50 protein-coding genes (1 of these 50 only partly in view) are annotated in these 57,174 nt (G+C 71.5%); 26 read left to right on the top strand and 24 right to left on the bottom strand.

Going from position 1 to position 57,174, the window contains the following annotated elements; genetic code table 11:
• The 3 genes in view from RNB18_RS46530 to RNB18_RS46520 are tightly spaced (each overlapping or abutting the next) and all read right to left on the bottom strand, a layout consistent with a single transcriptional unit that may run on beyond the window.
• A protein-coding gene (locus RNB18_RS46530; RefSeq protein WP_311720226.1) for an ABC transporter permease crosses the window boundary here: on the bottom strand, nt 1-1,198 show its 5' portion. 197 nt of this gene lie to the left of the window's left edge; only the first 1,198 of its 1,395 coding nucleotides appear in the window; its start codon is at nt 1,196-1,198; the stop codon falls past the left edge of the window.
• Nucleotides 1,195-1,893: an ABC transporter ATP-binding protein gene (locus RNB18_RS46525; RefSeq protein WP_311720225.1), complete on the bottom strand. Its 699-nt coding sequence runs from the start codon at nt 1,891-1,893 to the stop codon at nt 1,195-1,197. The genes RNB18_RS46530 and RNB18_RS46525 overlap by 4 nt, the downstream gene beginning before the upstream one ends.
• A complete protein-coding gene (locus RNB18_RS46520) occupies nt 1,890-2,423 on the bottom strand; it encodes a PadR family transcriptional regulator (protein ID WP_311720224.1) in 534 nt (177 codons plus the stop codon). The genes RNB18_RS46525 and RNB18_RS46520 overlap by 4 nt, the downstream gene beginning before the upstream one ends.
• Nucleotides 2,424-2,574: 151 nt before the next feature.
• On the opposite strand from RNB18_RS46520, the gene RNB18_RS46515 reads away from it, so the two are divergent.
• The 3 genes from RNB18_RS46515 (at nt 2,575) to RNB18_RS46505 (ending at nt 5,214) form a co-directional block, all read left to right on the top strand.
• Entirely contained in the window at nt 2,575-2,787 is a 213-nt protein-coding gene (locus tag RNB18_RS46515) for a hypothetical protein (protein ID WP_311720223.1), read from the top strand.
• Nucleotides 2,788-4,842 carry a 4-alpha-glucanotransferase gene (malQ, locus tag RNB18_RS46510; RefSeq protein WP_311720222.1) on the top strand — a complete coding sequence of 685 codons (2,055 nt, stop codon included), beginning with the start codon at nt 2,788-2,790 and terminating at the stop codon, nt 4,840-4,842.
• Nucleotides 4,843-4,923: 81 nt separating this feature from the next.
• Nucleotides 4,924-5,214, top strand: coding sequence for a hypothetical protein (locus RNB18_RS46505; RefSeq protein WP_311720221.1), 291 nt, complete (start codon nt 4,924-4,926; stop codon nt 5,212-5,214).
• Between the two features lie 82 nt (nt 5,215-5,296).
• Here RNB18_RS46505 and RNB18_RS46500 read toward each other — a convergent pair whose 3' ends face one another.
• Nucleotides 5,297-5,890 (bottom strand): TetR/AcrR family transcriptional regulator, encoded by a 594-nt coding sequence (locus tag RNB18_RS46500; RefSeq protein ID WP_311720220.1) that lies wholly within the window; start codon nt 5,888-5,890, stop codon nt 5,297-5,299.
• 113 nt (nt 5,891-6,003) lie between these two features.
• On the opposite strand from RNB18_RS46500, the gene RNB18_RS46495 reads away from it, so the two are divergent.
• Complete coding sequence (locus RNB18_RS46495; RefSeq protein ID WP_311720219.1) at nt 6,004-7,443, top strand: FAD-dependent monooxygenase; 1,440 nt, start codon at nt 6,004-6,006, stop codon at nt 7,441-7,443.
• Here RNB18_RS46495 and RNB18_RS46490 read toward each other — a convergent pair.
• Nucleotides 7,440-7,952, bottom strand: coding sequence for a MarR family winged helix-turn-helix transcriptional regulator (locus RNB18_RS46490; RefSeq protein WP_311720218.1), 513 nt, complete (start codon nt 7,950-7,952; stop codon nt 7,440-7,442). The two genes, RNB18_RS46495 and RNB18_RS46490, sit on opposite strands and share 4 nt — an antisense overlap.
• Before the next feature lie 104 nt (nt 7,953-8,056).
• Here RNB18_RS46490 and RNB18_RS46485 point away from each other — a divergent pair, with 104 nt between their 5' ends.
• From RNB18_RS46485 to RNB18_RS46475, 3 genes are all read left to right on the top strand, one after another.
• On the top strand, nt 8,057-9,010 hold the full coding sequence (locus RNB18_RS46485; RefSeq protein WP_311720217.1) for an EamA family transporter: 954 nt from the start codon (nt 8,057-8,059) through the stop codon (nt 9,008-9,010).
• Between the two features lie 113 nt (nt 9,011-9,123).
• Nucleotides 9,124-10,434, top strand: a complete 1,311-nt coding sequence (locus tag RNB18_RS46480) for a sigma-70 family RNA polymerase sigma factor (protein WP_311720216.1) — start codon at nt 9,124-9,126, stop codon at nt 10,432-10,434.
• Between the two features lie 77 nt (nt 10,435-10,511).
• A complete protein-coding gene (locus RNB18_RS46475; protein WP_311720215.1) occupies nt 10,512-11,270 on the top strand; it encodes an SDR family NAD(P)-dependent oxidoreductase in 759 nt (252 codons plus the stop codon).
• Here RNB18_RS46475 and RNB18_RS46470 read toward each other — a convergent pair.
• Nucleotides 11,260-12,426 carry a hypothetical protein gene (locus RNB18_RS46470; protein WP_311720214.1) on the bottom strand — a complete coding sequence of 389 codons (1,167 nt, stop codon included), beginning with the start codon at nt 12,424-12,426 and terminating at the stop codon, nt 11,260-11,262. The two genes, RNB18_RS46475 and RNB18_RS46470, sit on opposite strands and share 11 nt — an antisense overlap.
• Nucleotides 12,423-13,736, bottom strand: a complete 1,314-nt coding sequence (locus RNB18_RS46465; RefSeq protein ID WP_311720213.1) for a ThiF family adenylyltransferase — start codon at nt 13,734-13,736, stop codon at nt 12,423-12,425. Before RNB18_RS46465 ends, RNB18_RS46470 begins: the two co-directional genes overlap by 4 nt.
• 315 nt (nt 13,737-14,051) lie before the next feature.
• On the opposite strand from RNB18_RS46465, the gene RNB18_RS46460 reads away from it, so the two are divergent.
• Complete coding sequence (locus RNB18_RS46460; RefSeq protein ID WP_311720212.1) at nt 14,052-15,299, top strand: M14 family zinc carboxypeptidase; 1,248 nt, start codon at nt 14,052-14,054, stop codon at nt 15,297-15,299.
• A gap of 128 nt (nt 15,300-15,427) precedes the next feature.
• Here the strand turns inward: RNB18_RS46460 and pepN (RNB18_RS46455) are convergent, their stop codons facing one another.
• Nucleotides 15,428-18,004 carry an aminopeptidase N gene (pepN, locus tag RNB18_RS46455; protein WP_311720211.1) on the bottom strand — a complete coding sequence of 859 codons (2,577 nt, stop codon included), beginning with the start codon at nt 18,002-18,004 and terminating at the stop codon, nt 15,428-15,430.
• A 142-nt stretch (nt 18,005-18,146) separates the two neighbouring features.
• Between pepN (RNB18_RS46455) and RNB18_RS46450 the strand changes: the two genes are divergently transcribed.
• The gene (locus tag RNB18_RS46450; RefSeq protein WP_311720210.1) at nt 18,147-18,626 is read left to right on the top strand and encodes a DUF1203 domain-containing protein; all 480 of its coding nucleotides are present in this window, start codon (nt 18,147-18,149) and stop codon (nt 18,624-18,626) included.
• On the opposite strand, the gene RNB18_RS46445 is transcribed toward RNB18_RS46450, so the two are convergent.
• Entirely contained in the window at nt 18,623-19,639 is a 1,017-nt protein-coding gene (locus tag RNB18_RS46445) for an aspartate-semialdehyde dehydrogenase (protein ID WP_266382924.1), read from the bottom strand. The genes RNB18_RS46450 and RNB18_RS46445 overlap by 4 nt on opposite strands.
• A 206-nt stretch (nt 19,640-19,845) precedes the next feature.
• On the opposite strand from RNB18_RS46445, the gene RNB18_RS46440 reads away from it, so the two are divergent.
• From RNB18_RS46440 to RNB18_RS46420, 5 genes are all read left to right on the top strand, one after another.
• Nucleotides 19,846-20,367, top strand: a complete 522-nt coding sequence (locus tag RNB18_RS46440) for a sigma-70 family RNA polymerase sigma factor (protein ID WP_057609511.1) — start codon at nt 19,846-19,848, stop codon at nt 20,365-20,367.
• A 1-nt stretch (nt 20,368) separates the two neighbouring features.
• Nucleotides 20,369-21,067: a hypothetical protein gene (locus tag RNB18_RS46435; RefSeq protein ID WP_311720209.1), complete on the top strand. Its 699-nt coding sequence runs from the start codon at nt 20,369-20,371 to the stop codon at nt 21,065-21,067.
• Nucleotides 21,068-21,240: 173 nt separating this feature from the next.
• A complete protein-coding gene (locus RNB18_RS46430) occupies nt 21,241-21,720 on the top strand; it encodes a hypothetical protein (RefSeq protein WP_311720208.1) in 480 nt (159 codons plus the stop codon).
• 178 nt (nt 21,721-21,898) lie between these two features.
• A complete protein-coding gene (locus RNB18_RS46425; RefSeq protein WP_311720207.1) occupies nt 21,899-22,372 on the top strand; it encodes a matrixin family metalloprotease in 474 nt (157 codons plus the stop codon).
• A gap of 5 nt (nt 22,373-22,377) precedes the next feature.
• Nucleotides 22,378-23,043, top strand: a complete 666-nt coding sequence (locus tag RNB18_RS46420) for a hypothetical protein (protein WP_311720206.1) — start codon at nt 22,378-22,380, stop codon at nt 23,041-23,043.
• A 74-nt stretch (nt 23,044-23,117) separates the two neighbouring features.
• On the opposite strand, the gene RNB18_RS46415 is transcribed toward RNB18_RS46420, so the two are convergent.
• Both RNB18_RS46415 and RNB18_RS46410 read right to left on the bottom strand, forming a co-directional pair.
• Nucleotides 23,118-26,408, bottom strand: a complete 3,291-nt coding sequence (locus RNB18_RS46415; RefSeq protein WP_311720205.1) for a S8 family serine peptidase — start codon at nt 26,406-26,408, stop codon at nt 23,118-23,120.
• Nucleotides 26,409-26,650: 242 nt separating this feature from the next.
• Entirely contained in the window at nt 26,651-27,193 is a 543-nt protein-coding gene (locus tag RNB18_RS46410) for a CGNR zinc finger domain-containing protein (RefSeq protein WP_311720204.1), read from the bottom strand.
• 124 nt (nt 27,194-27,317) lie between these two features.
• Here RNB18_RS46410 and RNB18_RS46405 point away from each other — a divergent pair, with 124 nt between their 5' ends.
• From RNB18_RS46405 to RNB18_RS46380, 6 genes are all read left to right on the top strand, one after another.
• A complete protein-coding gene (locus RNB18_RS46405) occupies nt 27,318-27,761 on the top strand; it encodes a VOC family protein (RefSeq protein WP_311720203.1) in 444 nt (147 codons plus the stop codon).
• A gap of 2 nt (nt 27,762-27,763) precedes the next feature.
• Complete coding sequence (locus RNB18_RS46400) at nt 27,764-28,645, top strand: pyridoxamine 5'-phosphate oxidase family protein (RefSeq protein WP_311720202.1); 882 nt, start codon at nt 27,764-27,766, stop codon at nt 28,643-28,645.
• A 9-nt stretch (nt 28,646-28,654) separates the two neighbouring features.
• Nucleotides 28,655-29,101 (top strand): NUDIX hydrolase, encoded by a 447-nt coding sequence (locus tag RNB18_RS46395; RefSeq protein ID WP_311720201.1) that lies wholly within the window; start codon nt 28,655-28,657, stop codon nt 29,099-29,101.
• Nucleotides 29,102-29,332: 231 nt separating this feature from the next.
• Nucleotides 29,333-31,096 carry a TIGR03767 family metallophosphoesterase gene (locus tag RNB18_RS46390; protein ID WP_311720200.1) on the top strand — a complete coding sequence of 588 codons (1,764 nt, stop codon included), beginning with the start codon at nt 29,333-29,335 and terminating at the stop codon, nt 31,094-31,096.
• 99 nt (nt 31,097-31,195) lie between these two features.
• Nucleotides 31,196-32,338, top strand: coding sequence for a serine hydrolase domain-containing protein (locus RNB18_RS46385; protein ID WP_311720199.1), 1,143 nt, complete (start codon nt 31,196-31,198; stop codon nt 32,336-32,338).
• Nucleotides 32,339-32,481: 143 nt separating this feature from the next.
• Nucleotides 32,482-33,666, top strand: a complete 1,185-nt coding sequence (locus RNB18_RS46380) for a glycosyltransferase (protein ID WP_311720269.1) — start codon at nt 32,482-32,484, stop codon at nt 33,664-33,666.
• A gap of 86 nt (nt 33,667-33,752) precedes the next feature.
• Here the strand turns inward: RNB18_RS46380 and RNB18_RS46375 are convergent, their stop codons facing one another.
• The gene (locus RNB18_RS46375; protein WP_311720198.1) at nt 33,753-34,811 is read right to left on the bottom strand and encodes a hypothetical protein; all 1,059 of its coding nucleotides are present in this window, start codon (nt 34,809-34,811) and stop codon (nt 33,753-33,755) included.
• Between the two features lie 206 nt (nt 34,812-35,017).
• Entirely contained in the window at nt 35,018-37,603 is a 2,586-nt protein-coding gene (pepN, locus tag RNB18_RS46370) for an aminopeptidase N (RefSeq protein WP_311720197.1), read from the bottom strand.
• A 136-nt stretch (nt 37,604-37,739) separates the two neighbouring features.
• Here pepN (RNB18_RS46370) and RNB18_RS46365 point away from each other — a divergent pair, with 136 nt between their 5' ends.
• Nucleotides 37,740-38,402, top strand: coding sequence for a mycothiol-dependent nitroreductase Rv2466c family protein (locus RNB18_RS46365; protein WP_311720196.1), 663 nt, complete (start codon nt 37,740-37,742; stop codon nt 38,400-38,402).
• Nucleotides 38,403-38,596: 194 nt separating this feature from the next.
• On the opposite strand, the gene RNB18_RS46360 is transcribed toward RNB18_RS46365, so the two are convergent.
• Entirely contained in the window at nt 38,597-40,048 is a 1,452-nt protein-coding gene (locus RNB18_RS46360) for an FGGY-family carbohydrate kinase (RefSeq protein WP_311720194.1), read from the bottom strand.
• Nucleotides 40,049-40,061: 13 nt separating this feature from the next.
• Nucleotides 40,062-41,105, bottom strand: coding sequence for a 2-hydroxyacid dehydrogenase (locus RNB18_RS46355; RefSeq protein ID WP_311720193.1), 1,044 nt, complete (start codon nt 41,103-41,105; stop codon nt 40,062-40,064).
• 97 nt (nt 41,106-41,202) lie between these two features.
• On the opposite strand from RNB18_RS46355, the gene RNB18_RS46350 reads away from it, so the two are divergent.
• Genes RNB18_RS46350 through RNB18_RS46340 form a run of 3 tightly spaced genes read left to right on the top strand, consistent with a single transcriptional unit; the run spans nt 41,203 to nt 44,094 of the window.
• A complete protein-coding gene (locus tag RNB18_RS46350) occupies nt 41,203-42,633 on the top strand; it encodes an FGGY-family carbohydrate kinase (protein WP_311720268.1) in 1,431 nt (476 codons plus the stop codon).
• Nucleotides 42,634-42,681: 48 nt separating this feature from the next.
• On the top strand, nt 42,682-43,305 hold the full coding sequence (locus RNB18_RS46345) for a histidine phosphatase family protein (protein ID WP_311720192.1): 624 nt from the start codon (nt 42,682-42,684) through the stop codon (nt 43,303-43,305).
• Between the two features lie 12 nt (nt 43,306-43,317).
• The gene (locus RNB18_RS46340; protein ID WP_311720191.1) at nt 43,318-44,094 is read left to right on the top strand and encodes an SAM-dependent methyltransferase; all 777 of its coding nucleotides are present in this window, start codon (nt 43,318-43,320) and stop codon (nt 44,092-44,094) included.
• 49 nt (nt 44,095-44,143) lie between these two features.
• On the opposite strand, the gene RNB18_RS46335 is transcribed toward RNB18_RS46340, so the two are convergent.
• From RNB18_RS46335 to RNB18_RS46305, 7 genes are all read right to left on the bottom strand, one after another.
• On the bottom strand, nt 44,144-45,529 hold the full coding sequence (locus RNB18_RS46335; protein WP_311720190.1) for an amino acid permease: 1,386 nt from the start codon (nt 45,527-45,529) through the stop codon (nt 44,144-44,146).
• A gap of 112 nt (nt 45,530-45,641) precedes the next feature.
• Nucleotides 45,642-46,538, bottom strand: a complete 897-nt coding sequence (locus RNB18_RS46330; protein ID WP_311720189.1) for a TauD/TfdA dioxygenase family protein — start codon at nt 46,536-46,538, stop codon at nt 45,642-45,644.
• A gap of 14 nt (nt 46,539-46,552) precedes the next feature.
• A complete protein-coding gene (locus RNB18_RS46325) occupies nt 46,553-47,890 on the bottom strand; it encodes an LLM class flavin-dependent oxidoreductase (protein ID WP_311720188.1) in 1,338 nt (445 codons plus the stop codon).
• On the bottom strand, nt 47,887-48,612 hold the full coding sequence (locus tag RNB18_RS46320; protein ID WP_311720186.1) for an ABC transporter ATP-binding protein: 726 nt from the start codon (nt 48,610-48,612) through the stop codon (nt 47,887-47,889). The genes RNB18_RS46325 and RNB18_RS46320 overlap by 4 nt, the downstream gene beginning before the upstream one ends.
• Nucleotides 48,588-49,436 (bottom strand): ABC transporter permease, encoded by an 849-nt coding sequence (locus RNB18_RS46315; RefSeq protein WP_311720185.1) that lies wholly within the window; start codon nt 49,434-49,436, stop codon nt 48,588-48,590. The genes RNB18_RS46320 and RNB18_RS46315 overlap by 25 nt, the downstream gene beginning before the upstream one ends.
• Nucleotides 49,433-50,500 (bottom strand): ABC transporter substrate-binding protein, encoded by a 1,068-nt coding sequence (locus RNB18_RS46310; protein ID WP_311720184.1) that lies wholly within the window; start codon nt 50,498-50,500, stop codon nt 49,433-49,435. Before RNB18_RS46310 ends, RNB18_RS46315 begins: the two co-directional genes overlap by 4 nt.
• Nucleotides 50,501-50,654: 154 nt before the next feature.
• The gene (locus RNB18_RS46305) at nt 50,655-51,878 is read right to left on the bottom strand and encodes an ROK family transcriptional regulator (RefSeq protein WP_311720183.1); all 1,224 of its coding nucleotides are present in this window, start codon (nt 51,876-51,878) and stop codon (nt 50,655-50,657) included.
• 422 nt (nt 51,879-52,300) lie between these two features.
• Here RNB18_RS46305 and RNB18_RS46300 point away from each other — a divergent pair, with 422 nt between their 5' ends.
• A complete protein-coding gene (locus tag RNB18_RS46300; protein WP_059205333.1) occupies nt 52,301-52,876 on the top strand; it encodes a biotin transporter BioY in 576 nt (191 codons plus the stop codon).
• On the opposite strand, the gene RNB18_RS46295 is transcribed toward RNB18_RS46300, so the two are convergent.
• Nucleotides 52,866-54,140 carry an FAD-binding oxidoreductase gene (locus tag RNB18_RS46295; protein WP_311720182.1) on the bottom strand — a complete coding sequence of 425 codons (1,275 nt, stop codon included), beginning with the start codon at nt 54,138-54,140 and terminating at the stop codon, nt 52,866-52,868. The genes RNB18_RS46300 and RNB18_RS46295 overlap by 11 nt on opposite strands.
• Nucleotides 54,141-54,210: 70 nt before the next feature.
• Nucleotides 54,211-54,930 (bottom strand): LPXTG cell wall anchor domain-containing protein, encoded by a 720-nt coding sequence (locus RNB18_RS46290; protein ID WP_311720267.1) that lies wholly within the window; start codon nt 54,928-54,930, stop codon nt 54,211-54,213.
• A 239-nt stretch (nt 54,931-55,169) separates the two neighbouring features.
• On the opposite strand from RNB18_RS46290, the gene RNB18_RS46285 reads away from it, so the two are divergent.
• A partial coding sequence (locus RNB18_RS46285) for a serine/threonine-protein kinase (protein WP_311720266.1) occupies nt 55,170-57,174 on the top strand: 2,005 nt, incomplete at its 3' end.

The following is a 57,174-nucleotide window of genomic DNA, read 5'->3' as shown; positions in this document are numbered from 1 at the left end:
CCGCGGGAGCCAGCGGCAGCGCGGTCTCCAGGAGCAGCGCCCTGGCCAGCACCCGGTACGGCACCCCGGCGGCGACCTGGGCGGCCAGGCCCCGGCGCCGGGTGGCGAGGGACTCGACGGTGCCGACGGCCAGCCCCGTCACGGTCAGTGCGAGGGCGACGAGGATCGCGGCGGCCGTCAGGTCGATGCCGGTGGTGTAGTACGCCATGTCCGTGCCCAGCGTCCCCTCGCGGTGCATGGTGTCCAGGACCGCCAGCAGCACCTGACGCACGCCCACGAACCCCGCCCCCACGACCGTCACCAGCAGCACCGCGGCGTGCGTGCGGGCCGCGGCCCACGGGTCGTCCCGCAGTCGTTCCGCCGCGATCAGCAGCGCGGGGCTCTGGGCCCGGGCCGCGAGGACCCCGCCCAGCCGCCGGGCCGCAGTACCGGCCAGCGACACCGTCGCGGCCCCGACGACCAGGACGACGGCGAACAGCGCGAGCGGGCCGAGGGCGAGACGCACGGGGCCGCCGGTGACCGACGACACACCGAGGAACAGCGCCGTGACCCCGAGCAGAACGATCACCGCCCGCAGGGTCCGCCCCGGACCCCACACGGGCCGTACCCGCCGGACCCAGCCCAGCGGTGAGGCCACCACGCGCCGCAGCGACAGCGCGCTCACGGCCGCGCCCAGCACCGGAACGGCCAGGGCGACCAGGGCGATACCGGTCCAGGCGAGCGCGGTGGGCCGTGCCCACACGTGCAGCAGCAGCGGTACGAACACGGCCGTGGCCGTCAGCGAACCCGCCAGGCAGGCCGGCCCCGACTCCAGCGCCGCGATCCGCCGCACCTGCCCCGCACCGGCCCCCGCCAGCCGCAGCGCGGCCAGCCGCCGGTCCCGGTGCACCGCGCCGATGCGGGCGCACTGCCCGAGGAACCCGAGCACCGGGACGAGCAGCAGCCCCAGGACGAGACTCACGTTCCGCCGGTCGCTCGCGGAATCGAGCAGTCCGGCCCCGAAGGACACGGAGTAGTACCCGTCCAGGGAGTTCAGCGCGGCGACCGCCAGCCCGATCCCCGTCGCGAGCGCCGCCCCGACGGCCGTGAGCCCGATCCGCCACCACTCCCGCCGGTCGGAACCGCGGGTGAGCAGCCAGGCCAGGCGGAGATCGGCGGCCAGCGGGCTGCCGCTCCGCGCCTCGAGGGCGGTCGTCATGCCGTCACCCCCACCGGGGCCACGGCTCCGTCGGCCATCCGCACCTCGCGGTCCGCGTACGCCGCCACCTGGGCGTCATGGGTGATCAGCAGGACCGCCGTGCCGGCCTCGCGGGCCGTGTGGACCAGGGCCGTCATGACCTGCTCGGTCGCCAGGGAGTCCAGCGCGCCGGTCGGCTCGTCCGCGAAGACGACCTTCGGCCCGGTGATCAGGGCGCGGGCCAGCGCGGTCCGCTGGGCCTGGCCGCCGCTCATCTCGCCGGGCCGGAGACCGGCCTGCCCGCGCACCCCGAACCGCTCCAGCCACTCACCGGCCCGGGTGTGGGCGTCGGCCCGGGAGAGGCCCGCGAGCAGCAGCGGCAGCGCCACGTTGTCGACCGCCGTCAGTTCGGGGATGAGCTGCCCGAACTGGAAGACCACGCCGAACTCCGTACGGCGCAGCTCGCTCAGCCGCTTCTCGGGCAGCTCGTCGAGGCGCTCACCGCCGTACGCCACCGAACCGGCGTCCGGTCGCACGATCCCGGCCAGGCAGTGCAGCAGCGTCGACTTCCCGCTGCCGCTGGTGCCGGTGACGGCGAGGATCTCGCCGGCGTCCAGCCCGACCGAGGCGCCCCGCAGGGCCTCGGACCTGCCGTACGTCTTGACGAGGTCGCGGGCCGTGAGGAGCGGCACCGGGTTCTCCCCCGTGGTGTTCATGCTGAGTCGACCTCCGCGGTCAAAGTGGTGAGCCGGGCCGCCGTCGTGTTCATCCAGCGGAGGTCGGCATCGAGGTGGTTGAGGGCGTAGTCCGCCGAGAGCACGGTCGCGAGGTCGGCCCCGTGGGCGGTCTTGACCGCCGTGAGCTCCCGCATCCGGGCCATGTGGGCGGCGCGCTGGGCCCGGAGATAGGCGTCCGGGTCGCCGCCGGCCAGGATCGAGACGACGACCTTGGCGAAGATCTCGTTGGTCACGAAGGGTGCGGGTGGGGCGATCTGCCCGGCCCACTGGGCCAGTTCACGCGTCCCCGCCTCGGTCGAGCGGTACATGGTGCGCTCCGGGCCGCCGTCCGAGTCGGTTCCGTCGACCTCGGCGAGGCCGTCCCGGACCAGGCGCTGCAGGGTCGTGTAGACCTGCCCGTAGGCCAGTGGACGGGCCTCGGGGAAACGGTCGTCGTGGCGTCGCTTGAGGTCGTAGCCATGGCTCGGCCCTCCGGCGAGCAGCCCCAGCAGGATGTGACGGGTGCTCATGGCGATCAGTATGCATCACGTATATGTATTGAGTGAATAGTGATCGCCCACCATGATGAAAAGCACGTTCTCCCCTCCAGTACGTCTGCGGTCGCGTCCTGTGGGTAGGCCTGCGGTAACCCCCGTCGTCGTACTCGACAAGGAGGCCCCCGTGGCCGCATCGGCACACCTTCTGCTCTCGGCCCTGTCCAAACCCGAGGCGCCCGCTGAACACTTCTGTGTCTTCAGCGCCGAGGGCGCCTGCACGGAGACCCCGCTCACCAGCGAACCGCCCCTGCCCGACGCCGAGCCCCTCACCAGCGAACCGCCGCTCGCCGACGCCGCCCACCTGATCAGCGAGTCCGACGCATACATGGAGCCGTAGATGACGGCGCCCCCCGGTCCGGAGCTGTCCCGCCTCGCCGAGTCGTACGGCGTCGCCACCTCCTACCAGCCCTCCCCGGACCGTACGGTCGCCGCCTCCGCCACCGCCGTCACGCTGGCCCTGGCCGCCCTCGGCGTCGACGCGGGCGACCCTGCCGCCACGCTCGCCGCCCGTGAGCGTGAGCTGCGTGAGCGCCTGCTGCCGCCGACGGTGGTGTGCTGGAGCGGCAGCCCGCCCGCCTTCGTGGGCGACCTGCCCGAGGGCACCCGGCTGCGTATCGCGACCGAACAGGGCGAGATCCGCGCCGCCGCCGACCAGCTCCCGCCCGGCGTCCACCGGCTGACCGCCACCGCCCCCGACGGCCGCACCGCCGACGCCCACCTGATCGTGGCCCCGCCCCGGCTGCCGGCGCCGCCCGGGCGGTCGTACGGCCTGCTCGTCCAGCTCTACTCCCTGCTTTCGCACCGCTCCTGGGGCATGGGCGACCTCGGCGACCTCGCCGAACTCACCTCCTGGGCGGGGCGCGCCCTCGGCGCCGGCTTCGTCCAGGTCAACCCGCTGCACGCGGCGGTGCCCGGCGCCCCCACCGACCCGTCCCCCTACCGGCCGTCCTCGCGCCGCTTCCCCGACCCGGTGCACCTGCGGATCGAGGACATCCCCGAGTACGTCCAGGTCGCGGACCCCGACCGGCTGCGGGCCCTGCGCGAGCGGGCCGAGCGGCTGCGGGAAGCGGTGCTGGAGAAGGGCGCGTTGATCGACCGGGACGCGGTGTGGGAGCTGAAGCGGGAGGCGCTGGAACTCGTCCGCGAGGTCCCTCTCGGACCCGGCCGCCGCGCCGCCTACGCCGACTACCTCGCCGAGGGCGGCGAGGCCCTGGAGGACCATGCCACCTGGTGCGCGCTGGCGGAGGTGCACGGCTCGGACTGGAGCCGCTGGCCGGCCGGCCTCCGGGACCCGCGCTCGGCCGAGACGGCCCGTGCCCGCGGTGAGTTGATGGACCGCGTCGACTTCCACTCCCGCCTCGCCTGGCTCACCGAGAGCCAGCTCGGCGCTGCCCAGCGGGTCGCGCGGGAGGCGGGGATGCCGGTGGGTGTCGTCCACGACCTCGCGGTCGGCGTGCATCCCGAGGGCGCGGACGCGTGGGCCCAGCAGGCGTACTTCGCGGCCGGGATGTCCGTAGGAGCGCCGCCGGACGCCTTCAACGCGCGCGGCCAGGACTGGGGGCTGCCGCCATGGCGCCCGGACCGGCTGGCGGAGTCGGGATACGCGCCGTACCGGCAGTTGCTGCGGGCCCTGTTCCGGTACGCCGGCGCGCTGCGCATCGACCATGTCATGGGCCTGTTCCGGCTGTGGTGGGTCCCGCAGGGGCGGCCGCCGACGGAGGGCACGTATATCCGCTACGACGCGGAGGCGATGCTCGCCGTGCTCGTCCTGGAGGCGTCGCGGGCCGGGGCGGTGGTGATCGGGGAGGACCTCGGCACGGTCGAACCCGGTGTGCGGGAGGTGCTGCGCGAGCGCGGGGTGCTGGGGACGTCGGTGCTGTGGTTCGAACGGGACTGGGAGGGTGACGGGCGTCCGCTGCCGCCCGAGCGGTGGCGGGCGGACTGTCTGGCGACGGCGACCACGCACGACCTGCCGCCGACGGCGTCTCGTCTCACCGGGGAGCATGTCGAACTCCGGGACAGTCTCGGCCTGTTGACCCGTCCGCTGGACGAGGAACGCGCGGAGGCCTCGGCGGACGCGGGGGAGTGGCTGGAGCTGCTGGCCCGTCTCGGTCTGCTGCACGGCACGGGGGGCGGAGCCGACCCCTCCTCGGAGGAGGCCCAGATCCAGGCCGTCCACCGGTTCCTGCTGCACACCCCGGCCCGGATGGTGGGCATCTGGCTGCCGGACACGGTGGGGGACCGCCGGCCGCAGAACCTGCCGGGGACCTGGGACCAGTATCCGAACTGGCGGTTGCCGATCGCGGACGGGGAGGGGCGGGTGGTGACGCTGGAGGACCTGGCGGCGTCGCCGCGACTGCATGCCCTGGTGGAGGTGCTGCGGACGCCGTAGTGGCGGGCGCTCGCAAGGCGCGGGCGCCTCATACGGCACCCCGGGCGCGCGGCCCGAACCGCGGTTGGATACTTTGACTCCGTGGACAAGAAGAACGCCCTGCGCGCCGGCGCCCTGGTGGCCGGTACGACGCTGATGATGCTGCTCATGTCGTCCCCCGCCTCCGCGCTGGTCCGCGACGACGGTGACGACCCCGGCTCGGGCCTGAGCGTCATCGAGACGCTGGGCCTCTTCGTCGTGGCCCCGCTCGTGCTGTTCGCGGTCATCGCCGGCCTGGTGATGGTCCTGGACAAGTCCAAGGAAGAGCACCGGGTGACCACCCGCAACATCAAGACCAAGCCGGCCGGGGCCAAGGCCGGATCGAAGGCCTGACCAAGCCGTTCCCGGGGCGCCGACCCCGCCACACGTACGCGCCTCAGCCGTACGTGGGCGAGGCCGGCGCTCCGGTGCGTTCTCAGGGGCTCGGCGCCGTGAGGTACCGCTGCACCGTGGGCGCGAGCCACGCCACGATCTCACCGCGCGCCAGCGCCACGGTCGGTGGAAACCGCAGGACGTACCGGGTCAGTGCGAGCCCCAGCAACTGCGTGGCGGCCAGCGCGGCCCGCGCGGGGGCCTGTTCCGGGTCCGGACACACCCGCAGGGCGACCGGCATCACCTGCTCCCGGAAGATGCCCTGCATCCGCTCGGCCCCCGCCTGATTGGTCGCGCCGACCCGCAGCAGCGCGGTGAGCACCTCGTTCTCCTCCCACAGGTCGAGGAAGCGCGTCACGAGTGCGCGGCCGATGTCGTGCCGGGGCAGTGAGCCGGGCTCCGGCAGCTCCAGCTCGACGGAGACGGCCGCCGCGAACAGTCCCTCCTTGTTGCCGTAGTAGCGCATCACCATGGACGGATCGATGCTCGCGTCCTTGGCGATCGCGCGGATGGTGGCGCGCTCGTACCCGTCGGCGGCGAAACGTTCACGGGCCGCGGCGAGGATCGCGGTGCGGGTGGCGTCGGAGCGGCGACGCACGCTTGGGGAGCCGGAGTCTGCGCTGTTGCTGCCGTTCATGCCGGTGAGCCTAGGCCAACATCTGTTGGCCAACAAGTGTTGACGTCCGTTGGTAACGCCGCTACTTTCGTCAACGAGCGTTGGCAAACAAGCGTTGGCAACAGGAGGCCACCATGAACGGCACCCCCGTGATCGTCGTCGGCTCCGGCCCCACCGGCCTGCTCCTGGCCGGTGACCTGGCCACCGCCGGTGTCCCCGTCACCGTCGTCGAGAGGCGCCCGCACCAGATCAGCAACCTCTCCCGCGCCTTCGTCCTGCACGCCCGCACCCTCGAACAGCTCGACGCCCGGGCCCTGGCCGACGGCCTGGAGGCGCTCGGGCAGCGTCTGGACAAACTCCGCCTGTTCGGCCGCCTGACCATCGACCTCGACGACCTCCCCTCCCGTTTCAACCACCTCCTGGTCCTCCCGCAGTACGAGGTCGAGAAGGCCCTGGAGCGGCGGGCGGTGGAGGCGGGCGTCGACTTCCGGTACGAGACCGAGGTGACGGGCCTGTCCCAGGACGGGACCGGCGTGACGGTGGAGGTCAGGGGCCCGGACGGGTCCACGGAGTCCCTCCGCGCCGAGTACCTCGTGGGTGCCGACGGCATGCGCAGCGCCGTACGCGACGCGATCGGTCTGCCCTTCCCCGGCCACTCGGTGATCCGCTCGGTGGTCCTCGCGGACGTGCGCCTCGCCGAGCGGCCCGAGACCCTGCTCACCGTCAACGCCGTGGGTGATGCGTTCGCCTTCATCGCCCCCTTCGGCGACGGTTACCACCGGGTCATCGCCTGGAACCGCGCCCGCGACGTCCCCGACAGCGAGCCCCTCGACCTCGACGAGATCAAGGAGGTCACCCGGCTCGCCCTGGGCCGCGACTTCGGGATGCACGACGCCCGCTGGATGTCCCGCTTCCACAGCGACGAACGCCAGGCCCCCGCCTACCGGGTGGGCCGGGTCTTCCTGGCCGGCGACGCCGCCCACGTCCACACCCCGGCGGGCGGCCAGGGCATGAACACCGGCCTCCAGGACGCGGCGAACCTGAGCTGGAAGCTGGCCCAGGTGATGGGCGGCCACGCGGGCCCCGAACTCCTGGACACCTACCAGTCCGAACGCCACCCCGTCGGCAGGTCGGTCCTGCGCAGCAGCGGCGGCATCGTCCGTCTCGCGATGGCCAAGCGCCCCTGGGAACTGGCCCTGCGCGCCACCCTCACCACCGTCCTCGACCACGCCGCCCCGGCCCGCCGCCGCATGCTCGGTCGGCTCACCGGCATCGGCTACCGGTATGCGGCCCCCCGCGGCTCCCACCCCCTGACCGGCACCCGCGTCCCCGATGTGGCCTTCGCGGACGGCGGCCGCCTCCACGAGTCCCTGCGTGGCGGCCACTTCGTCCTGATCACCCCCGAGGGCCACGACGACCGGGGCGCCCACAAGGGCCGCCTCACGGTGGAGCGCTGGGCGAGCGAACGCCGCACGACTGTGCTGGTACGGCCTGACGGGTATGTGGGGTGGGCGGCGGAGGGCGCGGACGAAGCGGCCGTGCAGGCGGCGTTGGCCGCCCACGTGGGTGACTAGTGCTGCTGTGATCCCTGTGTGCCCGCGAGCAACTCCCGCAACAGGTCGGCCAGTTGGTCGGCCTGTTCGTCGTCGAGGGTGGACAGAACCTGCGTCTGGGCCGCCAGGCCCGCTCCCACCGCCTCGTCGACGACGGTCAACCCCTTCTCTGTCAGGGTCACTTGGAGGCCTCGGCGGTCGTGGGGGTCGGGGGAGCGGCGGAGGAGGGCGGCGCGTTCCAGTTTGTCGAGACGGCCCGTCATGCCGCCCGTGGTGAGCATCAGCGTCGAGGAGAGCTGGCGGGGGGAGAGGGCGTACGGCTCGCCGGCGCGGCGGAGGGTGGCGAGGACGTCGAATTCGCCGCGGGAGATGCCGTAGGGGGCGTACGCCTTCTCCGCGCGATCGCCCATGGTGCGGGAGAGGCGGTAGATCCGCCCGAAGACCTCCATGGCCCTGGTGTCGAGGTCGGGCCGCACGGCCGCCCATTGGTCGATGATCGCGTCGACGGCGTCCTTGCGCTGTGCACTCATGTGCCGAGTATCCGCAAGCTTCGGGTCGCCCGCAAGAAAGTTGCTTGCGGAAAAGTAGCTTAGGAGTAAGCTACTTTCTGCCAAACCAGTGATGAGGGGGACCCATGAGTACGCCGACCATGAACCGCACCGCCACCGTCCTCCTCACCGCCCTCGCCCCCGTCTCCTGGGGCACCACCTACGCCGTCACCACCGAGTTCCTCCCCGCCGACCGCCCCCTGTTCACCGGAATGATGCGCGCCCTGCCCGCCGGGCTGGTGCTGCTCGCCCTCGCCCGGGTGCTGCCGCGCGGGGTCTGGTGGGGGAAGGCGGCTGTGCTCGGGGCGTTGAACATCGGGGCCTTCTTCCCGTTGCTGTTCCTGTCGGCGTACCGGCTGCCGGGCGGGATGGCCGCGGTGGTCGGGTCGGTCGGGCCGCTGATCGTCGTCGGGCTGTCGGCGGTGCTGCTGGGACAGCGGCCCACGGCCAGGAGCGTGCTCACCGGACTCGTGGCCGCGTTCGGCGTCAGCCTGGTCGTGCTCAGGGCGGCCGGGGCCCTGGACGTCGTCGGCGTGGCGGCGGCGTTCACCTCCGCCGCCTCCATGTCCGCCGGCACCGTGCTGACCAAGCGCTGGGGCCGCCCCGACGGCGTGGGCCCGCTCGCCCTCACCGCCTGGCAGCTCACTGCCGGAGGCCTGCTCATCGCGCCCCTCGCCTTCCTCGTCGAGGGCGCCCCGCCCGCCCTCGACGGCCGTGCCGCCGGCGGCTACCTCTACCTCGCGCTGGCGAACACGGCGGTGGCGTACTGGCTCTGGTTCCGCGGCATCGGCCGTCTCACCGCCACCCAGGTCACCTTCCTCGGCCCGCTGTCCCCGCTGACCGCCGCGGTCGTCGGCTGGGCGGCGCTCGGGCAGACCCTGACACCGGTCCAACTGGCGGGCATGACGCTGGCCTTCGGCGCGACGGTGGCGGGACAGCTGGGGGTGCGGCCCGCGGTCGGCCGGTCGTTCGGCTCCGGTGAGAGCAATCGCCGAGAGGCTTCGGCAGATCTGACGAGTCCGGTGCTGAGGCGGACCTGACGGGTCCGGCGCCGCGATGGCAGGGGCGCGAGGGCGCTGGAAGCGCTGCGGGTGGCGCCGGAGGCGTTATAACGTCACCCCGATCCCGCGTTACGCAACTCCCGGAGGCGCACGTGGCCACAGACGTCTGTCCGGTGTGCGGGAAGCCGCTCGCCGCGCGAGCCGGGCGTACGGGCCGCGGCTCCGTGTACTGCTCCGCCGCCTGCAGGCAGAAGGCCTACCGGGAACGGCGGCAGCCGGAAGGCCTCACCGTGCAGGGACTCATCGACGACATCGGGCGGCAGGCCGGACGGCTGGTACCGCAGCCCGCCGACGCCCTCTACTCGACCGTCGCCGAACTGTCCGCGTCCGTCGCACAGTTGAGACGCGTGGCCCGTACCGCACGCGACACCACCCAGGACTCCGGGGATTCCGTCACACCCGCCCCCGTGACGCAACTCGCCGAAACCGACTTCGCCGCCCTCACCGAGCAGTACCGCCGTGAGATCCAGGTGCACTGCTACCGCATGACGGGGTCGTACGACGAGGCCGAGGACCTCGTGCAGGAGACCTTCCTGCGGGCCTGGCGGGCCCGGGGCGGGTTCCAGGGGCGGGCGAGTGCGCGGACCTGGCTGTACCGGATCGCCACCAACGCCTGTCTGGATCTTCTACGGCGGACCGCCCGCCGCCCGCAGCGCTATGAGCCGGTGCCGGGGATGAACCACGGAGCCGGGGAACCACCCGCCCGTATCACCTGGTTGCAGCCCTATCCCGATGACGAACTGCCGGTTGAAGAAGGGGAGTTGCCGGAGGCCTCCGCTGTCTCCCGGGAGACCCTGGAGCTCGTCCTCCTGGCCGCGATCCAGCATCTGCCCGCCCGGCAGCGGGCCGCCTTCATCCTGCGGGACGCGCTCGGACTGACCGCCGCGGAGACCGCCGAGGTCCTGGAGATGAGCGTGGCCTCGGTCAACAGCGCACTTCAGCGGGCCCGGCCGACCCTGCGCGCGCACCTGCCCCGGGAGCGTGCCGACTGGCGGCCCGTGGCCCCGACCGGAGAGCAACAGGCCGTGCTGGAGCGGTACATGGCTGCCGTAGAGCGTCTCGACCTCGACGCGATGGCCGCGCTGCTCGCCGACGACGTCGTCCTCACCATGCCGCCGAACCCGTTCTGGTTCACCGGCCGGGACGCGCTCGTCGACTTCGTGCGGGTCAGCCTCGACCCCGCCTCACCGGCCTTCCTGGGCCACTGGCGCAGCCTGCCCACCCGCGCCAACGGGCAGCTCGCGGTGGGGAATTACGTCCGCAGACCCGGGACCGGCGTCTACCGCGCCCAGGTCATGGACGTCCTGCGCTTCGACACGGCCGGCCCGGGCGACCGGATCGTGGAGATCACCTCCTTCGAGCCGCATCTCTTCCCCGCGTTCGGGCTTCCGCTGCGGCTGTGACCTCCCGACCGATGAGCATCCGCGCAGTCGTACGTCTGCATGAACGTCACGTACGAACCACTTCCGAGGAGCTCACCATGCTGCTGACCGACAAGACCGCGATCGTGTACGGCGCCGGCGGTTCCATCGGCGGGGCCGTTGCCCGCGCCTTCGCCGAGCAGGGCGCGAGGGTCCACCTCGTCGGCCGGACCCGGCAGACCCTGGAGGCCGTGGCCGCCGACATCAAGGACGCCGAGGTCGCCGTCGTGGACGCGCTGGACGAGGCGGCCGTGGAGGCACACGCCGAGCAGGTCGGGGACATCGACATCTCCATCAACCTCGTCACCCGCGGCGATGTGCAGGGCGCGCCGCTGGTCGACATGTCCGCCGAGGACTTCCTGCGGCCGGTCACCAACGGACTGCGCGCCAACTTCCTCACCGCCCGCGCCGCGGGACGCCGGATGGCCGCACGCGGTTCCGGTGTGATCCTCGCCCTCAACAGCGGTTCCGCGCACGGCAGTCCGATGATGGGCGGCACCGGGCCTGCGGACGGGGCGATCGACACGCTCGTGCGCAACCTCGCGATCGAGCTGGGGCCGAGCGGGGTGCGGGCGGTGGGCCTGTGGGTGGCCGGGGTGCCGGAGACGTTCACCGTCGAGAAGCTCGCCGCGGTCAACCCCGCCATCGACGAGAGCGCAGTCCAGGGCATCATCGACCACCTCGCCGGGATGCGCCTGACCCGCCGCAACCCCACCCTCGCCCAGGTCGCCGCCACCGCCGTGTTCCTCGCCTCCGACCACGCGGGCGGCATCACCGGCACGTTCGTCAACGCCACCGGCGGCATGGTCAGCGTCTGAGCCGGCGGCCCCGCCACCACGTGCGCAGCCACAGGACGTGCAGCCCGCCGAGCGCGACGACGACGGCGATCCCGTCCAGCCGGTCCCCAGCCGACCGTCCGGTGCCCGACTTGACCACCGCGCGGGCGAACAGCGTGAGGTCGGCGGGCAGGGTGACGGCCGCGAAGAACGCGAGACACAGCGCGGTGCCGACGACCAGCACCGCGCTGTAGACGCGTACGGCCCGCCGTTCGTGGGCGGGCAGTCCGAGGCTGGGGTCCAGATCGTCGGTACGGCGGCCCCGGCGCCGCAGCAGGCGCCGGGCCCGGTACCTCGTGTACGCCGCCCCGTCCCCGAACAGATCGCGGCAGCGCGTGAGGTCCTGGAGGACGAAGTACAGGTCCGTGCGCATGAAGACCATGAGCTGGAAGGGGAGCGGGAGCAGGGCGAGGAGGGCGACTGAGGCGAGGACACGGCGGGGTGTGCCGGTCGTGACGCCCGCGGCGAGGGCGGCCAGGGAGGCGGCCGTCAGGTTGGTCGCGATGCCGGCGAGGTAGGCGGTCAACCGGTGGCGGCGCGGGGCGAGTTCGATCCCGCTGATGTCCGTCTGCATCACCAGGAACTGCAGCCGGGTACCGAGCCGCATCCGCCCCGCCACACCGGTCGCGCGGGCGGTCACCAGATGGGCGAACTCGTGGAGCAGCAGCAGGCCCCAGCCGGCACCCGCGCCGAGGGCGACGACCGCGCTGCCGTGCGCACTCCACAGCAGCGTCCGGTAGTCGAGCGGCACCGGAGGCCGGGTGAGCAGGGTGACCGCGATCAGCAGGGCGACCGCCACGGGGACGGCGGGACTCAGCAACCAGCGCACATGACGGGGCCGTATCCACGCCAAGGTCGGTGTCGGCGGCGGCTCCTGGTCGATCACGCGGCCGTCGACCTCCGCCACGAACCCGAGTCCGAGCAGGGCCTCCACGAAGTCCGGTACGTCGACGTCGTCGCCGGTGCGGGCGCGGAGCCGCTCGCCGACCTCGGCCGGGGTCAGGCCCTCGCCGAGCAGGTCCAGGGCCTGCTTGCCCACCTCGGGCAGGGCGACGAAACGGCCGGTCGCCCTGCGGCCCACGATCCACTCGTCGCCGTCGGGGCGGGAGTCCAGCGCGTGCAGCCGTACCCGGTTCACGCGCGCTCCCCGCACGCCGGGCAGTCCAGGTGGCGGGGGGTGCGCTGGTGGACGGGGTCGCCGGGGAGCATGAGGTTCACGCCGAAGCGGAAGCCCGGCTCCATCGCGGGCACCCCGGTCAGCAGGGCGAGGGCGGCGTGCGCGAGCAGGGCTCCCGAGAGCCCGGCGGTGACGGCACTCGCCGGGTTCCACGGCATCCGCGGCGAGGCGACCTCCGGGTCCTGTCCCGGCCCGAGCCGCAGATCCCGCCGGGCGATCTCCCCGTCCCGCAGACACTCCCAGCAGGCCCCCTGCCCGGGCACGTACACCCCCGCGGTCACGAGAGGCCCCCGGTAACCGGCGTCGACCCACGGCAACCCGGCTGCCAGACAGGCCCGGTTGGTCCACTGCCGGATCGCGTCCGGGCGGTCGGCGGCGAGGACGAGGAGGTCGTAGGGGGACGGCGGGAGGGCAGGGGCGGGCGTCGACGAGGAGAGCGCTCGCCCGGCCCCTTCGGCGGTCTCGGCCGGCGGGCCGGCGGGTCCAGGGGTTCCGTCGGGTTTGTGGTGCTCCGCGCCGGTCGCGCCCCAACCGGCGGCACTCACCGATGGTGGCCCGCCCGGGGGTCGCCCCGCCTGTCGTGACCCGGCCACCAGCGCCGCCAGCTCCTCCGGCCGGGCCACCTCCCTCCGCTCCCCGGTCACCGTCACGTCCGAGTTCAGTGCCCGCAGGGTCGCCACCGCCGCCTCCACCTTCGGCCGGCCGAGGTCGGACTCGCGGTACAGGGGCTGGCGGTTGAGGTTGGAGAGCTCGACCGCGTCCGGGTCGACGCAGTGGACGTGTCCCACCCCGGAGGCGACCAGGGCCTGGGCCGCGTGGCCGCCGGTGCCGCCGACACCGATCAGGAGGACGCGGGCCTCGCGCAGGCGGAGCTGGGCGTCCCAGGGGCTGGTGCGGGGGGCGAGGTCCATCCAGCGGAGGAGGGGGACGCCACGGCTGTAGCGGTCCTCCTCGCGGGGCGGCACCGGCACCGACGCCCGGGCGTCGTCCACGAAACCGGCGGCCAGCAGGTCGGCCATCGCCTGGCGGGCGTCCTCGCCGGGCAGATCCGGGTGGGTGCGCAGGACCTCGGCGACCACCTCCGACGGCCCTCGCGAGCCGTCCATCGCCTCGACCAGCGTCCACACCCAGCCCTGCGGATCCGCGATCTCCGCGCCGATGCCGTGGATCACGCTGCCGACGCGGACGTTGCCGTCGACCGTGCGGTAGGCGCGGTGCTCGGGCTTGATCCGGGGCCGCCCGAACGCCTCGACCGTCACCGCCTCCGTCACTGGGGCCCCTCTCCATCACACATACACCTTCTTGACACTCTGGCCCCACCGGCACAGCCTTGACAAGAGCGGTCAGCGATCGCTTCGGGAAGGTCAAATCCCGTACGAGAGCGAGGAGTTGATATGCCGGAAGTGATCGTGGTCCGCCCCTTGGAGAAGGAGGAGACCACGGGGGACAGTGGCGGCAACGGCGGCAGCTGAGAGGAGTTCACATGCCTGTCAAGATCGTGATTCGCCCGCTGGACAAGAAAGAGACCACTGGGGACAGTAATTCCCAGGGTGCTTGATCGGATCACCAGCGTTCGGAGGACCGGCGTGCGGACTTCGCTCTATCCGGCAGTCGACGAACTGGAGCGAAGGGCCCGTGCGCTGGTCCGCGCCGCCCCCGGCCTGTTGCGGCTGGGCCAGGTCGGGGAGAGCCGGGCGGGGCGCCCGCTGTGGCTGCTGTCCGCCGGACACGGCGACCGCCACATCCTCTCCGTCGCCGGCGCCCACGCCAACGAACCGGTGGGCGGGGCCTCGGCGTTGCGGCTCGCCGCCCTGTTCGCCCGCCGGCCCGGCCTGCTCGAACCCCTCGGCTGCACCTGGCACTTCCTGCTCTGCCTCGACCCCGACGGGGCGCACCTCGCGCACGGCTGGCAGCCGGAGGAGCCGGAGCCGTCACTGACGGAATGTCACCGGTACTTCTACCGGCCCGCGTTCGCCCGCCAGCCGGAGTCCCTGCCCATGCCTCCCGGTAAGCCGCTCCCCGAGTCGGCCGCCCTGGTCCGGCTCCTCGACGAGCTGCGGCCGGTCGCCCAGTTCACCCTGCACGGCATCGAGTTCGGCGGCGCCTTCGTGATGATGACCCGGGAGGTACCGGGGGCCGCGGACGACTTCCGGCAAACGGCGGCGCGGCTGCGCGTCCCCGTCGACCGCCACCCCGTCGACGGTCCCGACTGGCGGCTCGACCCGCCCGGCGTCCTGGTGCTGCCCGACGGCCACGGCGAGGGCGAACGCGACCCGAGCGGGTTCGTCGCCGAGAGCACCTGGTTCCATCCCCGCCGCCACGGCACCCTGACCACCCTGATCGAGACCCCCGCCTGGGCCGTGCCCTCGGTGAGCGACGTCCGGCCCGTCACCGACCCGGACCGCGAGATCGCGCGGCTGAGCGAGGTGCTGCTGGGCCGGAGCCGGGAGCTCACGGCGGTGCTCGGGACACGGCTCGAAGCGGCCGTACCGGAGGATCTCGCGCCGCTGCGGGACGCCGCGCGGGAACTCCTCGACGTGGCGCCGTCGATCGTGGCGAGCTGGGCCGCGGAGCCACCGGGGCGGTTCCAAGGCCACTTCGCGACCCGGGGCATCTCGGCCCGCCGTATCCCGCTCAGGGTGGCGGCGATGGCGAGCCGCGCCCTGGCCCGTACCGACCCCCGGGCCGCCGAGATCCTCGACGACCTGGTGCGCGAGTGGAGCCGGGAACTGGAGAAGACGTACGACCTGCGGTGGATGCCGGTTGCCGTGCAGACCGGACTGCATGTGCGGACGATGCTCACCACGGCCCGGCTGGTGTGCGGGGGAAGCTGAGCACGGCCGGGTCGCGCGTGCGGACGATGCTGAGCACGGCCGGGTCGCGCGTGCGGACGATGCTGAGCATCGCCCGGCTGGTGTGTGCGGGAGGCGGATGACCGGGGCCACCCGCCTCCCGCCGCGTCCTACTGCCCGGCCTGCGCGTCCGCGGCCTGGGCCTTCAGCGCCCGCTCCACGCCCGCGCGGGACTCGGAGACGAGCCGCCGCAGGGCCGCGTTGGGCTCGGCCGAGGCCAGCCAGGCGTCCGTCCTGTCCAGGGTCTCCTGGGAGACCTGGAGCGACGGGTAGAGGCCGACCGCGATCTGCTGGGCGATCTCGTGCGAGCGGGACTCCCAGATGTCCTTGACCACCTCGAAGTACTTGTCCGTGTACGGCGCGAGCAGCTCACGCTGATCGGTCTGTACGAAGCCTCCGATGACGGCCTCCTGGACGGCGTTGGGCAGCTTGTCGGACTCGACGACCTGGGCCCAGGCCTCCGACTTCGCCTCCTCGGTCGGCCGCGAGGCACGGGCGGTCGCCGCGTGCCGCTCGCCTGCCGCCGTCTTGTCCCGCTCGTACTCGCCGGCGATCTCCGACTCGTCGTAGCGGCCCACGGCGGCCAGCCGCTGGACGAACGCCCAGCGCAGCTCGGTGTCGACGGCCAGGCCCTCGACGACCTGCGATCCGCCGAGCAGCCCCTCCAGGAGGTCCAGCTGCTCCGGCGTACGGGCCGTGGCCGCGAACGCCCGCGCCCACGCCAGCTGGTGGTCGCTGCCCGCCGCCGCGGACCGCAGGTGGGCCAGCGTGGCGTCGGTCCAGCGGGTCAGCAGGGCCTCACGGGAGGTGGGGGCGGCGTACAGCTCGATCGCCAGCTTCACCTGCCGGTGCAGCGACTGCACGACACCGATGTCGGACTCCTTGCCGATACCGGAGAGGACCAGGGAGAGGTAGTCGCGGGTCGCGAGCTCCGCGTCCCTCGTCATGTCCCACGCCGACGCCCAGCACAGCGCGCGCGGCAGCGAGGACTCGAAGTCGCCGAGGTGCTCGGTCACGAAGGCCAGCGACTGGTCGTCGAGCCGGACCTTGGCGTACGACAGGTCGTCGTCGTTGAGGAGCACGACCGCCGGACGGCGCTTGCCGACCAGCTGCGGTACGGCCGTCAGCTCGCCGTCGACGTCCAGCTCGACGCGCTCGTCACGGACCAGCTTGCCGCTGTCGTCGTCGAGTTCGTACAGGCCGACGGCGATCCGGTGCGGACGGAGAGTGGGCTGACCCTGGGCGCCCGCGGGCAGGGCCGGGGCCTCCTGACGGATCGCGAACGAGGTGATGACACCGTCCGCGTCCGTCTCGATCTCCGGGCGCAGGATGTTGATGCCGGCCGTCTGCAGCCACTTCTGCGACCAGGTGCCCAGGTCACGCCCGGAGGTCTCCTCCAGCGCGCCCAGCAGGTCGGACAGGCGGGTGTTGCCGAACGCGTGGCGCTTGAAGTACGCCTGCACGCCGCCGAAGAACTCGTCCATGCCGACGTAGGCGACGAGCTGCTTGAGGACGCTCGCGCCCTTGGCGTACGTGATGCCGTCGAAGTTGACCAGCACGTCGTCCAGGTCGCGGATCTCGGCCATGATCGGGTGCGTGGACGGCAGCTGGTCCTGGCGGTACGCCCACGTCTTCATGGAGTTGGCGAAGGTGGTCCAGGAGTGCGGCCACCGGCTGTCCGGGGCGTACGCCTGGCAGGCGATGGAGGTGTAGGTGGCGAACGACTCGTTCAGCCACAGGTCGTTCCACCACTCCATGGTGACCAGGTCGCCGAACCACATGTGGGCCAGCTCGTGGAGGATGGTCTCGGCGCGCATCTCGTACGCGGCGTCGGTCACCTTGGACCGGAAGACGTACTGGTCGCGGATGGTCACCGCGCCGGCGTTCTCCATCGCGCCCGCGTTGAACTCCGGCACGAACAGCTGGTCGTACTTCTTGAACGGGTACGCGTAGTCGAACTTCTCCTGGAACCACTCGAAGCCCTGCCGGGTCACCTCGAAGATGGCGTCCGAGTCGAGGTGTTCGGCCAGCGAGGGGCGGCAGTAGATACCGAGGGGGACGGACTGGCCGTCCTTCTCGTACACGCTGTGCACGGAGTGGTACGGGCCGACGATCAGGGCCGTGATGTACGACGAGATCCGCGGGGTCGGCTCGAAGACCCAGACGTCGTCCTTCGGCTCCGGTGTCGGGGAGTTGGAGACGACGGTCCAGCCGGTCGGCGCCTTCACGGTGAACTGGAAGGTGGCCTTCAGGTCCGGCTGCTCGAAGGAGGCGAAGACGCGGCGGGCGTCCGGCACCTCGAACTGGGTGTACAGATAGGCCTGCTGGTCGACCGGGTCGACGAAGCGGTGCAGGCCCTCACCGGTGTTGGTGTACGCGGCGTCGGCGACGACCCGCAGGATGTTGCGTCCCTCCAGCAGGCCCGGCAGGGCGATACGGGAGTCCGCGAAGACCTCCGCCGGGTCGAGGGCGTCCCCGTTCAGCGTCACCTCGTGGACCGTGGGAGCCACCAGGTCGATGAAGGACTCGGCGCCGTTCTCGGTGACGTCGAAGCGCACCGTCGTCACGGACCGGTAGGTACCGCCCTCCTGCGCGCCGGAGAGGTCGAGATCGATCTCGTAGGACTCGACGCTGAGCAGCGTCGCCCGCTGCCGAGCTTCGTCGCGAGTCAGGTTTGTGCCAGGCACGCGGTCATCTCCTCGTTATGTCTAGGTTCGGCGGTTCGGTCATCCTTCCATGTGACGCGCGTCGCCGGGAGCCGCCGCCCACCCCGAACACCAGGTCCGTATTCCGCCGGTCGTCCGCGCGTGCCTCCGCCAGCCTGGTCCCATGACGACCTACACCGCGCGCCCCGTCGAACCGCGGGTCCTCAAGGAGCTCCGCACCGCCGACGACGCCGGCCGCCCCCCGGCCCCGTTCACCGACGACGAGGGCGGGGCGCCCCTGCGCTGCTGTCTGCGCCGCAGCGAACCCGGCGAGCGGATCGCCCTCGTCTCCTACGCCCCTCTGCGCCGCTGGGCGGCCGAGACCGGGGCGCGTCCGGGGGCGTACGACGAGCAGGGTCCCGTCTTCCTGCACGCCGAGGAGTGCGCGGGGCCGGCGGCCGGGCACGGCTACCCCTTCGCCGACGCGCACCGGACCGTCCGCCGCTACTCCGCCGACGGGCACATCCTGGGCGGCCGGCTGGTGGAGACCGTCGGCGACGACGCCTTTCGAAACGCGTTCGACGACCCGTCCGTGGCGCTCGTCCACGTCCGGGCCGTCGAGTACGGCTGTTTCCTCTACGAGGTGCGCAGGCCCAGCGCCTAGCCCTTGAGCTCCGCCGCCACCAGCTCCGCGATCTGGACCGCGTTCAACGCGGCGCCCTTGCGGAGGTTGTCGTTGGAGATGAAGAGAGCGAGACCGTGCTCGACCGTCTCGTCGCGGCGGATGCGGCCGACGAAGGAGGCATCCTGGCCGGCGGCCTGGAGGGGGGTCGGGATGTCGGAGAGGGTCACGCCGGGGGCGCCCGCCAGGAGCTCCGTCGCGCGCTCCGGGGTGATCGGGCGGGCGAAGCGGGCGTTGACCTGGAGGGAGTGGCCGGAGAAGACCGGGACCCGCACGCAGGTGCCGGAGACCTTCAGCTCGGGGAGCTCCAGGATCTTGCGGGACTCGTTGCGGAGCTTCTGCTCCTCGTCCGTCTCGTTCAGGCCGTCCTCGACGAGGTTGCCCGCGAAGGGCAGGACGTTGAAGGCGATGGGGCGCTTGTAGACCTGCGGCTCGGGGAAGTCGACCGCCCCGCCGTCGTGGGTCAGCTTGTCCGCGTCGGCGGCGACCTTCTGCACCTGGCCGTGCAGCTCCGCCACACCCGCGAGGCCCGAGCCGGACACCGCCTGGTAGGTCGTGGCGATCAGCGTCTGCAGGCCCGCCTCCGTGTCCAGCACCTTCAGGACCGGCATCGCGGCCATGGTGGTGCAGTTCGGGTTGGCGATGATCCCCTTGGGGCGGTCCGCGATCGCGTGCGGGTTCACCTCGGAGACGACCAGCGGGACCTCGGGGTCCTTGCGCCAGGCCGAGGAGTTGTCGATCACTACCGCGCCCTGCGAGGCGACCTTCTCGGCCAGCGCCTTCGAGGTCGAGCCGCCCGCCGAGAACAGCACGATGTCCAGGCCGGTGTAGTCGGCCGTCGCCGCGTCCTCCACCGTCACGCCGTCCAGGACCGACCCCGCCGAGCGCGCGGAGGCGAACAGGCGCAGCTCCGTGACCGGGAAGTCGCGCTCCTTGAGGATCCCGCGCATGACCGTGCCGACCTGTCCGGTGGCTCCGACGATTCCGACCCTCACGGCGACTCCCTATCTCTTCACACTTGACCGAGGCTTTTCCATCATGCGGCCGACCCGGGTCTCCCTGTCCAATTCTTTGCGCTCCATGCCCGAGGAATGGACTGCTGGACGGTGTGACGTACACCTCTCAGCGATTTTCCTCGGGATCCGGCGAACGTTTCCGTGCTCTGCGGCGTCGTAGAGGAAACGCGGTGAGGGGGTGGCTTGTGCTGCGCAGAAAGGCACGCCGGGTCCAAGAAGGGGACGATCCCCTGGACGCGGCGCAGGAACGCCGGGTGCGGGCCGTGCTCGCCCTGGGCGGGGTGCCGCAGGCGGACCTGCCGGACGGGGTGCAGCAGGTCCGCCTGCGGTTGCTGGAGCGGGCGGCGAAGGGGTACGAGGCGCCACGGGACGTGTCCGCGTGGGCCGCGGTCGTCGCCTCCAACCTCGCCATGGACTGGCACCGGGCCAAGAAGCGCCAGGAGCGGCTGGGGGAGCGGCTGGCCTCACTGCGCCAGCACGAGCACCCCTCCGGGGAGGACACCAGCGTGCTGTCCCTCGCCGTCGCGCAGGGCCTGGACGAGCTGCCCGACCAGCAGCGCCAGGTCCTCGTGCTGCGGTTCTTCGCCGACCTGCCGGTGCGCTCGATCGCCCAGGAACTGGGCGTCCCGGAGGGCACGGTCAAAAGCCGCCTGCACACGGCGGTCCGGGCCCTGCGCGCCCGACTGCACGAGGACGAGGTGGTGTGAGATGACCGCGGAACACGACGGTCTCGATGCCCTGATGGCCGCCATCACCGACGAACCGCTGCCCAGGAGCGCCGCCGCAGACCCGGCCTTTCTCGCCGAGCACCGCTCGGCCCAGGACGATGTCGCCCTCCTGCGCGAGCAGCTGCGGATCATCGGCGAGACCCTGACGGAGGCCGCACCGGCCGCGAAACCCGTTCCCCCACGACCCTCCCGGGCCCGGCACCGCGCCCGCACCTTCGCCTTCGGCACCCTCGCGGTGGCCGCCGTCGCGAGTGTGGTCACAGGCCTCGGCTGGCTCCTCGGGCACGGCGGTGCGGACAACCTGAGCTCGGCCGACTCGGGCTCCTCCAAGGCAGAGTCCGGCGTCCGCTTCGGCAGCCCGTCCTACCTGGCCTGTGCCGCCACCGTCGCCGAGGGCGAGGTCACCGTCGTCAAGGAGCTCCCCACCACCGGGGAACTCCAGGTCACCGTGCATGTCACCCGCTATTACAAGCCGACCCGCGGAGTGACCAACCTCACCTATGTGATCAGCGAGTACGACCTTCCCGAACCCCTGGCCAAGGGCGCCCGCGTCCTGTTCGGCGTGCCCCAGGGCTCGCCGGGCCCCGACCACTGGGTGGTCGGGGAGCAGGAGATCGCCCGGGAGCGGGCCTGGATCACGGCCTCGCTCCCCGAGGCGCGCACGGTTACCTGCGAATGAGCGAGTGAACGTTGTGAGGGACTTGCGCGTCTGAGGAGGGACCCATTCGGTGGGAACCGGAACAGGACCCTTGGGAGGCGGCTGACATGGTGATACGTGATCGGTCTGAACGTACGGGAGAGACATCCGGCCCTGCGGGCGCCGCGGTGAGGTCGCGGAAGTGGACATGGAAGGTGGCCGCCGGCGCAGCCGTCCTGCTCGGGGGTCTGACGGCCGGGATCCTGCTGATCCCGGCGGACGACGAGGGCGACGGCACAGGATCCGGCGGTTCCGTGAGCTTGAGCGCAGAGGGTGTTGTTGCCTGCTCCACGTCCATCGCAGAGGGCCGCGTGGCAAAGGTTGAGCAACTGGCCGGCGGCAAGCGTTTCCGTGTCCTGCTGACCGTCGAACGCACCTACAAGCCGACCGATGAAGCCCGGCAACGGCTGACTTTTACGACGGAGGAGCCGGACGCCGAGGCGTACTACCGGGCGGGCGTTCGGATGCTGGTCCTGGTTCCGTCCCATGAGAACGAGGCCCCGAGCACCTACCGGGAGGGGGACCCTCCGCCGAACGCATCGGCCGAATCGAAGGACAGACTTCAATGGGGGCGTGCCTGGGTGCAGAAAGCGCTCCCGGCTGCCAAGGGTATTGAATGCTCCGGGAAAGGCTGAACGGGGAATTCGGATCAATGAATTCCGCTTGACCTGAACATGTCATCCCTTTGGCCAGAACGTTACTGTCACCCCTGGGTTCAATCGGGCAAGATCAATCCGGTCGAGCAAGATTAAATCACCTGGGGGAACGGTGAAATCTGTGCGAAGGAAAATGGCCTTGGCGTCCGTTTCGGCCATGGCGTTCGCCATAACATTCACGGGCTCAACTCCCGCGTCGGCGCACTTTCTCGGGAAAGACTCCGTCGATGACCGTGAAATTCGCTGGGAGGACGAGACCCGGTACGACGACGCCCGCAAGCACGCTATCAACGCGTGGGACAACAGTTCGCTCAAGAGGGTCAACATCGCGCCGGACGCCTGGAACACGGTCGCCGACCTGGAGTGGCGCGACTCGAACCGTAGTGACGTGGACTGGGACGGCTTGTGGAAGCCGCGCTCGGGTGCAGACGCGATCTACCTCAACGTCCGTTACTTGAAGGACTACGGCAAGACGAAGCGGCGCGGCGTGGCGGCCCACGAACTGGGCCACGCGCTCGGCCTCGCGCACAGCTATCGCGGCCAGCTCATGGTCAACAACACACCCGACCGCGGCTCACTGACCACGCCGCAGTCGCACGACAAGGCCGACTACCACACGCTCTGGGGGTAAGCAGGATGCACAAGAAATACCTTTTTCTTGGTGTGGGGCTGGCGCTGGGTGCGGTGATGTCCTGGGGCGGCGTCCAGGCTTCCGCCGAAGACCGACCGAAATTCTCCGTGGAATACGCGCACGCGAGCACCATCGGGGACTTCAGCCAGGACGAGAGTCTCGTTGGATTTGCCGATTTCGTATTCCATGGAACGGTGGTCACGAAGAAGGGCACCACGGAGATCGACGGTTTTCCGGAGACTCAGTGGGCTGTAAAGGTGAATGAGGTGTTCGAGGGTACGCTGCAAGTCGGTTCGACCACGGTCGTGAACCAGACGGGTGGCTATGACGAGGACACCAACAGCCTCACCCTTATGGAAGGCGACCTGCCCCTGGAGGTCGGCGAGAATTACGTCTTCGCCACCCGTCGCATGAGCGACCGGGCCTGGTACACCATGGTGCCGGTCTACGGCGCCCGGCCGGTCGGAAGCACGACGCAGCCGTTCCCGGATGCGGAGGACATGGACGGCGACGGTACCAGCACGGTGGGCGACTACTGGGATCAGATGGTGCGCGACCAGGTCGAGCCGGACATCGGGCCCGGTGCTGACCCGGACCCGACGGATGAGCCCAGCGAGCAGCCGTCGGACGTGCCGACCGGGGAACCGGAGCCGACGGACCCCGCCGACTGATGCCGAGCGTGGACACATGAGTAAGGGGCGGGCGCCCGACAGGCGCCCGCCCCTTGTCGCCGTACGGAGAAGTGTTACGGCGTGACCTTCTCGATCTTCACGTTGCCGACGCCCGCGACCGTGCCGCGCGCGTTGACGAGGCTGACCTGGCCGAAGAACTCACGGCCCTCCGGCGCGGCCGCCAGGGCGGTGACGCTGCCGGAGACGGTCGTCGAGGCGCCCGTGGCGAGCTTGACCGGCGCGTCGGAGACGGTGACGGTGCCCAGGGTGCTGGAGAAGAACACGTCCTGGTAGTCGTACGCCGTGGAGCCGGCCGGGACCGAGTAACCGATGACCTCGATGGTGTAGGTGCCGGCGGCCGGGGTGGCCACCGAGACGGCCTCCTCCGAGTCGCCGTCGGAGGAGTGGCCTACCTCGGTGCCGGACGCGTCATACACGAACAGGTCCAGGTCGGCGGAGACGTCGGAGACGTTGCCGATGGCGACGTCGAGCGACTTCGCGCCCGCGGGCACCTCGACCGTGGTGGTCTGGGTGGCGCCCTCGGCGATGGTCGGACGGGCCGTCTTGGACGAGCCGAGCGGGCCGCCGGCCAGCTTGCCGTCGATCGCGGCGAGCGTGTTGGTCACCTTCCAGGAGGCGGTGGCCGGGGTGCCGACCTTGGCCTCGGGGACGGTCACGGTCTCCGGGTCGAAGAGCGCGCCGTAGACGGCGACGTCCAGCTTGTACGGGTTGTCGAGCAGCGGCGAGGTGCGGCGCGACTCGACCTCGATCTCCCAGACACCGGCCTGCGGGTCCGCGTACGAACGCGCGTCGGGCTTGCAGCCGTTGCCGTCGAGGTAGTTGTTGTAGCAGTACGGGGTGCCGGTGTTGTCGACCGGGACGCCGTAGGGGTGGATGGCGATGAACCGGGTCTGGCTCTTGTCCTTCAGCCCGCCGATCGCGACCTCGAGGGACTTGGCGCCCGCGGGGACGGTCACGAAGTACGACTGGGTGCTGTTGCGCTGCACGGTGTTCGACGCGGTGTAGGTGTACTTCACCGGCGCCGAGACGACGACCGTGGTGAGGACCTGCTGGTCGATGCCCTCGGTCTTCGGGTCGTCGACGACCAGGATCGCGCTCTTGAGACCCGCGGACTTCGGCTGGGCCTGGACCTTGACGGTCACCGGCTGGTTCAGCGGGAGCCTGATGTCGCCCTTGCCGAGGATCCGGAAGGTGTCACCGGCGTTGTTGTGGAAGTGCAGATCGTGGCGGATCGCCTTGTCCGAGCCGGACGTACGGGTGATGGTGACGTCGTACGTCTTCTTCTGGCCGGCCTTCAGACCGCCCTCGCGGTCGTAGAGACCGGTGCCGTAGCCCGGGGTCTTCAGGAGCTGGTCGATCGCGGTGTCGACCGGGGCCTTGACGGTGTAGTCGTGGGCGGTGGCGCCGTCCTTGATGGCGTCCCAGGCGTCCACGATGTCGATGAGGCCCGCGCCCTCCTCGTACGCCTGCACACCCTTGATGTGGTCGGCGGTCGAGGTCAGGGCGGTGCGCAGGGTGGCGGGCGTCAGCGCGAGGTGCTTCTGCTTGGCGGCGCTCAGCAGCAGCGCGGACGCGCCCGTGGCCTGCGGGGAGGCCATCGAGGTGCCCTGGAGCATCGAGTAGCCGGCCGGCAGCGTGTAGCCCGACTCGGCGACCGGGGAGCCCGGCAGCCAGGTCTGCGTGGTGTTGATGGCAGCGCCCGGGGCGGACAGGGTCGGCGTGAAGCCGCCGTCCTCACGCGGACCGCGCGAGGAGAACGGCATCATCGCGTACTTCTTCTCCACGGCCGAGCCGTAGTTGGCGGCCCAGGTCGCCTTGGAGATGGTCGCGCCGACCGAGATGACCTTGTCGGCCAGGCCCGGGTCGCCGATGGTGTTGGCACCGGGGCCGGAGTTGCCCGCGGAGATCACCAGCTGGACGCCGTAGGTGTCGATGAGGCGCGTGTAGAGCTCGGCGCGCGCGTTGTTGCCGTCGTTGAGAGCCGGCAGGCCGCCGATCGACATGTTGACGATGTCGACACCGCGGTTGACGACGAGGTCGATCATGCCCTCGGTCAGCGCCACGTTGGTGCAGCCGCCGGTCCAGGTGCAGGCACGGGAGGAGACGAGCTTCGCACCCGGGGCCGCACCGTTCATCCGGCCGCCGAACAGGCCGTTGGCGGCGGTGATGCCGGCGACGTGGGTGCCGTGCTCGGACTCGATGACGCCGATGTTGACGTAGTCGGCCTTGTTGCCGGCGGCGTCGAAGACGACGTCCTTGCGGATCTCGACGACGAACGGCTGGCGCTCGGCCACGTCGGTCGACGGGTCGTCGGTGCCGAAGTACCCGACCTGGTAGCCGTCCTTGTACGGCTTCATCGGCGTGTCGTCGGCGAAGTTCTGGTTGTTGTTCAGGTCGACCCGGACGGTCCCGGCGGCCTTGTCGTACAGCACGCCCCAGGTGTCGGTGGTGTCCCCGTCGCGGTTCGCGTCGCCCTTGGCGTCGCCGCCCGTGGTCGCGGCCTCGCGGAACAGGTTGACCTGGTACGACCCGGCGGGCGCCGTCCAGGTACGGCCGTCGAAGGTGAAGCTCGGACCGGAGGCCGCGGTGGTCATGCGCCGCCAGGTGGCGTCACCGTCGGAGACCGGGTCGGTCGCCGTCACCCAGTCGACGATCTTCCGCTCACCGGTGGTGGTCTTCTGCAGCGCCGGGTGGCCGAGGTCAACGCCGGAGTCCAGGATGCCGATCGTGACGCCGCGGCCGTCCGCCTTCGGGTGGTCCTCCACGAAGTCGACGGCGCCCGTCTCGAAGGACGGGTTGTACGGGTTCTCGGCGGGGGTCTTCGCGCTCGGCGCCGGGTAGGTCTTCGTGGCCTTGCTCGCGGCGCCCTTCGCGGTGTCGGCGCTCGGCGTCGGGTCGTCCAGCGGGATGTCCTGCTTGACGTCGATGCCGTGCACGGAGGAGAGCTTCGCGGCGGCGGCGATGGCCGAGTCCGCCTTCGCGGTGGGGACGGTCGCCCGGACGTAACCGAGCTTGTCGTACGTGACGCCCACCAGGCCGCCCTTGACCGCGTCCAGCTCGTCGGCGACCTGCTCGGTCTTCCCGGGGGCGGTGGCGACCATCAGCGTGATGTTCTTGGCGCCGTCGGCCTTGGCCTCGGCGAGTGCGTCGGCGTCGTCCGAACCGAGCTTCTCGTCGGCGGACTTGAGGCCCGGGTCGGAGGCGGCGGGGGCGTCCGCGGCGGCGGAGAAGGCCATGGGTATCGGCCCCGCCGCGGAGAGCGCGGCGACCAGACCGGCGGCCACCGCTATGCGCGCCACACGTCTCGCGCCCGATATCGGAGCCTGCTGGGGGGTGAGGGTCATCGGCATCCCTTGTAGGTAAAGGAACGAGCGGGTTGGTGACCGGGACCGATCGGTCCTGGTCACAGTGATCCGGAAGAAGACCCCGGATGACCGCACAGCTTTACGCATGGGAAGGATATTTAGGGAGAGTTGACCGAATCGATATGGGTGTATGGGGAAAACCCGCGATGCCCTTTGTGGACATCGGTGAAGAGGCGTGCCAAAGCGGGCAATTCGTCATACGGGCCCTTTGGTCAGCCTTTTCAAGCGTCCTTGGTGCGCGCGTAATGCCGGGACGCCTTCGCGCGGTTGCCGCAGGTCGCCATCGAGCACCAGCGCCGGGTGCCGTTCCTCGACGTGTCGAGGAAGTGGAGTACGCACGCGTCGTGGGCGCATGACCGGATCCGGTCCGGCGCGGCGCCGAGCAGTTCCAGGTAGTTGCGCGCGGCGAGCCAGGCGGGGCCCCAGTCGGGGTCGCTCAACTCGGGTCGCTCGATGGGCCCTTGAGGGGTGAGCGCGACCCGGACCCGCCCGTGCTCCAGCACGGCGTCGACCAGGGGCGCCCCCTTCTCCAGTGACCCGTCCACCGCTGTGCGCAGGGCCTCCCGGGCCTGCTGGAGGTGCCGCAGCGTCCTGCTGTCGGGGACGTAACCGCCGCTGAGTCCGGTCGAGTCGAGCCACACCGCGAGCCCGTCGACGTCCGTGAGGAGGTCCTGGAGGGTTCCCTCGCTCATCCATCGCGTGTTGAGCAGGTCGAGCGCGAGCGGCTCGCCGGTGAGCGGGCGGGGGTCGCGGGTGGCGGGCATGGGTGGGGCTCCCTTCCGTACTAACCGGTCAAGAGTACGTGACTGGTTGCATCCGTCGCTCCTAACCCTTAAAGTCATCCACAAGGGTTAAACAAGCGAGTCATCCAAGCTGAAGGGGACAGCCGTGACCTTGCGCACCGGCCACATCGGCCTGAACGTCACCGACCTCGACCGATCGCTCGCCTTCTACCGGGATGTCCTCGGCTTCACGCCACTCGCCGAGGGCAAGGAAGAAGGCCGCCGTTACGCCTTCCTCGGCGACAGGGAGAACCTCGTCCTCACCCTCTGGCAGCAGGCCGAGCAGCCGTACGCCGCCGAGCGCGCGGGCCTGCACCACCTCGCCCTGGAAGCGGACACGATCGAGAAGGTGAGGGAGTACGAGGAGGCGCTGCGGGCGTACGGGGTGGACTTCGCCTACGAGGGCGTGGTCGCCCACCGCGAGGGGGCGGGGTCGGGCGGCATCTTCTTCCACGACCCCGACGGCACCCGCCTGGAGATCTCCGTGCCGAGCGGCGCCGAGGAGGCCCCGGCTCCCTCCGGGGCGGCTCCGACCTGCGGGTTCTTCTAGCCATGGGGGTCTATCACGCGGGCTCGCGGGCCGTGCAGGACCGAGTGGGCGTGCGCGAGCAGGCGGATCACGTGGGCCGCTCGGTCGGCCAGGGCATCCGGGAGGTCGCCGCGGCCTTCCTGGAGCTCCAGCCGCTGCTGGTCGCCGGCGCCGCGGACCCCTCGACGGGCCGGGTCTGGGCGTCAGCGCTCACCGGGGCACCGGGCTTCGTCCGGGCGACGGGCCCGCGGCGGATCTCCGTCACCGGCGGCTGGTCCCCGGCCGACCCCCTCGCCACCGCCTTCGCCACGCCCGGCACACCCGTCGGCACGATCGCCCTCGACCCCCGCACCCGTCGCCGTATGCGTCTGAACGGCCGACTCGGGCCCACCGCACGGGGGTTCGCGATCGAGGCCGACCAGGTGTTCTCGAACTGCCCGAAGTACCTGCAGAGGAGGACGTCGTACGAGGTCGTGGCCGACCGGCGCCGAGGCGCTGCCCGGCTCGGCGGTGAACTCACCTCCGGTCAGGCCGAGTTCGTGTCGGCGGCCGACACCTTCTTCATGGCCTCCGGGCACGAGGGCGGAGCCGACGTCAGCCACCGGGGCGGCAACCCCGGTTTCGTGCGCGTCGATTCACCGGGCGAGCTCAGCTGGCGCGACTACCCGGGCAACTCGATGTTCCTGACCCTCGGCAACCTCGCCGCCGATCCCCGGGCGGGCCTGCTGTTCCTCGACTGGACGACCGGCACGGTCCTCCAGCTGACCGGTGAGGCGAGCACCGAGTTCGGCGAGGACCGCAGGGTCCGCTTCACCGTACGGGAGACCGTCGAGACCCCATCGGCGCTCCCCCTGCGCTGGTCCGCGCCCGAATACTCACCGGCCAATCCGGACCCGGCGCACTAACTTCCTCCTATGCGCAAGACGTTGAGGGTGGCGGCCTACGCCATATGCGTCCGCGACGGACAGATCCTGCTCGCCCGCTGGATCGACGGCGACCGGCGGGAATGGACGCTGCCGGGCGGCGGCATGGACCACGGTGAGGACCCCCACGACACCGTCCTGCGGGAGGTGGACGAGGAGACGGGCTACCGCGTCGAGGTCACCGGCCTGCTCGGGGTGCGGTCCGTGCGATTCCCGTCCCGGCGCCGCTTCGGCCGCACGGCCGACCGGCACCACGTGGGGCTCATGTACGAGGCCCGAGTCACCGACGGCGAACTGCGGTACGAGGTCGGCGGCTCCACGGACATGGCCCAGTGGCACGATCTCGACGCGGTACCCGGGCTGAACCGGGTGCCGCTGGTCGACTTCGGCCTGCGGCTGTGGCGGGAGCGGCCGGTGGCCGGGCGGCCCGGGGAATAGGTGTCGTACCCCGGAAGATGAACACGGAGTGACCGCCCCCGGGCCGTTCGACGAGCGCTCCCGAACGCGCAGGGTGGCCCAAGATCCACGTACGGTGATCGGCGTTGCGCGTTGCCGTCTCGTTCACGCACAGGTCATTCCCGGTGCCAAGCATCCAGAGCGAGCGGGAAATTCGCGACAGCGGCTCCCGCGACCACTGCCGACGCAGTTCGCACTCGGGGAGATCGCGCCATGTCGCGCATACGCTCTGTCGCCAGCACCACGCCGGCGGTCCACCGCCGTACCGTCCTCGCCGCCGCGGGCGCGGCCGCCGTCTCCGCGGGCGTCGGCTACGCCCTGCGGCCCACCGACAGCCAGGCCGCGACGACCGCCGGCCCCGCCGAGGCGCCGGTGGCCCAGCCCGTGCACAAGGCCGCGCCGGTCGCGGCCCCCCTCGCCCCGTACACCCGCGGCACCACCGTCGCCTCCATCGCCGCCCCGCGCACGAGCTCCGGCTACCGGCGCCTCGGCGACGGCGTCGGCTGGAGCCGCAAGGTGCGTTCCGACCTCGCCGCCCCGAAGGCCGGGCGGGCCGGCCGCCGTACCCCGCTGGCCGCGTTCGTGCAGCTCACCGACCTGCATCTGATGGACAGCCAGCACCCGATCCGCCTGGAGTACCTGCGCTCGACCGACGTGCACGCCTGGCGGCCCCAGGAGGCGCTGACCGTGCCGGGCGCGATCTCGCTCGTCGAGCGGATCAACGCCCTGCGGGGCGCCCCCGCCACCGGCGCCCCGCTCCAGTTCGCCATGACGACCGGCGACAACACGGACAACAACTCCCGCACCGAGCTGGACTGGTTCCTCACCGTCATGAGCGGCGGCCGCGTCACCCCCAACTCCGGGGACCCGCGCCACTACGAGGGCGTCCAGAACAGCGGCCTGGGGCAGTACTGGCAGCCCGACTCGAGCACCCGCGACGCCGACAAGCAACTCGGCTTCCCGCACCTGACGGGCTATCTGGCCGCCGCGATCCGGGAGCTCAACAGCCCCGGCCTCAACATCCCCTGGTACTCCACGGTCGGCAACCACGACAGCCTGCCGCTGGGCTGCTTCGGCCACGGCGACTCCTGGCTCGCCGAGTACGCCGTCGGCGGCAAGAAGCTCATGTCGCTGCCCGCGTCCGAGTCGAAGAAGCTCCAGAACATGCTCAGGAAGGGCAACGACCCTCAGGGCCACGCCTTCCGCGACCTGCTCAAGGCGCACGCCCGGAACATGCGCTCGATCACCCCCGACGAGCGGCGCGCCCCCTACACCGCCCGCGACTACCTCACGGCCCACCTCGACCCCGCGCACCGGGGCGTGGGCCCGGTCGGCCACGGCTACTCCACCGCCAACCTCGACGAGGGCACCCAGTACTACAGCTTCCGCATCGCCGACGACGTCATCGGCGTCAGCCTCGACACCACCGACCCGGGCGGTCACTTCCAGGGGTCCGTCGGCACCAGGCAGCTGCGGTGGCTGGACCGGACGCTGCGGGAGAACAAGGACTCCTACGTCGTCGTCTTCAGTCACCACACCAGCGACTCGATGGACAACACCCGCCCCGACCCGGCCCACCCGGGCGAGCGCCGCCACAACGGCCAGGAGGTCATCGCCCTCCTCACCGGCCACAGCAACGTCCTGGCCTGGGTCAACGGGCACATCCACCGCAATGAGATCACCGCCCACTCGGCGCCCGGTGGCCGTTCCTTCTGGGAGATCTCCACCGCCTCCCACATCGACTTCCCACACCTCGCCCGGGTCATCGAGCTGGCCGACAACAAGGACGGCACCATCTCGGTCTTCACCACCCTGGTCGAGTCCGCGGCCCCCCACCGCACCGACTTCGCCGACCTCTCCCAGACCGGTCTCGCGGCCCTGTACCGCGAACTGGCCTACAACGCCCCCGGTTCCAGCAGCACGCTCGGCGGCGGCCCGGGGGACCGGAACACGGAGCTGGTGTTGAAGAAGGGCTGAAAACGGATCAACTCTCCTGATCGGCATCAACCTTCCCCCGCCGACGCGGGTCTCTCCCGCCGATCACGCTCGCCGAGCGTGCCCGAACAGGGGGAAGACATGACGGTACGTACAACAGTGGTCGTGGCGGCGACGGCGGTGGCGCTCACAGCCGGTTTCGCCGCGCCGGCGATGGCGGCCGGAGCCGGGGCCGGCGACCATGACGCCACCCGGAAGGCCGTCCGCGCCGCGGTGAAGGACGGCGTCCCCGGTGTGACGCTGACGGCGAAGGACGGCGGGAGCACCTGGTCGACCACCGCCGGGGTCGGCAACCTCAAGACGAAGGCGCCGCGTTCGGCGGACGACCGCTACCGCGTCGGCAGCATCACCAAGACCTTCGTCTCCACCGTGCTGCTCCAACTGGAGGCGGAGGGGCGGCTGTCGCTCGACGACACGGTGGAGAAGTGGCTGCCGGGCGTGGTCCACGGCAACGGCCACGACGGCAGCCGGATCACCGTCCGACAGCTCCTCAACCATACGAGCGGGATCTTCAACTACACCGCGGACGAGACGTTCGGTCGCACGTACTTCCTCAAGGACGGCTTCCTCGAGCACCGCTACGACACGAACACGCCCGAGCAACTCGTCGCGGTCGCCATGGCCCACCAGCCGGACTTCGCGCCGGGCACGTCATGGAACTACTCCAACACCAACTACGTCGTGGCCGGCATGGTGATCCAGAAGGTCACCGGACGGTCGTACGGCGAGGAGATCCGGCACCGCATCATCGACCCGCTGCACCTGACCGCCACCTCGGTGCCGGGCACCCGCGTCACCGTCCCGCAGCCCAGCAGCCGGGCCTACTCCAAGCTGGCGCGGACGGCGACGGGACCGACGTACGACGTCACGAGGCTGAACCCCTCCCTCGCCTCCTCGGCGGGCGAGATGATCTCCGACTCGGCCGACCTGGACCGCTTCTACGCGGCCCTGCTGAAGGGCCGGCTGCTCCCGCCGAAGCAGCTGAAGGAGATGAAGACCACGGTGGCCGTCGAGGGCATCCCGAACGCCGGCTACGGCCTCGGTCTCATGGACCGCAAGCTCAGCTGCGGGGTCCACGTCTGGGGTCACGACGGCGGCATCCACGGCTCGAGCTCCGTGGCCGTGACCACGGCCGACGGCCGGCACTCCGTCGCCTTCAACTTCAACGGCGACTGGTCGGGGGACACCGACGCGGTCGTCGAGGCGGAGTTCTGTGGCGAGTAGTCGCACCGACTCGGACACGAAGCACGCAGTTCATCCGGACGTAATGTCCGTACCGCCTCATATCGGCTAACCCGCACTTCACGGGGATGGCTCGATCTGTATGCAAGGCGGGTGGTCGTGTGCGTACGGGACACGAACTGCGAGTGCTGTCGGTGTACGAGGGTTTCTTCTCCGGTGGGGCCCGGATCGTGCACAGCGACATCGTCCTGGGCCTCGCCGAGGGAGGTCAGCACCATCAGGTGCTGAGCCTGCACGGCGAGGTCCACCGGGAGGCGACCCGGCAGCGGATGGAGGACGACACCTGCTACCGGGCGCTGACCGCGGCCGGAGTGGGCGTCACCTCCCTCGGGCGCACTTTCCGGAGCACCGGCGTTTCGGTCGGTTTCACCGGACCGGAGCTGGCCGGAACAGCCCGGGCGACGGCCGGCGCGGACGTCGTTCTCTCCCTCAAGGAACAGCCCCTGGCGCTGCTCAACCAGGCGGGCCTGCCGCGCCGCCCGGTCGTGGTCTGTCTGCACCGCTCCGACCCGGAGAACCAGGGCACCGCCCTCGACGAACTGAAGGCGGCCATCGCCGACGGCACGGTCGTCGCCTGCGTGTGCTGCGCCGAGTCGACCCGGGCCGCGTACCGGGCCGCCGGGATCCCCTCGGATCTGCTCCACGTGATCCCCAACGGCGTCGACCTCTTCCGCTTCCGCCCCGACGCGGCCCGCCGCCTCGCGGTCCGCACGGAGCTCGGCATCGACCCCGCGGCCCCCGTGGTCGTCTTCGCCGCCCGTTACGACGGCATGAAGAACGTCCCCCTGCTGCTCGCCGCCGCCCGCGCCTGGCTCGGCCGGGTCCCGGACGGGCAGGTGCTGATGTGCGGGGCGGGTATGACGGCGGAGAACCCCGGGCTCACCACGGACCTCGCGACGGCGTTCCAAGGGGCGACGGGCCTGGCGGACCGGGGGGTGCGCCTGCTGGGCGTCCGACGCGACATGGAGATGCTGTACGCCGCCTCCGACGTCGTCGCCCTCACTTCCGCCTGGGGCGAGGCGGCACCGCTGTGCCTGATCGAGGGCATGATGTGCGGCGCGGTCCCGGTCGCGACGGACGTCGGCGACAGCGCGGCGATCGTGGCGGGCCACGGCCTGGTCACGGCCCCGGACCCGGAGGTGATCGCGGCGGCCTGGTCACAGGCGGTGGCCGCACGCGCCGACCTCGCCCCGGCCCTCGCGGCCAACCGCGAACGCTTCAGCCGTACGAGGATGATCGCGTCGTACGCGGCCCTGCTGGACCGCGTCGCCGCGGGCACCCCCCGCCCCGCGCTGCCCGACCTCTTCTAGCGCCGCACGCACGCGACGAGGAGGGGCCCCGGCTCCCCGGCGCCGTGGCCCCTCCTCTCCCCTCCTGGTCCTGCCCCGGTCCGTCACTACCGGGGCAGCACCACGACATACGCGGCGGGATCCCGGTCGCCGGAGGCCATGAGGGCCGTACGGACCACCGTCGCCTGCTGTTCCATCGCGTCCCGGAGTTTGCGGGGGGTGATGTGGACGACCGTGATGCCGAGGCGCTCAAGGTGTTCGCGCTTGCGGGCGTACTCGGACCAGAGGGCGTCGTCGTCCTGCCGGTGGCCCTGCCGGGGCGCGCGGGTGTCGAGCTCGACCGCCACCGCCTGCTCCGGCCAGTACGCGTCCAGGCCGCCCAGGTGGGGCCCGCCCGGCAGCCTCAGATCCACGTTCCACACCGGGTCGGGGAGGCCGTACTCCTGGACCATGCGGTACAGGCGGCTCTCCGCGATGGCGCGGCCCTCGGCGAGCAGGGAGTCCACCGCGTCCACCACGTGCGGGCGGCCGAGCAGCCTGGCCTCGTTCAGCTCCCGGACGACGGCGGCCGGTTCGCAGTGGCCGCCGCGGACCGCCTCCGTCAGCAGCCGTCGTACCGCCCCCGCGTCCGTCAGTTCGGTGACCGCGTCGGCGAGGGCGCGCGGGACCGGCGCGACCGGGACGCCGGTGACCTGTTCGGCGGCCGGGAGCGCCGACGTGCGGACGATCCGCGCGCCGCGCGCCGAGCGCAGCCGGCGCATCCTCGGGACCAGGACGTCGATCCGGTCCAGGGAGAGCAGCGGTGGGGTCGAGCTGAAGCCGTGCAGCGTCAGCGCCGCCAGGCCGGTGATCATCGCCTCCGCGTACACCGGGCGGTGCGGCTCCTCCGCGCCCGGCTGCGCCGGGACCCCGGCGGCGGACTCCCGTGCCGCGTACATCAGCACCGCGTGCAGGCGCTCCTCGCTGGTCGGCGGGCCCGGGTGGAGCAGGAAGACACCCGGGAGGATCTGCTGCCAGGGGCCGCCGGGCCGGCACTGCTCGTTCGCTTCGGCGACCGAGACGCCGCTCGTACGGAGCCGGCCGGCCGTCACGACACGGCGGTGCACCTCGGAGAGGTGACGCAGGGGTCGGGGGGAGAGCGGGGGGAGCGGGGCGTTGTGGTTCATGCAGCGGAGATTCCCGCGTTCGGGACGCCCGATAACCGCTGTTACACGCCTGTCGACAAATACGGACAAGGCAGTACTAAAGGACGGGTGTTCGGGTGCCGACTAGGGAGCGAAAACCCCTGGTCCATTCGGATGGAACCAGGGGTTACGGCTGCTATTGAACGGATTTCGTAACGGCTACCGGGCGCCCAAGCTCAGGCCAAAGGTCATCCGTGGTTGACGGCCTGCGCATCGCACTCCTGCCCCCGCAGCGCCCGCGCCAGATCGTCCCGCCCCTCCAGCACCAGCCTCCGCAGCGCCGGCGCCGCGTCCTCGTGGGCCGTGAGCCACGCGTCGGCCGCGTCCAGCGTCGTCCGCGGGTCCTGGAGGGAGGGGAACAGCCCGGAGACGGTGTTCATCGCGATCTGGATCGAGCGGTCCTGCCAGATCCGCTCGATCACCGCGAAGTACTTCTCCGTGTAGGGCTCCAGCAGATTGCGCTGGGACGGCTGGTTGAACCCCGAGATGGTCGCCTCTGCCAGGGCGTTGGAGAGCGCGTCGGACTCCACGACCTGCGCCCACGCCTGCGCCTTCACCGCCTCCGACGGACGGGCGGCCAGGCAGCGGACCTGATGGCGCTTGCCGGACGCGGTGTCGTCGCGGGCGAGCTCTGCGGCCAGCGCCTTCTCGTCGGCCAGACCCCACACGGTCAGCGGCTGCAGGAACGCCCACCGCAGCTCCTGGTCGACGGTCAGCCCGTCGATGGTCGCCGTGCCGTCCAGCAGGCCCTGCAACAGGTCCAGGCCGGCCGGGCTCTCGGCCGTCCGCGCGAAGAACCGCGCCCACGCCAGCTGCTGCTCACTGCCCGGCCCGGCGGCGAGCAGCTCCCGCTCGGCCCCCTCGGCGAGCAGCCCCGCACCCCGCTCGCGCCACTCGGGCGCCGCGTAGTGCACGACCGCCGACTCGGCCCAGGCGTGCAGCATCTGCAGAACGCCGATGTCGGACTCACGGCCCGCGAAGCGCAGCACGATGTCGATGAACTCCCTGGCCGGGAGCAGCGCGTCCCGCGTCATGTTCCACAGCGCCGACCAGCACAGGGCGCGGGCGAGCGGGTCGGTGAGGTCACCGAGCCCCGACTTCAGGGTCTCCAGGGAGCCCGCGTCGAAGCGGGTCTTGCAGTACGTCAGGTCGTCGTCGTTGACGAGCACAAGCTCCGGCGCCTCGGCACCGGCCAGCTCCGCCACGACCGTCCGCGGGCCGTCGACGTCCACCTCGGCGCGCGCGTACCGCTCCAGCGCACCGCCCCCGGAGCGCCGGTACAGCCCCACCGCCACCCGGTGCGGTCGGAGTTCCGGGTGGGACTCGGCCGCCTCCTGCACGACCGCCACCTCGTCGACCCGCCCCTCGGCACTCAACAGCACCTGCGGAGTGAGGGAGTTGACCCCGGCCGTCTGGAGCCAGGACCGCGCCCACGCGCCCATGTCCCGCCCGCTGGTCTCCTCGAGCACCGACAGCAGATCGCCGAGGCGCGTGTTGCCGTACGCGTGCCGCTTGAAGTAGCGCCGCGCACCCTCCAGGAACGCGTCCTGGCCGACGTACGCGACGAGCTGCTTCAGTACGGAGGCGCCCTTGGCGTACGTGATGCCGTCGAAGTTGAGCTTGGCGTCCTGGAGGTCGCGGATGTCGGCGGTGATGGGGTGCGTGGAGGGCAGCTGGTCGGCGCGGTAGGCCCAGGCCTTGCGGCGGTTGGCGAAGGTGATCCAGGCGTCCTTGAAGCGGGTCGCGCCGACGTTCGCGAAGGTGCCCATGAAGTCCGCGAAGGACTCCTTCAGCCACAGGTCGTCCCACCAGACCATGGTGACCAGGTCGCCGAACCACATGTGCGCCATCTCGTGCAGGATGACGTTGGCCCGGCCCTCGTAGGAAGCCTGGGTGACCTTGCCCCGGAAGATGAACTCCTCGCGGAAGGTGACGAGCCCCGGGTTCTCCATCGCGCCGAGGTTGTACTCGGGCACGAACGCCTGGTCGTACTTCCCGAAGGGGTACGGGTAGTCGAAGTGGTCGTGGAAGAAGTCCAGGCCCTGCTTGGTGACCAGGAAGACGTCGTCGGAGTCGAAGTGGGGGGCGAGCCCCTTGCGGCACAGCGCGCCGAGGGGGATCTCCAGCCGGGTGCCGTCCTCGAAGACGCGCTCGTAGGAGTCCGTCACATAGTGGTACGGCCCCGCCACCACACAGGTGATGTACGTCGAGATCGGCTTCGTCTCCGCGAACCGCCACACGCCGTCGCTCTCCGAGCCGACCCCGTTGCTCCAGACCACCCATTCCTGCGGCGCCCGCACCTCGAAGCGGAAGGGCGCCTTGAGGTCCGGCTGCTCGAAGTTCGCGAAGACGCGGCGCGAGTCGGCCGGCTCGTACTGCGTGTAGAGGTAGACCTCGCCGTCCTCGGGATCGACGAAGCGGTGCATGCCCTCGCCGGTGCGGGAGTAGGCGCACTGGGCGTCGACGACCAGTTCGTTGTCGGCGGCCAGGTCCTCCAGGGCGATCCGGGAGCCGTCGAAGACCGCGCCCGGGTCGAGGTCCCGGCCGTTCAGCGAGACCGCCGTGACGCTCGGCGCGATCAGGTCCGCGAAACTCGTGGCCCCCGGCTCGTTGCACCGGAAGCGGATCGTGGTCACGGACCGGAAGGTGCGCGGGCCGTCCCCGGCCTGGTCGCCGACCGCCGAGCGCAGGTCGAGGGACACGTCGTACCCGTCGACGGACAGCAGGGCGGCCCGCTCCCGGGCCTCGTCACGGGACAGATTCTCACCGGGCACGGGCGGTACTCCCTCGGGTGTGTTCAGCATGCGGACAGGCCCGATCCTGCCATGTGCTCCTGACATCGGTCAGCCGGGAATGGGGTGGGCGACGAACGGTGTTGCGGGTTGAAACGAACACTTTTCTAGGAGACCCATGTCCGAGACCTCGAACGCCTCCGGCAAGACCCCCGTCGACTTCTGGTTCGACCCGCTGTGCCCCTGGGCCTGGATGACCTCCCGCTGGGTCCTGGAGGTGGAGAAGGTCCGGGACATCGAGGTGCGCTGGCACATCATGAGCCTGGCGGTGCTCAACGAGGACAAGATCGACCAGCTGCCCGAGGAGTACCGGGACATGCTGGCGACCAAGGCGTGGAAACCGGTGCGTGTGGTGACCGCGGCCTGGCAGAAGCACGGCGCCGACGTCCTCGGCCCGCTCTACACCGCGCTCGGCACCCGCTTCCACAACCAGGACGAGGGCCCGACCGTCGAGGCCATCGCCGCCGCGCTCGACGAGGTGGGCCTGCCCGCCGACCTGATCGACTACGCCGACCAGGAGGACTTCGAGTTCGACGCCGAGCTGCGGGCCTCCCACAAGGAGGGCATCGAGAAGGTCGGCCAGGAGGTCGGCACCCCGGTCATCGCGGTCCCCGGCGCGGACGGCGAGCAGATCGCCTTCTTCGGCCCGGTCGTCACCCCGGCCCCCAAGGGCGAGGACGCGGCCAGGCTGTGGGACGGCACGCTCGCGGTGGCGTCGGTCCCGGGCTTCTACGAGCTCAAGCGCACCCGCACGAAGGGCCCGGACTTCAGCAACCTGTAGTCACTTCTCCGGCTTGGGGAAGGACCCCCCGTCGTTCTGGTCCCCGCGCCGCTGATACCGCAGACACCCTTCACGCGCGCACCGGAAGTACGAGCCCAGGCTGGTGTGCCTGGGCTTGTGCTCCCGTACGAACTTCTGCTCCTCGCCGGTGAGCGCCCGAAACTCCTGAAGGGACCCACCGCAGTTCGAGCACCTCATGAACACCCTGTGCCTCGCAGCTGACGTCCGGCCGCTTCCCGCGCGACATCCAACCGTGCCACATGCTCCTCGTACCCCTTCGCGTAGTACGAGGCCCGCTCCGGATCCGGCTCGACGATCGCCGTGGGTTCGGTCCAGACACCCGCGTCCAGCGAAACCCCGTACCGCTCCGCCGCGGCCAGCACCGCGCCCCGGGCCCCCACCTCCCCCTCCACGACCCGCAACGGCCGCCCCAGCACATCGGCCAGCAACCGCATCCAGGCGGGACTCCGCGTCCCCCCGCCGCACACCGCCAACGACCCCGTCAGCCCGGCCGCCTCCAGACAGTGCCGGGCCGCGTACCCGATGCCCTCGCAGGTCGCGCGGATCAGATCCGCCCTGGTCGTCTCCAGCGAGACCCCGCTGAGCTCGGCCCGCAGATGGGGCTCGACGAACGGAGCCCGCTCCCCGGAGGGAGCGAAGTACGGCAGCACCCGGACCCCGTTCGCCCCCGGCGGGATCGCCGCCAGCAGGTCGTCGACCTCCGCATGCGTGACGCCCGTGGTCGACAGCACCCAGTCCAGCGCCGCCGTCCCCACCATCGCCGGCATCGCCCGCAGCCGGTGCCCGGGCCGGTCGGTGGAGATGTACAGCCCGGCCGGCTCCCCGGTCAGGTCCAGCTCGGTGGTGGCGACGAGCGCGGCCAGACAGGTTCCGACGATGAGGAGTCCGTCGCCCGGCGCGGTGACCCCGGCGCCCAGCGCACAGGCCGGCAGATCGTACGGCCCGTTCGAGACCCGCGTCCCGGACGGCAGCCCCTCGCCCCGCGCCTCGCCCGTGGCGATCGGGTCGCCGATCGGGGGGAGCAGCCGCCGGCGACGGGTGAGTCCCAGCAGCTCGACCACCCGGTTGTCGTACGTCCGTGTCCGGGGATCGAGGAAGGGCATGGACGCGTCCGACACGTCCGTCGTCGCCCGCGCGGCACCCGTCAGCCGCTGGAAGACCATGTCCTTGCAGTACACGGCGGTCGCGGCGGCATCCAGGGACGACGGGTCGTACCGGTCGAGCCAGGCCAGCAACGGCCCCGGCGAGCCGGGGAACATCGCGCCGCCGGTCCGCCGGAACACCGTCTCGAAGGTGCCGTCCGCCAGCCACTGGTCGAGCAGTTCGTGGGCCCGGCCGTCCATCCAGGACAGCGCCGAACGCACCGGCCGCCCCTCCGCGTCGACCAGCCACACCCCGTCGCCCTGCCCGGTCAGCCCGGCCAGCTCCACCGGCTCCGGCACCCGCCCGGTCAGCTTGCCGAGGACGTCGACGACGGCGTCGTAGACCTCCGCCATGTCCTGCTCGACGAACCCGCCGTGCAGGGAGAGCTCCACCGGGCGCGACTCGACGGCCAGTTGACGGCCCCCGCTGTCGAACGCGGCGGCCTTGACGACGGACGTGCCCACATCGATACCGACGTACATGTTGCCTCCCGGCTCAGGTCAGACAGTGCGCCAACGGCTCCCCCCGCACCCAGCGGCCCACCTCCTCCGCCGCGATCCTCGCCGCCTTCTCGGCCACCGCGCGGCTCGCCCCGCCGAGGTGCGGGGTCAGGACGACCCGGTCGGCCAGGGCGTGCAGCCGGGAGTCCGGGGCCAGCGGCTCGTGCACGTAGGTGTCGAGGGCCGCCGCCGACAGCCGGCCGGCCTCCAGCGCGTCGCACAGGGCGCTCTCGTCGACGAGCGGGCCGCGGGCGACGTTCACCACGACCGCCCCCTGGGGCAGCAGGGCCAGCTCGCGGGCGCCGATCAGACCGCGGGTCTCGGCGGTGAGGCGGGCGTGCAGGGTGATCACCCGGGAGCGGGTGAGGAGCTGGTCCAGCGAGGACACCCGCAGGCCGTGGATCTCGCCGCGCACATAGGGGTCGTAGACCATGACCTGCGCGCCGAAGGCGCACAGCACGCGCGCGACCCTGCTGCCGACGGCGCCGTAGCCGACGAGTCCGACGGGCAGGTCCTCCAGCTCCAGGCCGCTGTGCTCGTACGTGTAGTAGGCGGCACCGCCCTCCCAACTGCCCTGTCCCGCCAGCAGGTCGTGGGCCTGCGGGATGCGGCGCACGGCGGCCAGCAGCATGCCGACGGTGAACTCGGCGGTGGCGGCGGCGTTGCGGCCGGGCGCGAAGCACACCCGTACGTCACGGGCCTTGGCCGCGTCGAGGTTCACGTTGACCGGGCCGCCACGGCACACGACGACCAGCCGCAGGCTGTCGGCGGCGTTCAGCACCCGCTCGGTGACCGGGCCCATCTGGGTGACGAGGACCTCCGCGCCGTCCAGCGCCTCGATCAACTCGTCCTCGGCGTCGCTCGCCTCCGTCACCTCCGCCACCGGCCCGAAGGGTTCCAGCGGCCAGCCGAGCCTCAACTCCTTCGTCTCCGCGGCGATGTCGCCCAGCTCGGCCTCCACGGCCCCGGCGATCAGCCCCGGCAGTACGAAGTGGTCGCCGGCCGCCACGACACGTACGGGATCGGTCCTCTGGGTCATCGTCGACCTCCGGATCGTCGCTTCACTGTCACGATGTTGAGCCGCGGGTCCGGGGTACGCATAGACCCCGTGCGGGTGGGAGGCCCCGATGACAGAGATGACGGACGAGAACGAGACGGTGTGGCTGGGGATCGACCTCGGCACACAGAGCGTCCGCGCGCTGGCGGTCACGGCCGGCGGAGCCGTGCGGGGCCGGGGTTCCGCCCCGCTCGGCGGCCGGCGCGAGGGCGGGCGGCACGAGCAGGATCCGGGGGAGTGGTGGGAGGCCGTGCGTACGGCGTCCCGTTCCGCGCTCCTCACCCTGACGGGCGTACCGATCGGCGGGCTCGCGGTGTGCGGGACGTCCGGGACGGTGCTGCTGACGGACCCGGAGGGACGGCCGACGAGCCCGGCGCTCATGTACGACGACGCACGCGCGGCGGGCGAGGCGGCACGGCTGCGGGAGGCGGGGCTGGCGGTACAGGACACGTGGGCGCTGCCGAAGGCGCTGTGGCTCGCCGGCGCGCACGGGAAGGGCCGGGTCACCCACCAGCCCGACACCGTCACCGCCCGGCTGGTCGGCAGGCCGGTGCCGACCGACTCCAGCCATGCCCTCAAGACGGGCTACGACCTCGAGCGCGACGCCTGGCCGGACATCGCCCTGGACCTCCCCGACGTCGTCCTGCCCGGCACCCGTCTCGGCGAGGTCTGCCAGGCCGCCGCGGAGGCGACCGGCATCCCCGCCGGGACCCCCGTCATCGCCGGGATGACCGACGGCTGTGCGGCCCAGATCGCGGCGGGCGCCCTGCGGCACGGTTCCTGGAACTCGGTGCTCGGTACCACCCTCGTGCTCAAGGGGGCCACCCCGGACCCGGTGCGCGACCCCACCGGCGTGGTCTACAACCACCGCGCGCCGGGCGGTACCTGGCTGCCCGGCGGGGCGTCGAGCGTGGGCGCGGGGGCGCTGCCGGCGGACGTGGACCCGGTGGCCATGGACGAACGGGCGGCCGCGTTCGAGCCGTCCGGCGCGGTCGCGTACCCGCTGGTCTCGCGGGGCGAACGGTTCCCGTTCCTGGCCCCGGACGCCACCGCCCTCCTCCTGGGCACCCCCGCCGACGACGCCGACCGCTGGGCCGGGCTCCTCCAGGGCGTCGGGTTCGCGGAGCGCCTGTGTCTGGACTATCTGCACCACCTGGGCGCCCCGCTCGACGGCCCCCTCACCTTCACCGGCGGCGCGGCCCGCAGCCCGTACTGGAACCAGCTCCGCGCCGACATCCTCGGCCGCCCGGCCCGGGTACCCGAACAGACCGAACCGGCCCTGGGAATGGCCGCGTTGGCGCTGCACGGCACCACGGGCACCCCCCTGGCGGAGGCCGCCGAGCACATGGTCCGCATCCGCACGGTCGTGGAACCGCGCCCCGGCCGCACGGCCCTCTTCGCCGACCCGTACGCCCGTCTCGTCGGCGAACTCACCGCGCGCGGCTGGCTTTCGGAGCAGGTGGCGGCCCACGCGCGCGCCCGACTCGACCAGGACACCACAGCATCCTGACGACGACCGACCGTGACCGACCGCAGAGAACCTGGAGACCGCACCCACATGAGCACGACCCTGCTGCTGGCCCGGCACGGACAGACCATCTGGCACGCCGAGAACCGTTACGCGGGGGTGAGCGACATCGGGCTCACCGACGAGGGCCGCGCCCAGGCGGAGGCGCTCGGCCGATGGGCCCTCCTGCACCGCCCCGACGCGATCTGGACGTCCCCCCTCTCCCGGGCGATCGCCACCGCCGACCCCGCCTGCCGTGCCCTCGGCATCGCCCCGCGGCGCGAACCCGACCTCAGGGAGTGCGACTTCGGGGTGGTGGAGGGCCGTACCCTCGCGGAGTTCGCCGCGGAGGTGCCCGAGGCGGCCGAGGCCTTCCGGGCGGACCCGGTGACGTATCCCTTCCCCGGCGCGGAGGACCCGCGCGAAGCCGCCGCCCGTGGAGCCGGCGCCCTGCGCGGCATCGCCGCCGCCCACCCCGACGAGCGCGTCCTGGTCGTGGCCCACAACACCCTGCTGCGGCTGGTGCTGTGCACGCTGCTGTCGATCCCGCTCGGGGAGTACCGCAGAGTGTTCCCGCGGTTGCGCAACGCGGCGATCACCGAACTCCGCCTCCGTGAAGACGGATCCGCCGCACTTCTCTCACTCAATGTCCCGTGCGAGCCGGACAGGTCGTAGCACGATGGGCCCATGACGGAGATCGACACCTCGGTGCCGCATTCGGCCCGGATCTGGAACTACTGGCTCGGCGGCAAGGACAACTACCCCGTCGACGAGGCGGCCGGCGATGCCTACACGGCCGTCTTCCCCGGCATCGTCACGATCGCCCGGAGCAGCCGCGCCTTTCTCGGCCGCAGCATCCGGTACCTGGTCGAGGAGGCGGGCGTCCGCCAGTTCCTGGACGTCGGCACCGGGCTGCCCACGGTCGACAACACCCACGAGGTCGCCCAGCGCTTCGCTCCCGAATCGAAGATCGTCTACGTCGACAACGACCCGCTGGTCCTCGCCCACGCCCGCGCCCTGCTCACCTCCACGCCGGAGGGCGAGACGGCGTACGAGGACCTGACGCTCTACGAGCCGGAGAAGATCCTGGAGGCGGCCTCCCGGACCCTCGACCTCACCCGCCCGACAGCCCTGATCCTCAGCGGCATCCTCGGCCATGTCACCGACTACGACCTGGCCCGCGACCTGGTCCGCCGGCTGGTGGCGGGCCTGCCCTCCGGCAGCCACCTCTGCGTCAACGACGGCTCCCGGGGCACCGACCCGGACTACGAGCAGGCCCAGGACGCGTACAACGAGACCGGCGCGGTGCCCTACCTCCTGCGTCCGATCGACAAGATCGAGGCGTTCTTCGAGGGCCTGGACCTGGTGGACCCGGGCGTGGTCTCGGTCCCGCTGTGGCGCCCGGACGGCGACTCGGCCCCCGCTCCGATCGGCCAGCACGGGGGTGTGGGGCGAAAGGCCTGAGCCCACTGGCCTGATGGGAAACCCCCGCGAGTCACGTCCTCGCGGGGAGTCAGGCCGCCGTGCGCGTCCTCTGCCAGGCGTACCCCGCGCCCGCCAGGACCAGCGTCATGCCGCCCGTCCAGTACAGCTGGACGCGGGTGTCCGGTTCGCGGGCCATCAGGACGAGGATCGTGGCCATGCCCGCCAGGGCGACCCAGGTCAGGTACGGGAAGGCCCAGGTGCGGACGGCAAGCCGCTCGGGGGCCTCGCGTTCCAGGGCACGGCGCAGCCGCAACTGGGAGACGGCGATGAAACCCCAGACGACGAGGATGACCGCGCCGATCATGTTGAGGAGCCAGGGGAAGACGTCGTCGGGACGCCAGTAGCTGAGGACCACGCAGACGAAGCCGAAGACGCTGGAGGCGAGAACCGCCACACGCGGGACACCGCCGAAGACGCGGCCCAGGATCCGCGGACCGAGGCCCCGCTCGACCAGGGAGTAGGCGATGCGGGAGGAGCCGTAGACGTTGGCGTTCATCGCGGAGAGGAGGGCGATCAGGACGACCACGTTCATGAGCTGCCCCGCTCCCGGGATGCCCAGTTCGTCGAGGGCGGCGACGTACGGGCCCTTGTCCACGACCGCCTTCGCGTCCCAGGGGACCAGGGTGACGATGACCGCCATCGAGCCGATGTAGAACAGCGCGATGCGCCACATCGCCGTCCGGACCGCGCTCGCCACCCCGCGCACGGGGTCCTCGGACTCGGCGGCCGCGATGGTGACCGTCTCCAGGCCGCCGTACGCGAAGACGGAGGCGAGCAGGCCGACGACCAGGCCCTCGCCGCCGCCCGGGAAGAAGCCCCCGCGGCCGGTGAGGTTCGCGGTGCCCGGGGCGTCCGTGCCGGGCAGGACACCGGCGATCGCCAGCACCCCGAGGATCAGGAACAGGCCGATCGCGCCCACCTTCAGGGCCGCGAACCAGAACTCGAACTCGCCGAAGTTCTTCACCGCGGCCAGGTTCGTGACGCAGAAGACCACCATGAACAGGGCGACCCAGGCCCATTCGGGGGTCCCCGGCAGCCAGCCGGTCACGATCTTCGCTGCGCCGATGCCCTCCAGGCCCACGGCCGTGCACAGCAGGATCCAGAAGGACCAGCCGGCGGTGAAGCCCGCCCAGGGGCCGAACGCCCGCTCGGCGTGCGCGGAGAAGGAGCCGGAGGAGGGGTACGCGGCCGACATCTCGCCGAGCATCCGCATCACCAGCATCACGAGGAGGCCGGAGAGCGTGTAGGCGAGGACGATCGAGGGCCCGGCGGCGGCGATCCCCGCGCCGGAACCGACGAACAGTCCGGCGCCGATCACCCCGCCGAGGGCGATCATCGACAGATGGCGCTGCTTGAGGCCGTGGGTCAGGGAGGCGTCCGGCTCTTGTGGAGCCTTGACGGTGGTGCTGGGCATGGGCGGGTTCGTCCAGTGCGTGAGACGGGCAAAAACGCCCACAGTCTGGGCGGCCTCCCCAGGTCGGAGGGGAGGCCGCTCACCATGCGGACACCAGCGGAACCCGCAGTGACTACGCCGCTACGGCGCTGTAGTGCGAGGCGTCGCCCTCGATCGAGTAGCTCTCCTTGCCCTCGATGCCCACCGGCACGTCCCCGGCGACGGTCACCCGGTGCAGCCGCCGCGGCAGACCGTCGTAGTTGTCGACGGCGTAGTGCTGGGTGATGCGGTTGTCGAAGAGCACGAGCTGGTTCTCCGACCAGCGGTGCCGCAGCAGGTTCTCCGGCCGGGTCACATACGCCTGGAGCAGGTCGAGGACCTTGCGGGACTCACTCACCGACAGGCCCACGATCCGCTGCGCGAACCCGCCGATGAACAGCCCGCGTTCACCGGTCAGCGGGTGCACCCGGACCACCGGATGGGCCGTGCGGAACTTGATCGAGGTGAACTGGGCACGCCGGGCGGCCTGTTCCTCGTCCACCGTCTCCTCCGGTACGGCGTAGTCGTAGTCGTTGGTGTGCTCGGCCCACAGACCGTCGGCCAGCCTGCGCAGCGGCTCCGGAAGATTCCGGTACGCGGCCGCCGAGTTGGCGATCAGCGTCTCGCCGCCGTACGGCGGGATCGTCAGGCTGCGCAGGGTGCTGGCCTGCGGCGGGTTGAGGACGAACGTGACGTCGGTGTGCCAGTTGTTGGCGGCGCGTCCCTCCTCGCTGTCGACGGGCAGGACGTTGGGGGCGCCGTCCACGGCGGGCACGGTCGGGTGGGCGGTGGTGAGCTCACCGAACTGCCGGGCGAAGGCCTGCTGGCCCTCGTCGTCGAGGTTCACGTCACTGAAGACCAGCGCCTTGTGGACGTTGAGGGCGTCCCGGAGGGCGGTGGCCGTCTCCTCGTCGAGCGGCCTGGAGATGTCGACGCCGGAGATGTGGGCGCCGATGCGGGCGGTGACCTTGCGGATCTCGATACCGGACATGTGAGGGGTCCTTCCTAGGCGTGGACGGGCTGGGCGTACTGGTTCGCGGGGCGCGGAAGGCCGTAGCGCTCCCGCAGGGTCTGCCGCGGGCCGTACTCTGCGCGGAGCAGACCGCGGGTGCGCAGGATCGGGACGACGTGGTCGACGAACGCGTCCAGGCCGGACGGCAGGACCGGGGGCATGATGTTGAAGCCGTCGGCGGCGCCCTGGGTGAACCAGGTCTCGATGGCGTCGGCGACCTGCTCGGGCGTACCGGCGAAGGTGAGGTGGCCGCGGCCGCCGCCGAGCCGCCCGATCAGCTGCCGCACGGTGAGACGGTCGCGCCGGGCCAGTTCCACGACGAGCGTGTAGCGGCTCTTGGCGCCCTCCACGGCGGACTCGGGCGGCAGGTCGGAGGGGAGCAGCCGGTCCAGCTCCAGTGTTCCGAGGGGCAGTTGCAGCAGCCGCTCCAGGTTGGCCACGCCGTGGTCGTGCACGATGTGGTCCTCCAGCTCCCGCTCCTTCGCGAGCGCCTCGGCCTCCGTGGCGCCGATGACGGGGACGATGCCGGGGAGCACCTTGATGTGGTCGGGGTCCCGGCCGGCCGCGGCGGTACGGGACTTGAGATCGGCGTAGAAGGCCCGGGCGTCCTCGATGGTCTGCTGGGCGGTGAACACCGCCTCCGCGTACCGGGACGCGAACTCCTTGCCGTCCTCGCTGGAGCCCGCCTGCACGAGCAGCGGGTAACCCTGGGGCGTGCGGGGCACGTTGAGTGCGCCCTCGACGCTGAAGTACGTCCCCTGGTGCCGGGGCGGGTGGACCTTCGTGTCGTCGCCCCAGACGCCGGCGGCCTTGTCGCCGACGATCGCGTCGTCCTCCCAGCTGTCCCAGAGCTTGAGGGCCACGTCGAGGAACTCACCGGCCCGGGCGTACCGGTCCGCGTGCGCGGGCTCGTGCTCGAGACCGAAGTTGCGGGCGGCCTCCCTGCCCGCGGTGGTGACGATGTTCCAGCCCGCCCGGCCGCCGCTGATGATGTCCAGCGAGGCGAACTTCCGGGCCAGGTTGTAGGGGGAGTTGTAGGAGGTCGAGGCGGTCGCGATCAGCCCGATGTGCTCGGTGGCCGTCGCCAGCGCGGTCAGCAGGGTGAGCGGCTCCAGAGCGCCGGCGGGCCGCTGGGCGAGGTTGCTCCACAACTGCGGCCCGTCGGCCAGGAAGAGCGAGTCGAAGCTGCCGCGCTCGGCGATCCGCGCGAGGCGGATGTAGTGGTCGAGCGAGACGTGCGCGAACGGGTCGCTCTCGGGGAGGCGCCAGGAGGCCTCGTGGTGGCCGGTGTTCATCAGGAACGCGTTGAGGTGGAGCTGTCCGGTGGTCATGCGTGGTCCTCCGTCACCCCGAGCGCGGCCAGCAGCCGCTCCCGGTACTCGCCCAGCAGGGGGTCCCGGTACGAACGCGGGTGCGGGCGGTCAATGGTCAGGTCGAGGCCGATGCGGCCCTCTTCGAGTACGAGCACCCGGTCCGCGAGCACGATCGCCTCGTCCACGTCGTGGGTGACGAGGAGGACGGACGGCTGGTGGCGCTTCCACAACTCCCGTAGCAACGCGTGCATCTTGATGCGCGTCAACGCGTCAAGGGCTCCGAACGGCTCGTCGGCCAGCAGGAGTTCGGGCTCGCGGACCAGTGAGCGGGCAAGGGCGGCGCGCTGGGCCTCGCCACCGGAGAGCTCGTTGGGCCAGGCGCGTTCGCGGCCCTCGAGACCCACCTCGGCGAGCGCCTCCCGGCCCCTGTCCTCGCCGTCCGTGCCCAGCAGGACGTTGTCCAGCACCCGCCGCCAGGGCAGCAGCCGGGAGTCCTGGAAGACCACGGACACCCTTTCGGGAGCCGTGAGCCGGCCGCTTCCCACGACCTCGTGGTCCAGCCCCGCCACCGCCCGCAGCAGCGTGCTCTTGCCGGAGCCGCTGTGCCCGAGCAGGGCGACGAACTGTCCGGCCGGGATGTCGAGATCGATGCCGTCCAGGACCGTACGCCCGTCGAACGACCGGGTCAGGCCCCGGAGTTGGACAGCGGGACGGGTCAGCTGCTCAGTGTGCGTCGCCATGACAGCACCCTCCGTTCGACGAGACGGACCGCGCTGTCGGAGACCAGGCCGAAGACGCCGTAGACGACGAGACCGACGAGGATCACATCGCTCTGGCCGTAGTTCTGGGCCTGGAACATCATGTAGCCGAGTCCGCTGGTGGCGTTGATCTGCTCCAGGACGACCAGGCCCAGCCAGGAGCCGGTGACGCCGAGCCGCAGACCCACGAAGAATCCGGGCAGCGCGCCGGGGACGACGATCTGCCGTACGAAGGCGAACCTCGACAGCCCCTGCACCTCGGCGAGTTCGACGAAGCGGTGGTCGATGCCGGACAGGGCGGCATGGGTGTTCAGATAGATCGGGATGTACACGACGATCGCGATGATCGCGACCTTGAAGGTCTCGCCGATGCCCAGCCAGAGGATGAACAGCGGGATCAGACCGAGGGTCGGGATCGCCCGGTTGAGGTTGACCGTCCCGTCGATCAGCGCCTCGCCGGTCCGGCTGAGACCGGAGGCCAGGGCCAGCACGACGCCGGCGACGAGCCCGATCACGAAGCCGGTCGCGGCCCGCTGGAGCGAGGTCAGGATGTCGGTGGGCAGGGTCCCGTCGGTCCACAGATGGGCGCCCGTTTTCACCACCGTCCAGGGTGCCGGGATCGCGGCCGGGTCGAGCTGTCCGGCGGCGGAGGCGGCGGCCCACAGGGCGAGGAGGAGGACCGGTCCGGCGAGCCGGGCGGCGGGCAGCCGCCTGCCGGGGGAGAGCCGACGGCGCCTGCGGACCTGGGGCGTGTCCTTGGCCGCGGCGACCGTGACAGCGGCTTCGGTCGTGGTCACGGCGCTCACCTCCGGTACTCCGCGGCCACGGCCTTCGCGGCGATGCCCTCGAAGCGGTGGTCGAAGAGGTCGCCCACGTCGAACTTCTTCACGAAGCCGCCCTCCGCCAGCAGATCCGCGGTCTCCTGCTCCCACTTGATCGCCTCGCCCCAACTCGGTGGGAACAGCGGCTTGTTGGCGAGCGCGGTGACCGCCTTGGCCTGGGCGAGGGTCAGGTTCTGCGTCTTGACGTAGAACTGCTCGTTCCAGAGGTCGGGGTTCTCGTACACCCACACCTGGCCCTTGGCCCAGTACGGGATGTAGGCGGCGACCGCGGCGGCCTTCGCGGAGTCGGCCAGCACGGAGGTCGGCGCCCACAGCAGGGTGAGCAGGTCGACGACGTCGGTGGTGACGGCGTGGGCGCCCTTGGCCTCGTACTGCGACAGATAGGAGGGCGCCTGGCTGTTGGCGAGCGGCGCGATGTCCACCTGCCCCGACTGCAGGGCGGTGAAGAACTGGTTGCTGGTCAGCGGGACGAGTTTGACGTCGTCGTACGCGATGCCGGCCTTCTTCAACGCCCGCAGGAGGACGACGCCTTGGGCCTGGCCCTGGGAGAAAGCGAGCCGCTTTCCCTTGAAGTCCTGGACCGTGCTGATGTCGCTGCCGGGCTTGGTGGCGAAGACATAGCTCGGTTTGCGGGTGATGTTGATCGCGACGATCTTCGCGTCGAATCCCTGGTAGTGCGCCTGGATCGGCGGAATGCCCGCGTTGGTGGCGACATCCAGGGAACCCGCGCGGAAGGCGTTGATGACATCGGGCCCCGCGGCGATATTGGGCCAGCTCGACACCTTGAACGGAAGCGCACCCAACTTGCCCAGTTTCAATTGGAGTTGCTGGATGCCGAGATACGAGGCGATCTTCAGGCTGGTACCCGCCGGGACCTTCGCGGCGAGCGGGGCGGACAGGGCGTCCTTGCTGTCCGCGGCGGCACTGCTTCCGGCGCAGCCGCTGAGCCCGGCGACGCCGGCCGCGGCACCGAGGATCGAGGAGAGGAACAGACGCCGGTCGATGCCGGACGTACGGGAAACAGGCATGGGAGAGCTCCCGGAATCAGCGCCGGAACAGCGCAGGGGAAAGCACGAAGAAGGAAAATCAACGCAGGGGAAATGAGCGCGTCACGCGGGGCAGCGTGTCAGCAACAAAGGGTGCGACAGTACAGGTGCGGGCTCATGAACAGGATGTTCGCGGTCATGCGGAGGCTCTGTCAACATTCGGAGTTTCTGAATTAATTCCGCTCAGGTGGGAGAGGGTGAGCGGATCCCGGTAGAGCACGTCGAGGGCCACCGCGCCGCCCGCCACGGCGAGCACGGAATCCGGGAAACCCGTGGGCATCACGGAATTCGCGCGTTCGCTGCCGACCCCCTCGCGCAGGGCGGCGAGGCAGTCCTGCCGGTGCATGACACCGATCTCGGTCACCACGACCGTCTCCGGGTTCAGCACGTCCAGCAGCAGCCGTACCGCCCGTCCGACGGCACCCGCACGCTCCACCAGCAGCCGTGCCGCCTCGGGATCGCCCGCGGCCGCCGCCGCGACCACATGCATCGGGTTGACGCCCTCGACGACCCCCGCCCGCCGCGCCCGCCGGCACAGCGTCCGCTCGCTCAACTCGGCCTGGAGGCAGCCCGTCCGGCCGCAGTCGCAGGGCTCGGTGCCGCCCGGCACCGGCAGATGGGCGATGGTGCCCGCCTGGGAGCGCGGCCCGTGGTGCACCTCGTCGTTGGTGGCGAACGCCGCGTCCACCACATTGCCGACGAACAGATGCAGCACGCTCCGGCTGCCGCGCGCCCGCCCGAACAGCCGCTCCGCGTTGACCAACGCCCGCGCGTGCCCGTCCACATGGACCGGCAGCCCGGTGCGGGCGCCCAGTACCTCCCGTACCGGCACCTCGTGCCAGCCCAGCAGGGGGTGCTCGACGACGGTCCCGGAGTCCCGGTCCACCCAGCCGCCGACGGCCACGCCGACGCCGAGCGGCCGGCAGCCGGGGGCGGCGTCCAGCAGGGCCCCGAGCGCTTCGGCGGCCCGCGCCAGCACCGGCTCGGGAGCGGTGTGTTCGTGCTTCAGCTCGCGGCGCGCCAGCACCCGGCCGCGCAGATCGAGCAGTGCGACCGTGGTGTACGGCACCGCCACGTGCACGCCGCCGACCACGAACCGTGAGTCGTCCAGGTCGACGGGGACGTGCGGGCGCCCCACGCCGTTCGACCGCCGGGGCACGGCCGACTCGCGGATCAGGCCGAGTTCGCTGAAGCGGGCGCAGTAGTCGGTGACGGAGGCCGGGGACAGCCCGGTCAGCCGGGAGATGGTGCTGCGGGCCACCGGGCCGTGCTCCAGCACGGACCGCAGGACCACGCTGGCGCTGGTCCGGCGCCGGGACATGGGAGTCGGGGTGACAGGGGGTGCCTCGGTACGGGGCATGGAAGACCGTCCTCGGGAACGGGGGCCGACACGTCTCGGAGGATGAGGCGCGCCGGAGCCCGCCTCACGCCGGACGGCGACAGACGGCCGTGCCCACACGTCGCAGATCGACGTGGCGACGCGACGAGAAGTACCGGGACTGGGCGACCATGACTGGAAGAGTAGGGCAGGAACGGTGAATCCGACCAGAGCACTAGGATTCGTTTGGAGATTCCCCACAGTGGTGTGAACAGCGTCCCTGTATCCCCGGCCACCCCACCTCAGTGACAGGGGTCACGCCGAACCCGGTGTAACCGGCACTCTTTGTCCGGAGCCCACCAAGCCCCCGTTCCCCGCTTTGTCGGGCGCTGACGGTGATCGGCCGGAGCGCGCTGGGATAGCGTCACGATGTCCCTCGCCGTTCACACCCTCGCGGAGTCCCCATGAGCACCGCCGTCGCCCCCCGTCGCACCGGCCAGGTCCTCGCCGACCTGATCCCCGCCTCCCGCGTCCGGGACGTCGCGCTCGTGGTGGGCGGCGCCGCGCTCACCGGCCTCGCCGCGCAGCTCTCCGTCCCCGTGCCGGGCTCCCCGGTGCCGGTGACCGGCCAGACCTTCGCCGCGCTGCTCGTCGGCACGACCCTCGGCGCCCGCCGTGGTGTCGCCTCCCTCGCCCTGTACGCGCTGGCAGGCCTCGCCGGTCTCCCGTGGTTCGCCCAGGGCACCTCCGGGATCTCCGTCTCCTTCGGCTACATCCTCGGCATGATCCTCGCGTCCGCCGCCGTCGGCGCCCTGGCCCGCCGCGGTGCCGACCGCTCGCTGCTGCGCACGGCGGGCACGATGCTGGTCGGCGAGGCGATCATCTACGCCATCGGCGTCCCCTACCTCGCCTACGCCGCCGACATGTCGGCCTCCGCCGCGATCGCGGCCGGCCTCACCCCGTTCCTCCTCGGTGACGCCCTCAAGGCCGCTCTGGCGATGGGCGTGCTCCCCACCGCCTGGAAGCTCGTCAAGCGCTGACACGCCTCCCGAAGAGGCTCGCCGGGTCGTACCGCGACTCCAACTCGGCGAGCCTCTTTCGCGTTTCGGCGTCATACAGGCCCTCGGTCCGGTCCCCGGCCCCGAAGGCGAAGTTGACGGTACGGCCGAGGGTGGTGGCCGAGAGCAGCCGGAAGGCCGGGTCCAGCAGCTCGCGCGCCTGATGACGCCCGCCGCCGGTCAACAGCCGCACCAGAAAACGCCCTTCGCGGTACGGCACCGAAATCGGCGCCGGCCGTGCCAGCGCCCCGCCCAGATGATTGATCTGTACGACGACCATGGCACCGGCACCGTCGCCGGGCCCGGTCCGCGCGAGCAGCTCGGCGGCCCGCTCCACGTCCAGGTCGCCGAGCACCGCGCTGTCCCCGTAGTAGCTGTGCGGGAAGTCGGGGTCGCTGTGGATGGTGTGGCTCTCGGCGTACGGCATCTCGCGCAGCGAGTCCGCGAGCACCGGGCCCAACTCCCGCAGCGGTGCGACGAGTCGGCCGCCGTCGGCGCCGGTGTACGCGACCCGTACGGAGACGACGTACCGCCCCCGCAGATGTGGCGGAAGCGCCGGGATGCCCGGATACGGTACGGCGGCGAAGGAGGAGGTCAGTGTGGACGGCACGGTCCTGGTCCACTCCTTGTACGCCCGCAGGACGTCCGCCGGATCGACCTCGCGGCCGTCGAAGGCGAGCGAACCACCGTAGAGAGTCCGTACCGGGACGAGTCCGATCTCCAGTTCGGTGACGACACCGAGGCGGTGGCCGCCGCCGAGGAGGCCCCAGTAGAGCTCGGACTCCTCGGTGACATGGCGCAGCCGGCCGTCCGCGGTGACGACGTCGAGGGAGCGGACGTGGTCGGCCGCGTAGCCGAACTCCCTTGCCAGGATGCCGAGTCCGCCGCCCAACGTGTACGACACGGCACCGACGCCGGGCGCGGAACCGTTGAGCGGCGCGAGCCCGTACGGCTCCGCGGCCTCGACCACCTGAGCCCAGCGGACACCCGCCTGGACGCGGGCGGTGCGGGCGGCGGGATCGATGGTCACCCGGTCCATGCGCCGGGTGCTGATGAGCGCGCCGCCCTCCACCGCGCCGGGCAGTCCGTGTCCGGTGGCCAGCACGGTGACGGGCAGCCGCGCGTCGGCCGCGTGGCGCACGGCGGTGACCACGTCGTCGGTGGAGCGGACGGGGAACACGAGGTCGGGGCGCAGGGCGAACCCGGTCTGGAAGCTGCTGACTTCGTCGTGGGTCGAGGTGTTCATGCCGGACATGGTGGAGGCATAACCTGACAGTTTCCGTCAGGTTATGCCTCCGTAGGTTTCGCGTTCCGGGTCAGCAGGTGGTGCGTCGCGGCCGCCGCTGCGACCACCACAGCCCGGCCACGCCCGCCGCCATCAGCGAGGCGCCCGCGGCCCCGAGTGGCAGCAGGTCCCGCTCGACACCGGTCTTGGGCAGTTCGTCACCGCCGGGTGCCACCGGCTTGTTGTCGGTGCCCAGCAGCAGCGGGGTGGCCGGGGCGTTCGGCGACGGGTTCGTCGTACCGAAGGGAACCGGGCCCTGCTGCCAGAACGTCTTCTTTCCGTCGCTGGTCTGCACCGGCAGACAGATCTTGCCGGTCTTCTTGACATCGAATGTCGCGTCGACGGCGTACGACTTCGACTTACCGGCCGCGAGATTGTCGATGGGACAGGCGAAACCGCTGTTCGAGCCCTCCGGCAGATCCTTTTCTTCAATCGGAGAGCAGCCTTGAACGTTTTTGACCGTCATGCCGTCGAAACCGACGACCAAAAGCCTGATCTTTCCGGTGTCCTTGCTCCCGTCGTTTTTCACGGTGGCCGTGAGGTCGGTCTTCTGCGAGCTGTTGTCGACGGAGATCGTCCCGGGCAGTGTCGTCGTCAGCTCCACGCCCGCCGGTGCCTCGTCAACAGCCTTTCCCCCCTTACTGCTTGCGGGTCCCTCGTCCGCGCTCGCGGTGACGGAAAAGATCATCACCGTCGAGAAAGCTGCCGTGACCAGCGATCCGGCAATGGTCGTCATACGACGAGAACTCATGTTCGTCCCCCTTGGCTGCGCCTGAATTCGCAGTACTTGAAGAGGTACCACAAGATTTCTCCGCACTATGCTGGTACGGCGCGAAGTGTGACCATTGTGTTCCAGTCGGGGCATCGTTGAGGGGGTGCAGCGGATTGCCGGGGAATACGGGAGACACGGGAAATGCGAGGAACGGCGGAGTTCCAGGGCTCCTGGTGACAGGACGCTATCGCCTGGTCGAGAGTATCGGCCAGGGGGGCATGGGGCGGGTGTGGCGAGCCGCCGACGAAATGCTCGACCGGCAGGTCGCGGTCAAGGAGATGCGGATCGACGGCCTCGACGCGGAGGACACCCGCACCCGCCGTGAACGGACCCTGCGCGAGGCCAGGGCCACGGCCCGGATCGACCACCCGAACGTCGTACGGGTCTACGACGTCGTGGACGAGGGTGAACGCCTGTGGATCGTCATGGAGTTGGTCAACGGCCGCTCCCTGGAACGGATGACGGTGGAGGACGGCCCGCTGGGCCCGCGCGAAACGGCGCTCCTCGGCCTGGGATTGGTGCAGGCCCTCCGCCAGGTCCACGCCCGGGGCGTCCTGCACCGGGACATCAAACCCGGGAACGTCCTGGTGGAGTCCGCCGACCGCGCCGGGCACCGGATCGTGCTGACGGACTTCGGCATCGCCGCGATGCAGGACGCCAAGGCGCTCACCATGGTCGGCATGCTCGTCGGCTCCCCCGACTACATGGCCCCCGAGCGGGTCTCGGGCCGCCCCCAGGGGCCGCCGTCGGACATCTGGTCCCTGGGGGCGACGTTGTGCGCGGCCCTGGGCGGCCGCTCCCCGTTCTCCCGCGACACCACCCTGGCCACGCTGCACGCCGTCCTCTACGAGGAGCCGGAACTCCCCGCCGCGGCGGGCCCGTTGACCGACATCCTGGCGGCCCTGCTGGAGAAGGATCCCTCGATACGCCCGGCCCTGGACGACGTGGAGTCGGCCCTGCACACGGTCGCGTTCCCCGCGCCCACGCCGACTTTGAGGATGGGGGCGGGGGAGGACCTCAGTACGGCGGAACCGGGCGACCGGCGGGGGCCGGGCGAAGCCGCCGACCAGGCGAACGAGCGACTGCCGGCGGAGGTCCGCGGGCGCGAAGACGAGGCAGCCGGGACCGCGCGGGGACCGGCGGCCGGAGAGGAGGGGGACCGGGAGCGTCGGCCGGGAGGCCCTGCGGGGGCGTCGGGTGCAGGACGGGTGGACCCTGTTGCGGCGGCGGGGGCCGGGCGGGATGACGGGGCCGGGGCCGCGCGGGGGCCGGTGGCCGGAGAGGAGGGGGACCGGGAGCGTCGGCCGGGAGGCCCTGCGGGGGCGCCGGGTGTAGGACGGGCGGACCCTGTTGCGGCGGCGGCGGGGGCCGGGCGGGATGACGGGGCCGGGGAAGAGGAGGAGCGGGAGCGTCGGCAGGGGGGTCCGGGGCGGGTGGACCCTGTGCAGGCGGCGGTGCCCGGGTGGGATGGCGGGGTGCAGACGTCGGAGACGGCGCCGGTATCGGAGCGAGCTCGGGCGGTGCGGGATCCGCGGGTGCCGGAGACGGGGCCCGGGGCTGCCGTACGTGAGCCTGCTGTTGTGGAGCCGTCGGATGCCGTGCTGGTCGGGCATGCCTTCTCGGGCGCGGATGATGACGAGGGCTCCGGTCCGCCGTCGGACGGGACTCGGTCCGGTACCGACGTTGCCGGGTCGGCCGTAGACGAATCGGTACGTGAGCCTGCCGTTGTGGAGCCGTCGGATGCCGTGCCACCGGGGTTCGCCCTCTCGGGGGCGGTCGGTGACAGGGACTCGGCGGTCGCCGAGGTCCCCACCCCCGCCGAGCCGTTCTCGACCGACCGCGTCGCCAGTACCTCCAGCGAGGCCGCCTCCGAGGAGCGTTCGGAGGTGCGGTCGGAGACGCCGTCCGGGAGCGCGGTGGGAGCCGCGCTCCGGGCGGGTGCCACCACGGCAAGTACGCCCCTCGCCAGCGCTCCCACGCAGGACTCCCTCTCGGCGGGCGCCCCCACGGAGCACTTCCCGATGCCGGACGCACCGACAAGGGACACTCCCACGCGCGCGGCCTCCGCCCCCACCCGTATCGGCCCGGTGCCCGCGACCCACCGCCGCTCCGGCCCCGGAGTCTCCTTGGTCCGCGGCAAGCAGGCCGTACCCGACCAATCGGGAGCAGAGGGCACCACGGCAGCCACCGGCACCTCCCACACCGACGGCCCCGCTCCCAACC

The organism is Streptomyces doebereineriae (genome assembly GCF_031845645.1).
GTDB classification, from domain to species: domain Bacteria; phylum Actinomycetota; class Actinomycetes; order Streptomycetales; family Streptomycetaceae; genus Streptomyces; species Streptomyces canus.
The sequence above is the reverse complement of the archived record's forward strand: the minus strand, read 5'-3'. Positions and strand labels throughout refer to the sequence as shown.

Excerpts from the sequence above, each read along its gene's own strand:
- RNB18_RS46420 (WP_311720206.1), top strand. The coding sequence starts at position 22,378 with ATGCACAAGAAATACCTTTTTCTTGGTGTGGGGCTGGCGCTGGGTGCG.
- RNB18_RS46345 (WP_311720192.1), top strand. The coding sequence starts at position 42,682 with ATGAGCACGACCCTGCTGCTGGCCCGGCACGGACAGACCATCTGGCAC.
- RNB18_RS46385 (WP_311720199.1), top strand. The coding sequence starts at position 31,196 with ATGACGGTACGTACAACAGTGGTCGTGGCGGCGACGGCGGTGGCGCTC.
- RNB18_RS46340 (WP_311720191.1), top strand. The coding sequence starts at position 43,318 with ATGACGGAGATCGACACCTCGGTGCCGCATTCGGCCCGGATCTGGAAC.
- RNB18_RS46365 (WP_311720196.1), top strand. The coding sequence starts at position 37,740 with ATGTCCGAGACCTCGAACGCCTCCGGCAAGACCCCCGTCGACTTCTGG.
- RNB18_RS46325 (WP_311720188.1), bottom strand. The coding sequence starts at position 47,890 with ATGACCACCGGACAGCTCCACCTCAACGCGTTCCTGATGAACACCGGC.
- RNB18_RS46490 (WP_311720218.1), bottom strand. The coding sequence starts at position 7,952 with ATGAGTGCACAGCGCAAGGACGCCGTCGACGCGATCATCGACCAATGG.
- RNB18_RS46350 (WP_311720268.1), top strand. The coding sequence starts at position 41,203 with ATGACGGACGAGAACGAGACGGTGTGGCTGGGGATCGACCTCGGCACA.
- RNB18_RS46335 (WP_311720190.1), bottom strand. The coding sequence starts at position 45,529 with ATGCCCAGCACCACCGTCAAGGCTCCACAAGAGCCGGACGCCTCCCTG.
- RNB18_RS46410 (WP_311720204.1), bottom strand. The coding sequence starts at position 27,193 with ATGCCCGCCACCCGCGACCCCCGCCCGCTCACCGGCGAGCCGCTCGCG.
- RNB18_RS46450 (WP_311720210.1), top strand. The coding sequence starts at position 18,147 with ATGACGACCTACACCGCGCGCCCCGTCGAACCGCGGGTCCTCAAGGAG.
- RNB18_RS46415 (WP_311720205.1), bottom strand. The coding sequence starts at position 26,408 with ATGACCCTCACCCCCCAGCAGGCTCCGATATCGGGCGCGAGACGTGTG.
- RNB18_RS46435 (WP_311720209.1), top strand. The coding sequence starts at position 20,369 with ATGACCGCGGAACACGACGGTCTCGATGCCCTGATGGCCGCCATCACC.
- RNB18_RS46495 (WP_311720219.1), top strand. The coding sequence starts at position 6,004 with ATGAACGGCACCCCCGTGATCGTCGTCGGCTCCGGCCCCACCGGCCTG.
- RNB18_RS46500 (WP_311720220.1), bottom strand. The coding sequence starts at position 5,890 with ATGAACGGCAGCAACAGCGCAGACTCCGGCTCCCCAAGCGTGCGTCGC.
- RNB18_RS46300 (WP_059205333.1), top strand. The coding sequence starts at position 52,301 with ATGAGCACCGCCGTCGCCCCCCGTCGCACCGGCCAGGTCCTCGCCGAC.
- RNB18_RS46375 (WP_311720198.1), bottom strand. The coding sequence starts at position 34,811 with ATGAACCACAACGCCCCGCTCCCCCCGCTCTCCCCCCGACCCCTGCGT.
- RNB18_RS46520 (WP_311720224.1), bottom strand. The coding sequence starts at position 2,423 with ATGAGCACCCGTCACATCCTGCTGGGGCTGCTCGCCGGAGGGCCGAGC.
- RNB18_RS46330 (WP_311720189.1), bottom strand. The coding sequence starts at position 46,538 with ATGTCCGGTATCGAGATCCGCAAGGTCACCGCCCGCATCGGCGCCCAC.
- RNB18_RS46475 (WP_311720215.1), top strand. The coding sequence starts at position 10,512 with ATGCTGCTGACCGACAAGACCGCGATCGTGTACGGCGCCGGCGGTTCC.
- RNB18_RS46425 (WP_311720207.1), top strand. The coding sequence starts at position 21,899 with ATGGCGTTCGCCATAACATTCACGGGCTCAACTCCCGCGTCGGCGCAC.
- RNB18_RS46485 (WP_311720217.1), top strand. The coding sequence starts at position 8,057 with ATGAGTACGCCGACCATGAACCGCACCGCCACCGTCCTCCTCACCGCC.
- RNB18_RS46290 (WP_311720267.1), bottom strand. The coding sequence starts at position 54,930 with ATGAGTTCTCGTCGTATGACGACCATTGCCGGATCGCTGGTCACGGCA.
- RNB18_RS46400 (WP_311720202.1), top strand. The coding sequence starts at position 27,764 with ATGGGGGTCTATCACGCGGGCTCGCGGGCCGTGCAGGACCGAGTGGGC.
- RNB18_RS46395 (WP_311720201.1), top strand. The coding sequence starts at position 28,655 with ATGCGCAAGACGTTGAGGGTGGCGGCCTACGCCATATGCGTCCGCGAC.
- RNB18_RS46390 (WP_311720200.1), top strand. The coding sequence starts at position 29,333 with ATGTCGCGCATACGCTCTGTCGCCAGCACCACGCCGGCGGTCCACCGC.
- malQ (WP_311720222.1), top strand. The coding sequence starts at position 2,788 with ATGACGGCGCCCCCCGGTCCGGAGCTGTCCCGCCTCGCCGAGTCGTAC.
- RNB18_RS46295 (WP_311720182.1), bottom strand. The coding sequence starts at position 54,140 with ATGAACACCTCGACCCACGACGAAGTCAGCAGCTTCCAGACCGGGTTC.
- RNB18_RS46355 (WP_311720193.1), bottom strand. The coding sequence starts at position 41,105 with ATGACCCAGAGGACCGATCCCGTACGTGTCGTGGCGGCCGGCGACCAC.
- RNB18_RS46305 (WP_311720183.1), bottom strand. The coding sequence starts at position 51,878 with ATGCCCCGTACCGAGGCACCCCCTGTCACCCCGACTCCCATGTCCCGG.
- RNB18_RS46320 (WP_311720186.1), bottom strand. The coding sequence starts at position 48,612 with ATGGCGACGCACACTGAGCAGCTGACCCGTCCCGCTGTCCAACTCCGG.
- RNB18_RS46360 (WP_311720194.1), bottom strand. The coding sequence starts at position 40,048 with ATGTACGTCGGTATCGATGTGGGCACGTCCGTCGTCAAGGCCGCCGCG.
- RNB18_RS46525 (WP_311720225.1), bottom strand. The coding sequence starts at position 1,893 with ATGAACACCACGGGGGAGAACCCGGTGCCGCTCCTCACGGCCCGCGAC.
- RNB18_RS46310 (WP_311720184.1), bottom strand. The coding sequence starts at position 50,500 with ATGCCTGTTTCCCGTACGTCCGGCATCGACCGGCGTCTGTTCCTCTCC.